The following is a 57,671-nucleotide window of genomic DNA, read 5'->3' on the forward strand; positions in this document are numbered from 1 at the left end:
GAAGGAATACCGGTGGCGAAGGCGGCCCCCTGGACAGATACTGACACTCAGATGCGAAAGCGTGGGGAGCAAACAGGATTAGATACCCTGGTAGTCCACGCCGTAAACGATGTCTACTTGGAGGTTGTGGCCTTGAGCCGTGGCTTTCGGAGCTAACGCGTTAAGTAGACCGCCTGGGGAGTACGGTCGCAAGATTAAAACTCAAATGAATTGACGGGGGCCCGCACAAGCGGTGGAGCATGTGGTTTAATTCGATGCAACGCGAAGAACCTTACCTACTCTTGACATCCAGAGAACTTTCCAGAGATGGATTGGTGCCTTCGGGAACTCTGAGACAGGTGCTGCATGGCTGTCGTCAGCTCGTGTTGTGAAATGTTGGGTTAAGTCCCGCAACGAGCGCAACCCTTATCCTTGTTTGCCAGCACATAATGGTGGGAACTCCAGGGAGACTGCCGGTGATAAACCGGAGGAAGGTGGGGACGACGTCAAGTCATCATGGCCCTTACGAGTAGGGCTACACACGTGCTACAATGGCGTATACAGAGGGCTGCCAACTAGCGATAGTGAGCGAATCCCAGAAAGTACGTCGTAGTCCGGATTGGAGTCTGCAACTCGACTCCATGAAGTCGGAATCGCTAGTAATCGTGAATCAGAATGTCACGGTGAATACGTTCCCGGGCCTTGTACACACCGCCCGTCACACCATGGGAGTGGGCTGCACCAGAAGTAGATAGCTTAACCTTCGGGAGGGCGTTTACCACGGTGTGGTTCATGACTGGGGTGAAGTCGTAACAAGGTAGCCCTAGGGGAACCTGGGGCTGGATCACCTCCTTACCTAAAGACTTACTGTTTAATGCAGTGTCCACACAGATTGCTTGGTTAAAATGTAGAACGTAAAAAGACTTGGGTCTGTAGCTCAGGTGGTTAGAGCGCACCCCTGATAAGGGTGAGGTCGGTGGTTCAAGTCCACTCAGACCCACCACTTTCTCTCCCAGAGAAGGTGGTGGTTTAGTCTTTTATATCGTTGGGGTTATAGCTCAGCTGGGAGAGCGCCTGCCTTGCACGCAGGAGGTCTGCGGTTCGATCCCGCATAGCTCCACCACTCTTTAAACGCATTTGAATAAAGTGTCTTTAAAAAGTGGTTATCTAACGATGATTACATGTTCTTTAACAATCTGGAAAGCTGACTAGTAAATTCAATCAATAGATTGATTTTAAAAAATGTTTTTATCTTCGGATAAAAACGAGTTCTCAAACAATACACATTCAAGTGTCTTGTATCGAGTCCGGCGAAAAACCAACGTTTAATACTTTTTTGATCGAAGTGTTGAACACAAACCTTGGTTGTTTGAACATACGAAACCTCTTGGGGTTGTATGGTTAAGTGACTAAGCGTACACGGTGGATGCCTTGGCAGTCAGAGGCGATGAAGGACGTATTAACTTGCGATAAGCCCAGAGAAGGTAGTAAAAACCGGTGACTCTGGGATTTCCGAATGGGGAAACCCACGTGCATAAGCACGTATCGTGTTGTGAATACATAGCAGCACGAGGCGAACCGGGGGAACTGAAACATCTAAGTACCCCGAGGAAGAGAAATCAACCGAGATTCCGGTAGTAGCGGCGAGCGAAACCGGATTAGCCCTTAAGCTAGTTCTGCGTTAGGTGAAAGTTCTGGAAAGTTCTGCGATACAGGGTGATAGCCCCGTAACCGACAACGCATTATCAGTGAAAACGAGTAGGACGGGACACGTGATATCCTGTTTGAATATGGGGGGACCATCCTCCAAGGCTAAATACTCCTGACTGACCGATAGTGAACCAGTACCGTGAGGGAAAGGCGAAAAGAACCCCTGTGAGGGGAGTGAAATAGAACCTGAAACCGTGTACGTACAAGCAGTAGGAGCATACTTGTTAGGTGACTGCGTACCTTTTGTATAATGGGTCAGCGACTTAATTTTAGTAGCAAGGTTAACCGTTTAGGGGAGCCGTAGGGAAACCGAGTCTTAACTGGGCGTCATAGTTGCTAGGATTAGACCCGAAACCGAGTGATCTAGCCATGGGCAGGTTGAAGGTGAGGTAACACTTACTGGAGGACCGAACCGACTAATGTTGAAAAATTAGCGGATGACTTGTGGCTAGGGGTGAAAGGCCAATCAAACTCGGAGATAGCTGGTTCTCCCCGAAAGCTATTTAGGTAGCGCCTCGGACGAATACTACTGGGGGTAGAGCACTGTTAAGGCTAGGGGGTCATCCCGACTTACCAACCCTTTGCAAACTCCGAATACCAGTAAGTACTATCCGGGAGACACACGGCGGGTGCTAACGTCCGTCGTGAAGAGGGAAACAACCCAGACCGCCAGCTAAGGTCCCAAAGTTATAGCTAAGTGGGAAACGATGTGGGAAGGCTCAGACAGCCAGGATGTTGGCTTAGAAGCAGCCATCATTTAAAGAAAGCGTAATAGCTCACTGGTCGAGTCGGCCTGCGCGGAAGATTTAACGGGGCTAAGCTATACACCGAAGCTGCGGCAATGAAGTTTTACTTCATTGGGTAGGGGAGCGTTCTGTAAGCCGTTGAAGGTGAATCGTAAGGTTTGCTGGAGGTATCAGAAGTGCGAATGCTGACATGAGTAACGATAAAGGGAGTGAAAAACTCCCTCGCCGGAAGATCAAGGGTTCCTGTCCAACGTTAATCGGGGCAGGGTAAGTCGACCCCTAAGGCGAGGCCGAAAGGCGTAGTCGATGGGAAACGGGTTAATATTCCCGTACTTCTTATAATTGCGATGGAGGGACGGAGAAGGCTAGGTGAGCCTGGCGACGGTTGTCCAGGTCCAAGTATGTAGGCTGATGGTTTAGGCAAATCCGGACCATCTTAAGGCTGAGATACGATGTCGAGACACTACGGTGTTGAAGTCATTGATGCCATGCTTCCGGGAAAAGCTTCTAAGCTTCAGATTATAAGAAATCGTACCCCAAACCGACACAGGTGATCAGGTAGAGAATACCAAGGCGCTTGAGAGAACTCGGGTGAAGGAACTAGGCAAAATGGTACCGTAACTTCGGGAGAAGGTACGCTCCTAGCGGTGATGAGACTTGCTCTCTAAGCTGCCGGGAGTCGCAGATACCAGGTGGCTGCAACTGTTTATTAAAAACACAGCACTGTGCAAAATCGAAAGATGACGTATACGGTGTGACGCCTGCCCGGTGCCGGAAGGTTAATTGATGGGGTTAGACTTCGGTCGAAGCTCTTGATCGAAGCCCCGGTAAACGGCGGCCGTAACTATAACGGTCCTAAGGTAGCGAAATTCCTTGTCGGGTAAGTTCCGACCTGCACGAATGGCGTAATGATGGCCACGCTGTCTCCACCCGAGACTCAGTGAAATTGAAATCGCAGTGAAGATGCTGCGTCCCCGCGGCTAGACGGAAAGACCCCGTGAACCTTTACTATAGCTTGGCACTGAACATTGACCCTACATGTGTAGGATAGGTGGGAGACGTTGAAGCAACCGCGCCAGTGGTTGTGGAGTCAATCTTGAAATACCACCCTTGTATGCTTGATGTTCTAACGTTGGCCCCTTATCGGGGTTACGGACAGTGCCTGGTGGGTAGTTTGACTGGGGCGGTCTCCTCCCAAAGAGTAACGGAGGAGCACGAAGGTGGGCTAATCACGGTCGGACATCGTGAGGTTAGTGCAATGGCATAAGCCCGCTTGACTGCGAGAATGACAATTCGAGCAGGTGCGAAAGCAGGTCATAGTGATCCGGTGGTTCTGAATGGAAGGGCCATCGCTCAACGGATAAAAGGTACTCCGGGGATAACAGGCTGATACCGCCCAAGAGTTCATATCGACGGCGGTGTTTGGCACCTCGATGTCGGCTCATCACATCCTGGGGCTGAAGTCGGTCCCAAGGGTATGGCTGTTCGCCATTTAAAGTGGTACGCGAGCTGGGTTTAGAACGTCGTGAGACAGTTCGGTCCCTATCTGCCGTGGGCGTTGGATGATTGAGAGGGGCTGCTCCTAGTACGAGAGGACCGGAGTGGACGAACCGCTGGTGTTCGGGTTGTGTCGCCAGACGCATTGCCCGGTAGCTAAGTTCGGAATCGATAACCGCTGAAAGCATCTAAGCGGGAAGCGAGCCTCAAGATGAGTCATCCCTAGACCTTTAAGGTCTCTAAAGGGTTGTTGAAGACTACAACGTTGATAGGTCAGGTGTGTAAGTGCTGCGAGGCATTGAGCTAACTGATACTAATTGCCCGTGAGGCTTAACCATACAACACCCAAGGGGTTTTTATACGGACTCCAAGTACACTTGAACGTGTAGAGAACAACTAGTTAGATTTTCCCAGATTGCTATTTATTGTCGATGACAATAAATAAAACAGAATTTGCTTGGCGACCATAGCGTTATGGACCCACCTGATCCCATGCCGAACTCAGTAGTGAAACGTAATAGCGCCGATGGTAGTGTGGGGTCTCCCCATGTGAGAGTAGGACATCGCCAGGCTTTAAATTTAAGATATTCGTTTTGAACTACGAATATCGGATAAAACGAAAGTTTTATTTCCGTGTGGAGCGGTAGTTCAGTTGGTTAGAATACCGGCCTGTCACGCCGGGGGTCGCGGGTTCGAGTCCCGTCCGCTCCGCCATTTTATTAAAGAAACCTGAATCGAAAGATTCAGGTTTTTTTTCGTCTGTACAAATAAGCATTACAGCGTAGTAAGTTTGGTGAGTAAGGCGCTTTATCGGGAAGCTTAGCATCTTGTTATGTCGGAGTTCGTAAATTAGAGTCCCGCCTGCTTTAACATTTATAAAAAAGTTGAGTCAAAAATTCAGGTTGTGTATTTGGAATAAATCAGTTTTGGTGGGCTACTGTAAAATATCTTAAAAGCACTTCATTAAGTTGCTCTTTATATTCATCATTAGTTTGTGACCCAATTAGTTGGGCTAATTCCTGTCCTATTGGAGATAAACGATAATAGGTAAAAGACGTCCTTTTTTTGATTGGAGATAAGCTGTAAGACTCTGTATGGTAGTTGAAATTGAGCTTATCAGTATAAGTTATTAGGTTTGTTTCTAGCTCAGTGCTTAGTAGTAGCCCAAGTTCAGTTAAAATTAAAATAGATGAATAAGGTAAATGGTATTGGTTATAATCAATATGTGTTTGGTGGCTTCTATGAAAACTAAAGCTGCTTGTTCGCTGTTTGATACTTGTGAGAAGTTTTTTATGTTTATCATTACCAATGCAACAGGTAAGAGTAAGCACTTTTTGAAATAGAGTTGCTTCTCGATGTGTCATTGATAAAAGTATTTTTAAAGTGCGAAGAGAGACTGAGCCTGGTTGAATGATCTCTTGTTTTAGAATTTTTGCCCACAGTTTTTGCATTGATGGAGTATGAATTTGTTGAGCCATTTCTATAAATCTCACTAACCAATCAGGATCAGGATCTCTAGCTGTTTCATCATTACATTGGTTATAGGCTCGTTTTATGATCTGCTCTAAATTCGATTGTTGTTGTTGTTGTTGTTTTTGAAGACGAATTTGTAATCTTTCATTTAAAGTTCTCTCTTGAGTATTATTAATTTCCCCATCGATAGTATATTTTTCGGCAATGCTTTTTATTTTGTGTTTACTGTCGGTTAATGTATTTAACACTCCAAGCGCTCGACTATTTACTATTGGCTTATCTATGCTCTCTGCTTTATGGTTCATACTTTTTCATTCCCTTAACCAATGCTTCACCCGTTTTTGCTATCTTGATCTCATGATTAGGAACGAACACAATGAAATGTTATCTTTGTGTTAAATTAAAGTAAGTAATGATTACGGAGCATCCCATGAAAAAATTGAATCGATATATTACTGATCTTATTTTAGTCATTGGTTATTCAACGATCGTGAGTTACTTGCTTTGGTTTTTTAGTAAATAGTATATCGACTAGAGCTATCGTTTCTTTATTACTTTGGAAAAGTTTTAGCCACCCTAAGATAGGTGACTAAAGTATCATTATAAATTTTTATTCACTAAACCGATCACTTCTTTAATCTCACTAGGTGTCAGTTTGCCTTCTTTTGTGAATATGACTTTACCCGCCTTATTAACTACAAATACGGCAGAGCTTTCCTCTTTTAGATCCCATGTTTTTTGAACAATTCCATTGCTGTCAAGCACTATTGATGACCATGGGTATTCACGTTTACTGTCTTCTGTTGCTGATTTTACAAAGCCACCCGTACCCCAAATTGCGTCATTTTGGTTAATGATAGTGGTTGTTTGATATTTATTTTCCGGAAATTTTGCGGCAGAAATGGCTGCAACAAGTGGTGCGTTTAGCTCTTTGGCTGAACTGCGTCCAGCAATAGCAAATACTATACGCATTTTTCCTGTTAGTTTTGTACTTCTCCATGATTGGTAACTAATAGTTTTATCTTTTAAAACAAGCTCACCTTTATTGGTAACAGTAACACCAGGTAATGAATCTCCTGATTTGATGTTGGTAGCAAAACTGATTGAAGGGGCTAAAGCTGCAAGTAGGATAAAGGTTGCCTTTAATTTCATGTGTTACCTCTTTTTTGTTTGATTTGTGATTATGATAGTTAATCTTCTTTGATCTGGTAGTACCAGAATTCAATATTTGAGCTCTAAGTCGATCATTATTGTTACAAAGTTCGTATTTATTGGAAAATGGCAAGTTGTTTGCATTAAGTTTTGACGTGATGAAACAAAGTCATCGATTTGCAGTCTATACCTGTAACTGTTAAGTGAGGACAACATGCTTAGAATCTTTAAAATTTACCGACCAAACCAAGTGGCTCGTTATGTAAAAAGCTATTTTCGAGGTCGTATTTTCATTATGGGTGTAGGTGGCTTCGAATTTGATAGTGGACGACTATTACCACCTAAATCTGGTGATCTAAAAGCATTAAATGTATTAACTGAGGTGAATAAAGAGATTCAAATGCTATCAGGCATGGTCGTGTAATCACTACAAACTAGGGGCTTTATCCCAAATAATCATCGTTTATGGGATACGAGTAAGATGTATGTATAACTTTGATCCTGTTTTCTGTTAACTTTATCCTACCATATGACAATACAGATCTACCCTTCCAATATCATGTATTTAATTACAGAGTTGTATTGAATTTTTTTCTCAAAAGAAGTTATTAATTGTTCTACAGTTGTTTAGTTACTTAAAGTGGTTTGAATCGTTTTAAGTACTAAGTTTACTTCGTGATTATTCTTAATAATTCCAACTGATTATGATTCTGACAATGTAGTTATAGATAGGACTTTGCGTGTAATTTAATGCTTTTATTAAAGTGGTTGCATTGTATAGTGTTGAGCTGTTGTTTACCTTAAGTTCAATGACTTTTGGTTACTTTTTTTTAGATTCATTTTGTTAATATTTATAAATAGGTAGCTGAAAATGGATCAAAATTCTATTCGGTTCAATATTCATAAGTTTTCAGGTGACAAAAGTTGGAAGTTACTTATAGCTTTGTCAAAATGGGTTCGTAATTAATTCTAAATTTCGCAAAGAAGCACAATAGAATGAATAAAGTTTTTAAATGGTTGGGTGTGACATCATTTGCTTTGGTGCTATCGAGTCCGGTTATGGCGTCTTCATTGAAGATTAAAGGCTTAGAGGGAAAAGTAGAAGATAATGTCGATGCTTATCTTTCTGCATTATCAAAGGATGATTACAGCGCGACATTGCGCTTTAAAGATCAGGTATTAAATGAAATTAGCGACGCGCTACAGGCATTGGGTTATTTCCAGCCAAAGTTTGATTATCAAGTCTCGGGTAGTGGCTCTAAAACTAATATAGTGGTTACTGTTGAACAAGGTCCACGAGCGCATATTAGTAAAAGTAATCTAATTGTTACTGGTGATGCTAAAAATGATCCTGCTTTTATGTCACTAGTAAAAAGTAGTGGTTTAGGGCTAGGTGAACCGCTAAATCAAGGAAAGTATGAGGCTTTTAAATCATCATTAATGAGTTTAGCACTTCGACGTGGTTATTTTGATGCTGAATTAACGAAAAGTACATTAGAAGTGGTACCCAGTCGTAACGAAGTATTTATCAATATTAATTTTGATTCAGGTCGTCGTTATACCTTTGGTGAAACGACTTTTCAGGGAAGCCAAATTGATGATAACCGCTTACGGTCAATGATCCCCTATACGGAAGATGAACCTTACCTTGCTTCAAAGCTTGGAGAGTACAATGAGCGTTTGTCTAACGTTGGTTGGTTTTCCTCCATTTTTGTTGGTGGAGATGTAAAAGAGCGTAAAGATGATGCGATCCCAATTCATGTCGTTGTTTCACCACAAGTTAAAAATCAATTTGAAACGGGTATTGGTTTTTCGACTGATACTGGCCCTCGTTTGAAGTTCAATTGGAAAAAACCTTGGATTACGAGTAAAGGTCATAGCTTTAACTTGAAATCAGAAATATCGAAAGACGAGCCAAAAGTTGAAGCGGTTTATAAGATCCCACTAGATGATGTGTTGAATGATTACTATCAAGTTGTCGGTGGCATTCGTTATGTCGATACGCACGATACGATAAGTACGCAATTTGGTCTCGGGGTTGAGCGTCACTGGCGTTTAGATTCGGGATGGAATCGTACTATTGCACTTCGTTGGTTGACGGAGAAATATGAACAAGGTGGGATGGAAAAAGGTGTTTTCAATGTTTTGATGCCAGGATTGTCATACAGTAAAAGCAGTATGGTTGGGGGAATATTCCCGACCAGTGGGAGTAAATATAATTTTTCTGTTGATCTTGCTAATGAAAATGTTGGATCAAATACTACTTTCGCTCGAGTACAAGCAAAAAATGCTTGGATTCGTAGTTTCGGTGAAAATCAGCGTGGTATTTTCCGTTTAGATGGCGGCGCCATTATTAGTGATGGCATTCAAAATGTCCCACCTTCGTTACGTTATTTTATTGGTGGTGATAATAGCCTTCGAGGTTATGGTTATCAGTCTATCTCTCCTCGTAATAGCCAAGGCAAAATGGAAGGCGGTCGTTATATGGCAACTTCTAGCATTGAATATCAACACCGCGTTTATGGTGATTGGTGGGGGGCTGTATTCTATGATTATGGTTCTGCTTGGAATACTACACCTGATTGGAAGCGTGGCGTTGGAGTCGGTGTTCGATGGGTTTCACCTGTAGGTCCTATTCGCCTTGATTTTGCTTGGGGCATAGATAAGAACAAGAGCAATAATGATCGTTTCCTTAAACTGAGCAAAGATGAATTTCAGCTCCACTTTACTTTAGGTCCTGAATTATGATTTGGGTTAAGCGTATAGCACTTGGCGTATTAGCCTTATTATTATTATTAGTTATTGCTGTAGCTGCACTACTTTATACTCCTGCTGGTATTAAAGTTGCTGCATGGGGAGCGCAAAAAGCGCTTCCAGCCTTGTCGATTGGTGAATCGCAAGGTGCTTTGCTTGATGGTTTTGAATTTAAGAATGTCCGTTATAACGACGGTAATATAGATCTTGCTGTTAATAAGCTGAATTTAACATTAAATGATAGTTGTCTATTAACACCTGAGGTTTGTGTCTCTGATTTAGGGGTACAAGGTGTGAAGTTTTCAATGCCAGAACTTCCTCCTACATCGAATAAGCCTGAACAGCCTTCCGAATCTGTAACTGAAATCTCAATGCCATTACCTATTCATATTGAGAAGATAACGCTTGATGATATCGATTTAGATATTTTGGCGAATAAAGTCCGCTGGAAGCATTTCTCTACAGCAGCAGATTTACAAGGCAGTCATGTCACCTTAAAGCCAACGGATTGGGAAGGGATTTATTTAGCATTAGCGCCATCTAAAGCGGGTGATAAAAAGCCAGTAACAGCGTCTAAATCAACGAAAAAAGCTGAAGCAATAAAACTGCCTGATGTTGTGCTACCGATGTCGTTTGATATTGAGCGCTTTACGGTAAAAGACTTTGAGTTAGCTGGCGAAACGCCACAAAAGGTCTCGTTATTAGAGCTGATTGCGAATGCTAAAGATAGTGATATCAAGATTGATAAGTTGCAGGTGAATGCGCCTCAAGCATCTTTAACCGCGAAAGCGGATGTGACGTTAACGGGAGATTACCCACTCACATTAGATGCGAATGCAAAGATATCGATGAAGCCTGTTGAAGGACATCAGTTACATTTAAAAGCATCAGGATCATTAGCGAAATTGGTACTTGATGCAACGTTAAAAGGTAAATTAGATGCGTTAATTAAAGGTAAATTATCGCCATTAGATCCGAATCTTCCTTTTGATTTAGTGGTATCAAGTAAGCACTTACAATGGCCTATTGATAAAAAAGCAGAATTTACTGTTGCCAATACTGACATAAATGCCAAAGGTAGCTTAAAGGACTTTACGTTTAATGCCAAAAGCAACGTAAATGGTACGCCAATGCCAAACGTGAAATTAAATTTGAAAGGTAAAGGTAATCTTGATTCGGTGAACTTATCGGTACTGAATGTAGATACCTTAGGCGGCTCTATTACAGGTAATGCAAAAGCAAGTTGGAAAGATCTTGTTAAATGGCAAGGCCAGCTTGCTTTTGCCAATATCCAGCCAGGTAAACAATGGCCAGAAGCGGAAGGCAACCTAAGCGGTAAGTTAAATACATCTGGTGGCTTAACTGCAAAAGGTGGCTGGTTTATTAAATTGCCAGAGCTTGCTGTTAATGGCTCCATCATGAAACAGCCTCTTGACCTTCATGGTCAGCTTGATGCTTCTGATCTTACGGGTAAAGGTAAAGATCTTAAGTTTAAAACACAGGGTTTGACGTTAAAGCATGGTCCTAATGGTTTAGTCGCTAAAGGTGAATTAGACAAGACGTGGAATATTGTTGCTGATATTAAAGCGCCAGATTTATCTAAATCATTAGCAGACTTACATGGTCGTGTTAATGGAGAGGTGAAGTTATCAGGCAAGATGGCTGAACCAGATGTAAAACTTGACCTTGAAGGTGATGCGCTTGGTTGGCAAAAAGTAGCAAGTCTTGCGTCTTTTAAATTGAAAGGTAGCGTAACGCCATTACCTGCATTAAAAGCTGATATTAGTTTAAATGCTAAAAAAGGGAAATTTGATACTGTTACGTTAGATGATATGGATGTGTTATTTAAAGGTACAGAACAAGATCATCGTTTAACAGTAAAAATAAAAGGAGAGCCGGTAGGCACTGAGTTACTTCTAACGGGTAAATTAGATCGTAAGACAGGCTGGCAAGGTATATTGCAAAAAGGTGACTTTACGACCCCTGTTGGTGAGTGGGTACTAAACCATCCAACACCTATCCGTTATGATCTGAAAACCGCAATGGCAACAGTCGGTGCACACTGTTGGCAGCAAGGTAAAGCTGGAATTTGTTTAACTCAAGATCTTACTGCTGGTACATCGGGTAATGCTCAGTTAGCAATAAAGCGTTTCAATTTTGATTTGTTGAAATCATTTATTCCTAAGCAGATGAACGTTAATGGTGAGCTTGGTGCGAATGTTGTCGCTAAATGGGCGCCGAAGAGTGCACCTTATGTGAAAGCCCAGGTTTTGATGCCAAGCGGTAGTTTTACTCAACAAGTGGATACCGACGATACGCCATTAACGTTAGGCTGGGATAAAGTTACTGTCAATGCTGAGATGGAAAATGATGTTCTAAATGCTAATTGGTTAGTGGCGGTTAAAAATAATGGTGATTTATCCGGTAATGCTAAAGTCACTGATCTACAAGGTGATAAGCGCATTAATGCTAATGTGAAATTAGATCGTTTTACGCTTGCATTCTTAGAGCCTGTTATTAAGGACTACCATCAGTTTGGTGGTCAAGTTGATACTAACTTGAAAATAACGGGTCCAATCATGCACCCCGCGGTGAATGGTTTATTACAAGTCACGAAGCTAGAAGCAAGAGGGCGTAAAGTACCATTAGATGTTCAGAACGCTGATATTAAATTAGCCTTTACGGGTTATAACGCAACGTTAATGGGGAATATTTATACACCTGATGGACAATTGCTATTACGTGGTACTGGTGACTGGCAAGATATGGCAGCGTGGAAAACGGAATTAAATATTAATGGTAAAGAGTTGCAAGTGAGCATGCCTCCGATGGTTTCTCTTAAGGTATCTCCAGATCTCACTATTAAAGCAACACCTCAATCTGCAGACATTATCGGTAAAGTAGGTATTCCATGGGGACGTATTAAGGTTAACCAATTACCTAAGTCAGCAATTGCGGTTTCTAAAGATCAGGTGATCCTAAAAGATAACTTAGAGCCTGTTATACCTAAGAAGTCTGTACCGTTTGATATCACAACTAATATCATGCTGCATGTCGGTGATGACGTTAAATTGTCTGCATTTGGTCTTAAAGCTAGCTTGTTAGGCGATCTTAATGTTCGACAGGAAGGTAAAGGACCAATGATTTATGGTGAAGTGAATATTGCCAAAGGATCCTCTTACCGATCATTGGGTCAAGAATTACTTATTCGTAAAGGACAGATCTTATTTAATGGTCCACCTGATCAGCCATACCTATCTATTGAGGCGATCCGTGATCCTGATAATATCGAAGATGATGTTATTGCGGGAGTTAAAGTCACTGGTTCCGCTGATAAACCTGAAGTGAGTATTTTCTCTGATCCTGCCATGCCACAACAAAATGCATTGTCATATATCTTAACGGGTCATAACCTTGATAGTGATAATGAGGGTGGTTCGAGTAATGCGATGACGACGGCTCTGATAGGCATGGGCTTAGCACAAAGTGGCCAATTAGTTGGTGATGTGGGTGAAGCCGTTGGTATCAAGGATCTCAGCTTATCAACAGCCGGGGCTGGCGATGACTCACAAGTAACTGTAAGCGGTTATATTGCACCGGGTCTTCAGGTGAAATATGGTGTGGGTTTATTTAATGACGTCGATGAATTTACTGTACGTTATCAATTAATGAAGAATTTATATGTCGAAGCAGTGAATGGTCTCGATCAGGCCGTGGACTTGCTTTACCAATTTGAATTCAATTAATCATTAGTGATGCTATCTAATAAAAAACCCAATGCTTGCATTGGGTTTTTTTATATTTGTAACATGAGATTAGTCCTTCGGTTTCGTCTGGAGGAGTAGTTGGTAACTCATACCGTTAAATGTGTTTTTATAGCCAAGGGAATATAACTCAGCTTCTGCTATTTCAGCACGTCTGCCTGAGCGGCAGTAGAGTAATATCGGTTTGGATTGGTCTATCAAATATTTTGAAATTGAAGCGATCTGTTCAAACGGAATATTAACAGCATATGGAATATGTCCTACGGCAAATTCATCGGCTGTTCTTACGTCAACGATGATAGAATTATGTGCTTGCGCTAATTGCCAAAATTCATTTGAGCTAATATTTTTAGCAAAAGATATAGCGGTAAATAAAGTTAAAAATACCGCGAGTAAACCACGTTTATTTTTCATTATATTTTACCGCTATTAATAAGTAATAAGTGTTATTAGCTAATTACTTTTTTTGAGCGCGTTCAAAGGAAGTTAGAATTTCAGCTTTTGCTGCTTCTGCATTATCCCATCCTTCAACTTTTACCCACTTGTTTGGTTCAAGCTCTTTGTAGCGCTCGAAGAAGTGAGTGATTTGTGCTTTAAGTAATTCAGGTAGATCATTTACATCTTGGATGTGATCATATTCTTTACTTAGTTTACTGTGAGGTACGGCAACGATTTTTGCATCTTCACCAGACTCATCAGTCATCTTCAATACGCCAACAGGACGACAGCGGATCACTGCGCCCGGAACGAGTGGATGTGGCGTAGGTACGAGTACATCAACCGGATCACCGTCAAGCGATAGCGTGTGGTTAACGTAACCATAGTTACACGGATAAAACATTGGGCTAGACATAAAACGGTCAACAAAAATCGCACCAGTGTCTTTGTCTACTTCGTATTTAATCGGATCTGCGTTTGCAGGGATTTCAATAACAACGTAAATATCTTCTGGGATATCCTTGCCAGCAGGGACCTGATTAAGGCTCATGACTAATTCCTTCTAAGGTTAATGAAATGTTGTTGTTTGTTGAAATTATAATGAATGTAAACAAAAACAAAAGCAAATCATCGTCGTTGATGTATTGCACCTTTAAATGCGCGACATGTATCGAGTTAACACTTAGTTTTCTGGATAGTCGCGTAATAGACTTTCGACTTTTTCGACCATATTGGTTGAACCAACAAAAAATGGTACGCGCTGGTGTAGCTCTGTTGGCTCAATATCAAGTATACGTTGAAAACCATCCGTTGCTTTACCGCCGGCCTGCTCGATAATAAATGCCATTGGGTTACATTCATAAAGAAGGCGTAGTTTTCCGTTAGGGTAACTGGCAGTACTTGGGTAGAGGTAAATGCCACCTTTTAATAAATTACGATGAAAGTCAGCGACTAAGGAGCCTATATAGCGTGATGTGTAAGGCCTTTTTTCTTCAGGTACGGCTTCTTGGCAATATTTAATGTATTGCTTTACACCGGTAGGAAAACGAATGTAATTACCTTCGTTAATTGAGTAAATGACGCCATCTTGCGGAATGGTCATATTTTCATGTGAGAGACAAAAGCTACCTAATGAGGGATCATAGGTAAAACCATGAACACCATTGCCTGTGGTATAAACAAGCATTGTGGATGAACCATAAATGACATATCCAGCAGCAACTTGCTGGTTACCGGTTTGTAGAAAATCTTCTTTTGTAGGAGGAGAGCCTACAGGAGAAACGCGACGATAAATGGAAAATATCGTTCCCACAGAGACGTTTACATCAATATTAGATGAACCATCGAGAGGGTCCATTAAAACAACGTATTTTGCATTCAAATTTAATGGTTTATCAAATCCAACCGCTTCATCTTCTTCTTCACTCGCAATACCACAGACTTGATCTCTTGCTTCAAGAGCGGCTTTAAATTTATCGTTGGCATAGACATCGAGCTTTTGTTGCTCTTCGCCTTGGATGTTGTTCTCGCCGACAGTACCTGTAATATCGACTAATCCTGCTTTGTTAATTTCTCGGTTGACGATTTTAGCTGCGAGTTTGATTGACCCTAATAGGGATGAAAGCTCGCCACTTGCATGAGGAAAGTCACTCTGTTTCTCGACAATGAATTCACCAAGCGTTCTAATATCAGTCATAAACAATCCTTTCATCATGTTGTCATATAATCGGGTGAAGAGAGTAGAATATAGCACTTGATAAACTCATCTGTGGATGAGATGAAGTGCTAACTCATGTTTTTTGTTATATAAGAAATTGTATATAAAGATCTTTTTTATGGTAACGAAGTAACGCTAAAGCGTGAAACTAACCGAATTAATCACGGAGCCAGCAGCAATGCATATTCATATTTTAGGTGTTTGCGGTACATTCATGGGCGGTGCTGCAATGCTTGCAAGGCAGTTAGGCCATAAAGTCACTGGCTCTGACGCCAATGTGTATCCACCGATGAGTACCATGTTAGAAGCACAAGGTATTAAAATTATCCAAGGGTATGATCCAAAACAACTAGATCCAGCCCCTGATCTCGTGGTGATTGGTAATGCAATGAGCCGTGGTAACCCTTGTGTTGAGTATGTCCTTAACAGCAATCTACGTTACACCTCAGGCCCACAATGGCTACAAGAGTATTTATTACATGATCGTTGGGTAATGGCGGTATCGGGTACACACGGTAAAACAACAACAGCAAGCATGTTGGCGTGGATTTTGGAAGATTGTGGTTATCAGCCGGGTTTTTTAGTCGGTGGTGTGCTGGGGAACTTCGGTATTTCAGCGCGTTTAGGGGAAAGCATGTTCTTCGTGGTTGAAGCTGATGAATATGACAGTGCTTTTTTTGATAAGCGTTCGAAGTTCGTACATTACCACCCTAGAACCTTGATCATGAATAATTTGGAATTTGATCATGCTGATATTTTCGATGATCTTAAAGCTATCCAACGTCAGTTCCATCATCTCGTACGTACAGTGCCTGGTAATGGTCGTATTTTAGCGCCAAAAGGTGTGAAAAATATTGATGAAACGCTAGAGATGGGCTGCTGGAGTGAATTGGAATATATTGGCGGTGATGGACACTGGCGAGCTGAAAAGCACCATGCCGATGGCAGCGTATTTGATGTGTATTTAGATAGCGATATTGTAGGTACGGTGCATTGGCCTTTAGTGGGCGATCACAATGTTAATAATGCCTTAATGGCAATCGGTGCGGCACGCCATGTTGGGGTTACACCAGATCTTGCATGTGAAGCCTTAGCTAAATTTATTAATACTAAGCGTCGTCTAGAGCTTAAAGGCGAAGTCAATGGTGTAACGGTTTATGATGATTTTGCTCATCATCCAACTGCTATTGAGCTAACGTTAGGCGGGTTGCGTGCAAAGGTGAACCAATCGCGTATTTTAGCCGTATTAGAACCGCGTTCTAACACCATGAAGTTAGGGGTACATAAAGATGATCTTGCGCCTTCTTTGCATGCTGCAGATCAAGTTTTTTTCTTCCAACCGCCAAATATTCCATGGTCAGTAGAAGAGATTGCCGAGCAATGTTCACAGCCTGCTTATTGCAGTGCGGATTTAGATGATTTGGTCAATAACATTACAAGCAAAGCACAACCTGGCGATACCATTTTAGTGATGAGTAACGGTGGTTTTGGTGGTATTCATGATAAGTTATTGGCAGCACTAGCTAAATAATAGGAAAACGTAATGACAGATAAACGTATAACGCTAGCATGGACAGGCGCATCGGGTGCACCTTACGGACTACGTTTATTAGAATGTTTATTGGCAGCTGACTACCAGGTGTTTTTGTTGATTTCATCCGCGGCACGTGTGGTTTTAGCGACAGAGCATGGTTTGAAACTATCAGCATCGCCTGATAAAGCACGAGAGCAATTAGCAGCTCACCTACAGGGTAATGCTGATAAATTAACTGTTTGTGGTAAAGATGATTGGTTTTCTCCTGTCGCGTCTGGCTCTGCAGCACCGAAGCAAATGGTTGTTTGCCCATGTTCGGCTGGCTCTTTAGCTTCTATTGCTTATGGCATGTCAGATAATTTGATTGAGCGTGCTGCTGATGTAGTGATTAAAGAACGTGGTCAATTGGTACTGGTGGTACGTGAAACACCATTTTCGACTATACATTTAGAAAATATGCTCAAACTTTCTCAGCTTGGGGTGACTATCATGCCTGCCGCACCTGGTTTTTATCATCAACCACAATCGATTGATGATTTAATTGATTTTATGGTCGCAAGAATCTTGGATCATTTAGGTGTTAAGCAAGGTTTAGTCCCTCGATGGGGATATGATCAGCGCACATAATGTTAAATATTTAAGCCCGTAATTAATCTTACGGGCTTTTTAATATTGCTCATTAGGGGGCAGAAATCCAGCTTCTTGATAATAACGAATAGCGCCTGGATGGAAAGGAATCGATAACCCGTTTTGGAGCATGCCTACCTTAGTTAAATTGGCAAAAGCAGGGTGAAGCCTTTTAAAAGTATCAAAATTACTAAAAATTGATTTTGTTAATGCATAAACGGTTTCTTCAGAGACATCTGTACTTGAAATTAATGTTGCTGACACGCCAAAGCTTTCAGTCGTATCTTTAATCCCTTTATAAAAACTGTGCGGAGTTATTGATTTGGTATAAAAAGGATGATCTGCAATGATCTTTTCGATATTTGTCCCCGTGGTCGGAATTAATTTAGCATTACAATAGACTGCGGCTTCTTTTATTGCCCCGTTAGGGTGACCAACAAGATAAATATAAGCATCAATTTCGTTATTACATAATGCTTCTGAGCGTTCCGCGGCAGGGATCGAGATTAGCTTAAAATCAGAATGCGTCCAACCAAGGCTATCCATAACAATTTCCATTGTCGCTCGATCGCCTGATCCTGATTCACCAATATTGATCCGTTTTCCTTTAAGATCATCAAGACGATTTATTCCTGAATCTTCACGAACAATAATATTAAAAGGTTCATCATGCATTGAAAAGATAGCTCTCATTTTGCTGTAAGGACCTTGATCTTTAAACTGGCTAGTGCCGTTATAGCCATGAAATTGCCAATCAGATTGAACAACACTAAATTCAAATTCTTTATCTTTGAGTTTATTGATGTTGTAGATAGAGCCTGTTGTTGATTCAACCAAACAACGTAAATTATGTTGCAGTCGTCCTTGATTTACTAATTTACAAATAGCACCGCCGGCAGGGTAATAAACACCATTGATAGGTCCTGTACCTATTGTGATAAAACGTTGAGCGTATGCTATCGATGCGATGAAATAACAACTTAAACTAAATAGCCCAAGCACCATTTTTTTATTTAATGTCATGAATGAATCCTTTCTAATCATGATGGCTAATGGATACGAATGTGTGCGTATTAAAGAATATTTTTGCTATTTATTATAACAAATGTCGATGGTCTGAGGTTTTTTTGACTGTGCTCCACCACTCAAATTAAGCAATAAGCATAATGAAAAGAGACAAACTTGAGTAAGTAATAATAGTTAGAGGTAGGGGATAAAGTAGGGGAAGAGCCGGGTCTATTTGATATGTCACTCAATGATGAAAATAAATAGACCCCATATATTACTTGCTGTAATCAAATAGCTCACAAACAGAATCGTAAAGCTCTTCTGTAGTAACGCTGCTAGTTGGTGTAATGAAGATCGTATCATCACCTGCAACTACGCCAAGGATACCCTCGGCTTTACCTAAAGAATCTAATAAGCGAGCAATCACTTGCGCAGCACCAGGACCTGTGTGAATAACAACAAGTGCGCTGTTATAGCCAACATCCATGACAAGATCTTTTAATGGACTGCTTGTTGTGGGTACACCGAGTTCAACAGGTAAACAATACACCATTTCCATTTTTGCATTGCGTGTACGTACTGCGCCGAATTTCGTCAGCATACGAGAAACTTTAGACTGGTTGATATTATCGAAACCTTGCGCTTTCAATGTATCAACAATCTCACCTTGAGAACTGAATTTTTCTTCTTTTAGAATTAGTTTAAACGCTTTTACTAAGCGTTCTTGTTTATCTGAATTTCGCATAAATAAATATTATCTACAGAGATGAGGTGAGGTATTTTTGCATAACCTATCACTAAGTAGCAAACAAACTGCATGAAATCTGATTTTTGTATTATCAGGTGTTAATGAACAGCATAAGGTAAGTAATAATCTTTGTCTTTGTTTTAATTAGAGAACATCATTTCTTAACTGCTTAAATTCTCACATTTTTGCATTAAAGTTGTTTTTGTTGTGACAAGATCGAATCACAAAAAGGGGGTTTCTGCGCAACTTCGCAAAGCGTGAGGCTGAAGATTGTATTTGTTATCAGCTTGCTATAACGTCCCTTTATTATTCTTATCTTATACAATGAAAATTGGCGTAAGTAAGATGTATTAATAAAAAAAATATACTTCTATCGTAAAGGAGAACGAACATGAAAGTTGCTGTAATTGGCGCTGCTGGTGGTATAGGTCAAGCTCTTGCTCTGCTATTAAAAAACCATCTTCCAGCAGGTTCAGATCTTGCTCTATATGATATTGCACCAGTAACACCTGGTGTTGCAGCCGATCTTAGTCATATCCCGACCCCTGTAACTATTAAAGGTTATGCAGGTGAAGATCCTACTCCAGCATTAGAAGGCGCTGACGTAGTCCTTATTTCTGCAGGTGTAGCGCGAAAACCGGGTATGGATCGCGCTGATCTTTTCAATGTAAATGCTGGTATTGTTAAATCACTAGCAGAGAAAATTGCTGTAGTATGCCCTGATGCTTGTGTTGGTATTATTACCAATCCTGTGAACACAACAGTGCCTATTGCTGCTGATGTACTTAAAAAAGCAGGTGTATACAATAAGCGTAAGCTGTTCGGTATTACAACACTTGATGTTATCCGCTCTGAGACGTTTGTTGCTGAATTAAAAGATAAATCGCCTTGTGATATTAGTGTTCCAGTAATTGGTGGTCACTCAGGAGTGACTATTTTACCATTGCTATCACAAGTTGAAGGCGTTGAGTTTACAGATGAAGAAGTAAAAGCGTTAACACCACGTATTCAAAATGCAGGTACAGAAGTTGTTGAAGCAAAAGCGGGTGGTGGTTCAGCAACCTTGTCTATGGGCCAAGCTGCATGTCGTTTCGGTTTAGCGCTAGTACGTGCATTACAAGGTGAGCAAGGTGTTGTTGAATGTGCTTACGTTGAAGGTGATGGTCAACATGCACGTTTCTTCGCTCAGCCTGTATTATTAGGTAAAGATGGTATTGAAGAAGTAATGGATTACGGTTCATTAAGTGACTTTGAGCAATCAGCGATGGAAAGTATGTTAGATACGCTTAAAGGCGATATTACTTTAGGCGAAGAGTTCGCTGCAAAGTAACCAGCTTAAAAGAGTAGGATAAGAAAAAGCGGCGATTAAGCCGCTTTTTTATTGTTTGCGAGAAATCTTTTTTAATAGTAACGATCACAGCCTGTGTGAAGTTGTGGTTGATCAATGATCTCGTTGCATTCAATGGAACGAAGTTGATGATCGTTTTTATGTTCAATGATCACTGCGTTGTTTTGTTGATCAATGCCGATCACTTTTCCCACGCCATGTAATGACTCTACCCACATACCAATCTTTAATTGGGTTATCTCCATTATTCACTCCTACTTATTACCAGCAAAAGAAATAAACTAATATCAATTATAGATCATCGAGACTATCTGATTTTTAGATATAAAAAAACCTGATAAAATAGCAGGTTCTATGATAGTTAACCGAAGGCTTATTTATTACGCTGTACAGCCATGTGAGCTAGTGCAACTAAGGCTTCTTTGTACTGAGAATCTGCAATAGGTGCTAAAGCTGCAATGGCTTTCTCTGCTTCTTCTTCTGCACGTTGTTGAGTGTACTCTAGTGAGCCATGCTCGTGCATAGCAGCTAAAATAGCATCAAGCTTTTCCATCCCATTTGCTTTTTCAATAGCTTCGCGAATCATGGTTGATTGCTCTGCATTACCATGATTCATAGCATGGAGCAATGGTAAGGTTGGTTTACCTTCTGCTAAATCGTCACCGACGTTTTTCCCCATTTCTTTACCATCTGCGATGTAATCTAATACATCGTCGATAAGTTGGAATGCAGTGCCTAAATAACGACCGTATTCTTGAAGTGCTAACTCAATTTCAGCTGGTGCTTGGGCAATAATGGCTGCGATTTGAGTTGAAGCTTCAAACAAGCGTGCTGTTTTTGAATAGATAACTTGCATGTAGCTATCTTCGGTGGTGTTAGGATCATTACAATTCATTAATTGTAGAACTTCACCTTCAGCGATCACATTGGTTGCTTCACTCATGATGTCGAGGATCTTTAACGATCGTAGGCTTGTCATCATTTGAAATGAACGTGTGTAAATGTAGTCACCGACTAAAACACTGGCTGCATTACCAAACGCTGCGTTAGCCGTTTCTTTACCGCGACGCATATTTGATTCATCGACAACATCATCGTGCAATAATGTTGCTGTATGAATAAATTCAATAAAAGCAGCAGCTGTAGTGTGTTTATCACCGTCATAACCCAAAGCTCGTGCTGCTAAAACAGCCAGCATTGGGCGTAGACGCTTGCCACCACTACTAACAATGTAGAAACCTAGTTGATTGATAAGCACAACCTCTGAGTTAAGTTGTGCTTGTATCTTCGCGTCGACCTCGGCCATATCGTTGGCGGTGAGCGCTTGGATAGCTTTGAAATCCATTAATACATCCAGCAAGATTGTTGGCCACGTAGGGCGGAAAAGTGATTCGAATGGTTTATCGAATCTTACACTAAAATAGTTCTATCGTCATAACCCCAACGTGCGCTATTTCAAAGACTTTTTTTGTTGAACAGCTTTTCATCAATTTTATTTCCATAATGGCTTGCCAGAATAACTCTTTTCGCGTAACATTCGCGCCCTATTGATGACAAGATTAAGCGCATACCCATTGCCTTTTTTATGCGGCAAATGGCCTATGCGGACAAGCGGAGTAAGACATGTACGCTGTTTTCCAAAGTGGTGGTAAACAACACCGTGTAAGCGAAGGCCAAACCTTACGCTTAGAAAAACTAGACGCTGAAACTGGCGCTAGCATTGAATTTGACTCAGTACTTTTAGTAGCTAACGGCGAAGAAGTATCTGTAGGCGCACCTTTTGTGGCTGGCGGTAAAGTAACTGCTGAAGTTGTTACTCACGGTCGTGGCGATAAAGTTAAAATCGTTAAGTTCCGTCGTCGTAAGCACTCTCGTAAGCAAATGGGCCACCGTCAGTGGTTCACTGAAGTCAAAATTACTGGCATCAGCGCTTAATAACAGGAGAATTTAAAGATGGCACACAAAAAAGCTGGCGGTTCTACTAATAACGGTCGCGATTCAGAAAGCAAACGCCTAGGTGTTAAGCGTTTTGGTGGCGAATCAGTTCTAGCAGGTAACATTATCGTTCGTCAACGTGGTACTAAGTTCCACGCAGGCAACAATGTTGGCCTAGGTAAAGACCACACTCTATTTGCTCTATCTGATGGTAAAGTGAAGTTCGAAGTTAAAGGTCCTAAGAACCGTAAATTCGTATCTATCGAAGCTGAATAATATTCAACTTTGACACGAAGATTAAAGCCCTGCCTATTGGCGGGGCTTTTTATATCTGGAGGGTTTATGCAAGATCGTGGCCCGATGATCGGTTTTTTCCTTGCACTAACAACGGCTGTCTTTTGGGGCGCGTTGCCCATTGCGATGAAACAAGCTGTCGAAGTGATGGACCCTTTTACCATTGTTTGGTATCGCTTTATTACTGCGTCTATTGGCTTAGGCCTATTACTCAGTTGGAAAAAGAAATTACCAACAATTTTAAATCTTGGCCGAGCTGGTGGGCTGGTGCTACTGATTGCAAGCATTGGCCTTGCCGGTAACTTCGTCTTATTTAATAGTTCGCTTAAATACCTTAATCCACCGGTTGTACAAGTTATTATTCAATTAGCCCCTGTTGGTTTATTGGTCGCTAGTGCATGGGTATTTAAAGAAAAGCTTGCTAAGCACCAGATTATTGGTGTGACTTGTTTATTGGCTGGCTTATTACTGTTTTTTAACGAACGCTTAATTGAGTTATTTACCAGTTTTTCTGGTTATACTTTAGGTGTGAGTTTAGCTGTGGCGGCTGCTATTGTGTGGGTGATATATGGCCTTGCACAGAAGTGGTTATTAAAGCAATTTTCCTCAGCACAAATTTTGCTGATGATCTATGTGATCTGTGCTTTGATCCTAACGCCAATGGCACAACCAGAACAAATCTACGTAATGGATAATCGTCAACTTGCGATGTTGGCATTCTGTTGTATTAATACGCTTGTTGGCTACGGTGCTTTCGCTGAAGCGATGTCACGCTGGCAGGCCTCACAAGTGAGTGCAGTGATCACACTGACTCCTTTGTTTACGATATTATTTGTCGATCTTGCGAGCCTTGCTTTGCCACAATACGTTGCGTCAGTAACGTTGAACATCTGGGGTTATCTTGGTGCAATGGTGGTGGTAAGTGGTGCGATATGCTGTGCTATAGGCCATAAATTTATTCGCCAGCACAAATAATCTAGGTCGATGACAATAATTACTACGCCATGATGTGTTCGTAATCATGGCTGTATGTTAAACGCCACAGTGCGGAGAAAAGAATGAAGTTTATAGATGAAGCAACTATCAAAGTTGATGCCGGTGACGGTGGTAACGGCGTAGTAAGTTTTCGTACTGAGAAGTACATTCCCAAAGGCGGTCCTGATGGCGGCGATGGTGGTGACGGCGGTGACGTGTACCTATTTGCTGATGAAAACTTTAATACCTTGATCGATTACCGTTTTGAACGTTTCCATGCGGCAGAACGCGGTGAAAATGGTCGTGGTGGTAACTGTACCGGTAAACGTGGCGCCGATAAAATACTGACGGTACCTGTGGGTACACGTGCTGTTGATGACGATACGGGTGAAGTAATTGCCGATCTGACTGAACACGGCATGAAAGTGATGGTGGCTAAAGGTGGTTTCCATGGCCTAGGTAACACTCGTTTTAAATCATCTGTAAACCGCGCACCTCGTCAAAAAACAATGGGCAGCTTAGGTGAAGTTCGTCATCTTCGTCTCGAATTACTGCTTTTGGCTGATGTAGGTATGTTAGGTCTACCTAACGCAGGTAAATCGACCTTTATTCGCTCTGTATCGGCAGCCAAGCCGAAAGTGGCGGACTACCCATTCACTACGTTAGTACCAAGCTTAGGCGTTGTACGTGTTGATGCAGAGCGTAATTTCGTTGTTGCTGATATTCCTGGCCTGATTGAAGGTGCGGCAGACGGTGCTGGTTTAGGTATTCGTTTCCTTAAGCACTTAGAGCGTTGTCGTGTATTACTACACATGATTGATCTACTGCCAGCTGATGGCTCTGATCCGGTAGAAAATGCATTCACCATCATCAATGAGCTTGAGCAATACAGTGATAGGCTAGGCAATAAGCCTCGTTGGATTGTATTTAACAAAGCTGACTTGCTTGATGAAGAAGAAGCGCAAGAGAAAATGACTGAAGTGCTAGAAGCCCTCGCTTGGGAAGATAAATACTACAGTATTTCTGCACTAAACCGTACTGGTACGAAAGAGCTAACGTATGATCTGATGGAAGCGATTGATGCTATGCCTAAGATCAAATACGAGCCTGAAGAAAAAGAAGATAAAGTTGACTTCAAGTGGGATGATTACCACGCTGAGCAAATTAAGAAAGCGCAAGATGAAGACGACGATGATGATTGGGATGATTGGAATGAAGATGATTACGATGTTGAAATCATTTACAAGCCATAATCAAGCCTGATTGTGTAGAAGAAGCCGTGCCGTGAGGTACGGTTTTTTTTGTGCTTAATCAAAATGAAAGCAGTGGTTATTCGCTACTCTAATGAGATAATAAGCACGCAAAATTAATGGATGATAAATGGCAATTCATCAGGACTGTATACTTACTCAAATCTCAGAGTCTGAACAAAGAGACATAACACGACTTGTGATATCTGCAGGTCAACGTCTTTTACAGCATGGCGCAGAAAGTACCTTAGTGGCTGATGTGACTAGTCGACTTGGTTTAGCTCTTGGGGTTGAAAGTGTTGAGGTATCATTATCTGCTAGTTCGATGGTGATCAGTACACGTCATCAGGGAAGCTGTATTACGACCACGCGACGTTGCCAAGATAGTGGGATCAATATGCAGATCGTGACAGATATTCAACGGATCTGTATTTTAACTGAGCGTGGACTGCTTGATCGTCATGATGTTCACCATAAATTAGAACAGATTCAACCTCAGCGTTATCACCGTTTATTGGTGATTATGATGATTGGTCTATCTTGTGCTTCTTTTAGCCGCTTAGCTGGGGGAGATTGGCCAGTTTTTTTCCTGACTTTCCTAGCCTCATCTATTGGTATGTTTGTTCGCCAAGAGATGGCACATTGTTATTTTAATCCCTTGATTAATTTTGCTTTCACCGCCTTTGTCACCACACTAATTTCAGGTTTTGGACAAGTTTATCATATTGGTGATAAACCTTTTTTGGCGATGGCTTCTTCTGTACTGATGTTGGTACCGGGGTTTCCATTAATCAATGCCGTTGCTGATATGGTAAAAGGTTATCCTTCAATGGGGCTGGCAAGGTGGACGATGGCGAGTTTATTAACACTTGCCGCTTGTATTGGTATTGTTGCTGCGATGAATGTGCTGGGGGTGTGGGGATGGTTACTATGAATGATCTGATCTCACTAATGCTGGCGCTAGGCAATGACATGCTTTTCGCTATGATCCCAGCTGTTGGATTTGCATTAGTTTTTAATGTCCCACCAAAGGCACTGAAATATTGTGCTATTGGAGGAGCATTAGGGCATGGCACTCGATTTCTTTTAATGCATTGGGGAATGCCTGTTGAGTGGGCTACATTTGCAGCAGCTACCCTTGTTGGTATGATCGGTGTACATTGGTCACATCGCTTTTTAGCTCACCCTAAAGTTTTTACTGTCGCGGCAATGATTCCGATGGTACCAGGCGTTTTTACTTATAAAGCAATGATTGCGATTGTTGAAATTAATCATCGTGGTTTCTCAATGGAATTATGGGGAGTGATGATTGAGAATTTACTTAAAGCGATCTTTATTGTTGCAGCATTAGCCATTGGGTTAGCTATGCCGGGATTATTGTTTTATCGTCGTCGACCAGTGGTGTAACCTATGGGGTCACAAATATTTAAAAGGAGTTTCCTGAAGATGAAGATCAGCATGATCGCCGCAATGGCACATGATCGAGTAATAGGCAAAGAAAATGCGATGCCATGGCATTTACCCGCTGATTTTGCTTGGTTTAAGCAATGTACTTTAGGAAAGCCTGTAGTAATGGGGCGTAAGACGTTTGAGTCTATTGGTCGTCCGCTTCCTGGTCGCCATAACATTGTGATCACCCGTAACCCTGAGTTTCATGCCGAAGGGATCACTGTTGTGAGAGATATAGAAGCTGCAAAACAAGCCGCTGGTGATGTGGAAGAGCTAATGATCATCGGTGGTGGTAGTATTTATCAAGCTTGTTTACCACAAGCGACTTGCCTCTATTTAACTTTTATTGATGCGAACTTAGACGGTGATACACGTTTCCCTGAATGGGGAGAGGGGTGGCATCAAGTGAGCTCAGAGCATTATACAGCAGATGAAAAAAATGCTTATGCGATGGACTTTATGGTACTTGAACGCAATTAATTATACAGTTCAATAATGCCCATGCTGGTGGGCATTATTGAATAGATAAAGAGGCGAGATTTAATAAATAGGACATTCGGTAACAAAGCGCTGTCTGTCTTCCCAGCGTAACATGGTTAAACTGTTTCCCCACACGCACCCTGTATCAATCCCAATACAATGCTCATCTTGATGCCCCATGAGCGCCGCCCAATGACCAAAGATAATGGTTTTCTCTATTGGCTCAGTACGCTTTACTTCAAACCAGGGGATCAAGTTGCCAATTTCAGGATTTCCAGGCTTTACTTTACAATGCATATCTAAGCGTCCGTTAGGCTCGCAAAAGCGCATACGGGTAAAACTGTTGATGGTATAGCGAAGCTGCTCTAATTCATTAAGTTCTTCTTGCCAAAAATCAGGGCCATCTCCATACATATTTTCTAATAGCCATACATAACGTTCAGACTGGAGGATTTCTTCAACACGACGAGCTTGTTGACGTGCCGTCGCTAATGACCATTGTGGACTAATACCTGCGTGCACCATTACTAATGGAAAATCAGGATGCTCAGCCAGCAATGGTTGATGGCGTAGCCAATGGAGTAATTCTTGGCTATCTGGAGCGTCTAAAATGGCCTGAGTTTTATCACTCGGTTTTAAACGTGCGAAGCCATTTGAGGCGGCTAATAGGTGGAGATCATGATTGCCGAGGATTAGCTGTGCACTATTACCTAGTGCTTTAACAAAACGTAATGTTTCTAATGATTCAGGACCACGCGCGACAAGGTCACCAGCAAGCCAAAGGTGATCGTGCTTGGGATCGAAACTTGCTTGAGCAAGGAGTTTTTTTAGATCAGGTAAGCAGCCCTGAATATCACCAACAAGGTAGGTTGCCATATTGCTCTCATTATTGAGGAAAGTGGAAGTAAAAAGCTAGTGGATAATGTTAGGCACAGCCAAACGAAAAGGGGCAATGTCAACTTTAAAGCTATTACCGTCCCCGTCTTCCATAATGTAATGCCCTTGCATCACACCAAGCGGGGTATCAATAATTGTACCACTGGTGTAGGTATAGTCATCACTTGCTTGAATAATGGGTTGTTTACCCACAACACCATCACCATCAATCACTAGCTTTTTACCATTGGCATCGGTGATCAACCAGTGGCGCTTAAGTAATTGTGCTTGACCTCGACCAAGGTTATGAATAGTGATGGTATAGGAAAACACATAGCGACTATCCTCAGGCTCGGATTGATCATCGAGGTAATGAGTAACGACATGACATTTGATGGTTGGGGTAGAAGTGATACTCACAGACAACATCCTTTGTTTAAATCTCTTTTCATTTTAGCGTCATTCAACCACAAATAAAGAAAAACCCCGATAACCGTGAAGCTATCGGGGTTTTTGTGTCATCCACTTAAATATAATTAAGCTTTCGCATCTTTTTGGTAATTTGCATCAAGCCAGTTAGCCATTGCAACAAACTGTTCAACAGTAATGTTTTCTGGGCGGTGGCCAGGGTTAACACCTAGTGCTTCAAGTTGCTCTGCTGTGAAGAGTGCTTTATAGCAGTTACGAATTGTTTTACGACGCTGGTTAAAACCTTCACGACATACACGATCCAACCATTTTAGGTTGGTACATGGGAACGGTAACACTTCGTAAGGTGTTAGACGTACTACTGCTGAATCGACTTTCGGAGCTGGTACAAAAGATTCTGGCGGCACTTCAAGTACTGGCATCACACGGCAGTAATATTGTGCCATAACCGTTAGTCGACCGTATGCTTTACTTCCTGGACCTGCCGCAAGACGGTTAACCACTTCTTTTTGCAGCATAAAGTGCATATCTTCAACATCTTTGTGGAATTCAAAAATGTGGAACATTAAAGGGGTTGAAATGTTGTATGGCAAGTTTCCGAAAATACGTAACTTATTATTTTCTTTAATAAGTTGCGTGAAGTCGAAACGCATTGCATCACCTTGGTGGATCGTTAGCTTAGACGCTAGATCGGGGTGATTTTCAAGGCGTTCAGCAAGATCGCGGTCTAGCTCGATAACGGTAAATTTATCAACAAGTTTACCCACTTGTTCGGTGATCGCACCTAGACCTGGGCCGATCTCTACCAAGTTTTGACCTGGTAATGGGTTGATTGATGACACTATGCCGTCAATGATGTAAGGGTCTTTCAAAAAGTTCTGGCCAAAGCGCTTACGGGCGCGGTGACCTAGATGGACTTGATCGCTGCTCATGCTTGTTTATCTACCAATTCTAGGGCGTGAGATAGCGCTGTCCAAAGGCTACCTGTATCTGCCTGTCCGGTACCTGCGAGTTCCAGTGCGGTACCATGATCTACTGAAGTTCGGATGAAGGGCAATCCTAACGTAATGTTAACTGATTTACCGAAGCCTTTATATTTCAGCACCGGTAGCCCTTGATCGTGATACATGGCTAATACCGTATCGGCATCAGCTAAATATTTTTCTTGGAAAATAGTATCAGCCGGTAAAGGGCCGATAAGATCCATGTTTTCTTGCTGGCGTAACTGCTCAAGAGTAGGAGTAATAATATTTATTTCTTCCATCCCTAAACAACCATCTTCACCAGCATGGGGGTTTAATCCACAGACATAAATTTTTGGAGATTCAATACCAAATTTACTGACTAAATCAACGTGTAAAATACGAATTACCTGCTTTAATCTGTCTTCTGTAATTTCTTGTGATACATGACTTAGAGGGATATGAGTTGTCACTAACGCGACGCGTAATCCCTCGGTAGCTAGCATCATAACAACTTGTGCAGTGTCAGATTGTTGAGCAAAAAATTCAGTGTGACCACTAAATGATACGCCAGCGCGGTTAATGACCCCTTTATGAACAGGACCAGTTACAACGGCGGCGAACTCACCATTCATACACCCTTCTGCAGCGCGTTTTAATGTTGATAGCACATACATGCCATTGCGTTCATCTAACGTACCTGCGACAACATTAATTGTTGTATCAATATGTGCAACCGTCATTGTTCCTGCTTTATGTGGCAGGATGGGCTGATCGGGTTGATAGGGCAAAATGGTTAGTGGTAAACCTAATTTAGCCGCACGTTCTACCATAACCTGCGCATCAGCACAAATAACAAGTTGGTGCGGCCAATTTTCTTGGCATAAGGCGATGACTAAATCAGGGCCAATTCCAGCAGGCTCACCGGGGGTGATTGCAATCCGTTGTTTGTTAGTCATGTCTTTACTTAGCCATTGTTGGTTGTATTCATTGGTTCAATGTAAGCACCTGCACGTAGTTCTTGTAACCATGTTTGTGCCTCTTCATTGAATTTACGGTTAAAGATAATTTGTGCCGCGCGGTTTTTCATTGCTGCATCTGTACGATCGACTTTACGACGACCTTCAACTTCAACAATGTGCCAACCAAATGAAGACTTAAACGGTTCACTGATTTTATCGACCGGTAGTGTTTCTACTTTGTCTTTGAATGCTGGTGCATACATATTAGGTACTTGCCAGCCTAGTTGACCACCATTTACCGCCGAACCTGGATCTTCACTGTAGGCTTTCGCTGCTGCAGAAAATGTTTGTTTACCGCTAATAATACTTTGACGAATTTTCTCAAGCTCAGCTTTTGCTGCTGCATCACTTAGAATCATTGAAGGTTTGATCAAAATATGACGCGCTTTTACCTCAACAACAGATACACTCGGCATACCTTTTACATCGTTGATTTTTAAAATGTGGAAGCCAACGCCACTTCGGAATGGACCAATGATCGCATTTTTTCCGTTATTTTGAATCTGATCAGCAAAGACGGTTGGCATTTCTGCTTTACCCATCCAGCCCCATTCGCCCCCTTTCAGAGCTTTAGGCCCTTTTGAGTAACGGTAAGCCAGTTGTGAAAAGTTTGCGCCTTTTTTAAGTTGAGCAACAATATCTTCAGCTTCTTGTTTTGCTTTATCTCGTGCTGCTTTATCCGCATCTTCATCAACACGAATTTGAATTTGACTAATGTTGTATTGCACATTTTGTTGCGTTTGTTTGGCCATTTGTTTAGCTAAAGACTCAACCTCTTGTGGCAGAACGTTGACGCGTTTACGAACAATAATGTTACGTGCCTCAGATGCCAGCATGTCGTTACGCATTTGCTCACGGAACATCGCGTAAGAAATCCCTGCGTTAGCAAGGCTTTGGCGTAATTGGTCTACGCTCATATTACGTTGTTTAGCAACATCAGCGATTGCTTTATCTAATTGGCTATCATCAATACGGATCCCTAGCTGTTGTGCTTGCTGGAGCTGTAAGTTTTCAAGGATCAGTTTATCCATTACTTGCTGACGTAAAATGTTATTAGGCGGTAACTGTTGGTGTTCTTCAGCTGCGTTAAGGTGAACCGTTTTTAGCATGGCGTTCACATCACTTTGTAAGATCACACCGTCGTTAACAGTCATTACTACTTGGTCAAGTTCCTGAGGTGCAGCCATGCTGGTTGCTGACATACCCATCATCATTAGACTAAGTACAGAATACTTCCACGTTTTCATTTATATTCCATCAGGTTATAAGGCGACACATGTGTCGCCCAAATATTAATTATTAAGAGTGAATGGATCGCCGTAAGACAAAATATTACCGCCATCATCCGATGATTGACCGAATGTTGGTCCGGCACCTTGTAAACCAAGTAAACTGAATGAGAAGCTGATATTGCTATCGTATTCAGTAAAATCTTGTGATAGTGAATCTTTCGCGTAACGATTGTAAGTCAGTCCTATCATCCAACATGCAGATGAGTAGGTGAAGCCCACTTTACTTTCAAGCATTTTGTTAACATTCATGTCTTGGTAGTAATCAGCTTTAATATCAACACTATCACTAACAGGGAAGCCAATGGATAAGCCTACCTGTGAAATACCATCTTTTTTACCATTGATTTCTGTATTCGGGTTGCTCACGTATTTTGTTAAGTAATCACTTGATACGTAACGGTAGCTCGGTTGAACAAATATCCCGCTGTTACGATATTCAACAGCCACATTGCCTTGCTGAATGTCATTCTCACTTGAGTCATATTGCATTGCTGTTTTTAAGAACAGACTATCATCAAGGTTAAATTCTGTTTCAACAGCTGTTGCTGAATAACTTTTCGCTTCTTTGTTATCGGTGCCTTGATTTACAGGTTTGTCGATATAGAAGATTTGACCCATAGATAGGGTAAATCGTTCCTTAAAATCTTCATCAAAGTAGCGGGTAGATGCGCCGACGGTGAACTGGTTCGCAGGCGCTATATAGTCGTTACCACTGTATGTACGATCGCTAAATAGGCCGTAGTAGTCTTGTTGTAAACGAGTTGAATCATAGCCGCCACCGACATAATCAAATGGGTTATAAATACCTTTTTGGTCAACATCTTTTACATAAAGGTATTGAATTTGTGGTTCTAAACTTTGGGTATAATGACTACCTAAAATGGATGTATCACGCTCAAAATAAAGGCTACTGTTGACGCGAAACTCAGGAACAACGCGATTAACACTATCTTTAAGAGCATCAAAATCAGATTTTTTGTCTAACTCTTTTTTATCTTGCTTGTAATGGGCATAGTTCACTTTTGCTTGTGTTGTTACAGACCACCAAGGCGTCGCGTAAGGAAGCGTTAGTGTCGGTTCAAAAATTATACGATCTGCATCTGGCTTGTTTATCGTACTATTCTCAAACTTACTGATACTCATTGGCATTTTAAAATCGAGACCATAGCCGAGATCAGTTTTATAGTAAGTTGATGAAAGTTGAGGCATTAAGCGATAAGCTGAAAGCTTGTCTGTTGATATCTCAGCATTTTCTGGATCTTTTAAAAGCTGAAAATCACGGACCATCAACATAGTATCCCAGTTCGAGTTACGGTAAGACACTTCTGCTGTTTGGAGCAGGTTATTATCTTCACGCTCACCAATACTGGAATCTAAGCCACGCTCAAAATACTTGAAATCACTGACTCTGCTGTAGTCGATATCAACTAACCAGTTCTCATCAATGATCCCACTGTGCGTCCATTGGAAGCCCCAATACTTTCCACTATTGGGTTTATTGTCTTCCAATTGGTAATCTGCGAAATCGGCCTTTTTATCATGACCCATATACTCACCAACAACTTGACCTTCACCTAATTCATTCAGGTAGCGGAATTTAGCCGTTGTTTGAAGACCACGGTGGTTCATGTATTTGGGTGTTAATGTTAAGTCGTAGTTTGGTGCAATGTTCCAATAAAATGGTGCTTCGTATTCCATACCATTTCGTGAACCATAGGTTAACGTTGGATATAGAAAACCAGTCATACGCTCTTTTGTGACAGGAATGCGCAACCAAGGTAGATAAAATACCGGTACATTAAGCACTTCAAAGCGAGCGTTATACAAATCGGCAAAGGGGGAATCACCATCGCGCTCCAAAGAGCCTGCAGCAAAACGCCAGCTTTTATCTCCTTCAGGACAGCTAGTAAAAGTACCATCCTTCATCTTATAAAATTGGGTACCATCAACATTTCGTTTGTCGATTTGCTCCGCTTCACCGCGCCCTGGCTGACAGGTCATACGATAAACAGCATCATCCATTTGTGAGTCTTTGGTGTTAAGATCACTCTGGAGTTGTTTGCCATCCATTTCTATACCACCATCGTGGTAGTAAACATTACCTTTTGCAGTAACTATTCTTTGTTGTTGTTTTTGTTGTAGTGTTACCTTATCAGCAGCAATCGTCCGGGTACCCTGCTTAACAATAACATCACCAGTGTATACGGCTTGGTGACCTTGTTGAGCTTGAACATTGTCCCCCTCAATGGTAATTGGCGTATTATTTGTGTCTTCTTTACGGTCTTTCGGTGCAATACAAACGCCACGTACCATAGCTAAAGGATCGTCAGTAACGGCTGTTTTTGTTGTTTGATCTTCTGCTACAGCATGTTTATCGTTGATATCTTTATGTAAATAAGTGGCATCTTCTGCCATTGCCGGCCCATTAAGGGCAAGACCAACCATGGTGGCAAGTAAGCTGTGAGAGGTGAGTGACATCAGATTCAACATTCCTGTATCAGTTTGAGAGCAAGGCGAATAATTGCGCTTTTTACAAGCATTCCCGATAAATGACAGCTATCATAATGCAAATTCGCCGCGACAGCATCTTTTCAGCGCATGCTGTTGGGTAAACATTGAAAAAATTTAACAAATTACCAGAGAGTATAGAATGCAGAAGACAGGTATATGGGGAAAAATTATTGGTGCGTTGCTTGGCCTCTCCATTGGAAAATTGCCTGGATTGTTGATTGGTTTATTTATTGGTCACCAGTTTGATAAGGCTTATGCTCGTCAGATGAATGGCGGTTTTGCAGGTTTTGGTCAGAACAGAGCAAGCAGCGCAGAGCAGCAAGCAGAGTTTTTCCATGCTTGTTTTGCAGTGATGGGACATGTCGCAAAAGCGAAAGGGCACGTAACAAAAGATGAAATTCGTGTTGCAAGTGCGATTATGGATCGAATGGGGTTACAAGGTGAATCTCGACTTCAAGCGCAAAATGCGTTTCGTGAAGGAAAAGAAGATAACTTCCCATTAGAAGAGATGCTAAATCGTGTCCGTAGTCGCGCAAGGCGTGCTGATTTACTCCAGTTTTTCTTAGAATTACAAATTCAAGCAGCATTTGCAGATGGATCATTACATCCTAAAGAGCGTCAGTTACTGCATATTATTGCGCGTTACCTTGGCTTTTCTGAAGCCCAACTTGAACAACGATTGCGTATGCAAGAAGCGGCGTTTCGTTTTCAACAAGGTGGTTTCCATCAGCAATATCAGCAACAGGGCGGTGGTTTCCAAGCGCCCCCTAGTCGAGATCAATTAGCTGATGCGTTTAATGTCTTAGGGGTTGATGAAAATGCCTCTGCGCAAGATGTGAAACGTGCTTATCGTAAACAGATGAATGAACACCATCCTGATAAACTCGCAGCGAAAGGTTTACCACCAGAAATGATGGAAATTGCGAAGCAAAAAACCCAAGAGCTTCAAGCTGCCTATGATTTGATCCGAAAAGAGAAAGGATTCAAATAATTGTTATCGCGCTGAATCATAAATTGCAAAAGCGAGCTTGGTGCTCGCTTTTTTGTTTTTAAAGGACTTATTATTATAATAAACCTCTTAAACGAGGTTTTGTGGTTTGTTGTTACAAAAGCGGTTAATATTTTCAATAAGTTGATTTACCAGTGTCTGAATGGCGGAATCAGATCCCCATGCAACATGTGGTGTGAGTAATAGATTAGGCAAATGCGCCTGTTTTAATAATGGATTATCATCATTTGGCGGCTCAGAAGTAAAAACATCACAGCCTGCACCCGCAATTTTTTTATCTAGCAATGCATCGACTAAATCTTGCTCATTCACCAACCCACCACGTCCGGTATTGATCAAAATAGCGTTAGATTTCATCTGTGCGAGGTCTTTTTTTGCGATAAGATCTTCAGTTTTTTTCGTTAGCGGGCAATGCAAGGTGACAATATCGGCTTGCTGTAATACGTCATTAAACAGTGTATAACCTTCACGACAGGTGGTGATGTGCTTGTGCTCTGCAAATAGAACCTTCATCCCCAGTGCAGTTGCAAGATTGGCTGTCGCTACCCCTAAGCTGCCTTTACCGATAATACCCATTGTTGAACCTGTGATATCGCTAATTGGATGAGTGAAAAAGCAGAATTGCTGTTGCTTCTGCCACTCGCCCGCGATGATATCTTGCTGATAGCCAATCAGGTTACGTTTTAGCGCAAAGATCATTGCTAATACGTGTTCAGGGACAGATCGAGTCGCATAACCACGAATATTGGAAACTGGAATGCTATGGCGATGACAATAATCGATATCGACGTTATTGCTCCCCGTCGCACCGATGGCAATAAATTTCAGGTTTGGTAGTTGAGACAAGATATCGGCAGTGAGTTGGACTTTATTAGAAATAGCGATAGTTGCGTGTTGCAGACGTTCAATTATTTGAGATGGCGATGTACGTTGATATTCAATCCATTGATGATCAGATTGTGGGAGAGGGATATTAATGTGTGCTGGAATAGTGGCGCGATCTAAAAATACAATATGTTCCACTGTTAGACTCCATGGAACGCTTGTTCCGTTTGGTGTGAAAATAATAATGCTAGTTTAGGTTGTTGCTTGTTAAAACAAAGCTAGCATTCTTTTTTCTCGTGATCTAACTTCCGAGCGATAGTTGCCGATTTATCTGTGGTTTTATTTACCTAAAATCGTTTGTGTTGGCGCTTCTGGATAAAACTCACAAGGAGCAAACAAATGCATCGGTTCATCACTTCCTGGATGGGTAAAAGTCAGTTCTGCTGCGTGTAACTGTAAACGAGGAGAAGCAGCCATTGCATCCTCATTAGCATAAAACTTATCGCCTAAAATCGAATGACCTAATGCTTGCATATGAACACGCAATTGGTGAGAGCGACCTGTTACGGGCAGTAAACGGACCAAGGTTGATTTCTCATCACGGCTTAATACTTCGTAATGCGTTACTGAAGGTTTGCCATCGTCAAAACACACTTTCTGACGTGGACGATTAGGCCAATCACAGATCAAGGGAAGATCCACGGTTCCTGTGTTTTGCTTGATATGTCCCCATACACGGGCGTAATACACTTTTTGTGTTTCTCGCTCACGAAACTGGGCTTTTAAATGACACTCAGCTTTTTTGTTTAGAGCCAGCACAATTAAGCCTGATGTCCCCATATCTAAACGGTGCACAATTTGTGACTTAGGGTATTTTTCAAGTACGCGAGCAAATATGCTGTCGTGATGCTCTGGCGCACGTCCTGGGTTTGAGAGTATGCCAGCAGGCTTATTAACTGCGATAATGTCGCTATCAAGAAAAAGAGTATCCAACCATGGATCGGTAGGTGGATTGTAGTTCAACACGGGCAATGGTTTCATGATGCGCTCGTAGGATAGATATGAATAAAAACGGGGCGAATACTAATATGAATAATAGTAAATTGGTATGTTTGGTGATGCGATTAAAGAAAAAGCCGTGAATATCAGTAATGACATTCACGGCCTTAATTTACTTATGAGGAGTTATTGATCAGTTATGACTTACAACGATCAAACGCAGAGAATCAAGCTGGATTTGTGCTTTTTCAATGTAGTTAGTTAACTCAATGATTTGGCTTTCAATTAGTTCTAATTCGTCATCACGAATATTCGGATTAACTGCTTTTAGGGCTTGAAGGCGATCAAGCTCAGCGCGCAACGTGTTTTCCATTTCAGCTTGTGCTTGGCTTCGTACGACATCAAGCTCTTTGCTGATCTCGCGCTCTGCGTGCTCAATCAGAGTGTGAATATCTTTTTGAACCGAGTTAACGAGCTTACTGCCAAGGTGACGATTGACTGGGCTAAGTTGGCGGTTAAAGCTTTCAAATTCAACGTTAGCTGATAGGTTATTGCCTTTACCATCAAGCAAAATACGGATCGGTGTTTTTGGTAAGAAACGACCAATACCTGATTGCTTAGGTGCTTGAGCGTCAACCACATAGATAAGCTCAAGTAGCAATGTACCAACAGGTAATGCTTTGTTTTTCAACAATGATACAGCCGTTGTACCCACGCCTTCACTTAGCAGTAATTCAATACCGCCTTGGATCATTGGGTGTTCCCAGCTGATGAAGTTGATATCTTCACGAGAAAGTGCAGTGTCACGTTCAAAAGTGATGGTACAACCGTCATAAGGAAGCCCAGGATAGCTTGCCACCATCATGTGCTCTGATGGGGTCACAACAATTGCGTTTTCGCCTTTGTCATCTTGGTTTAAACCAATGGTATCAAACAAGCCCAGTGCAAAAGTCACAAGGTTAGTATCACCATCTTTAGCGCTGATCTTCTCAACCAACTGCTGAGCTTCTTCACCCCCGTTAGAATGAATTTCTAATAGTCGGTCACGACCTTGCTCTAATTTGGTTTTTAGCTCATTGTGCATTTCAGCGCTGCGCTGAATAACGGATTCAAGCGCTTCAAGATCGTGTTTGTCACTGGCAAGCAAGGTAATAAGATCTTCACATACCGCTTCATAGACGGCACGACCTGTCGGACAGGTCTCCTCAAAGGCATTTAAGCCTTCGTTGAACCAACGTGCTAATAGTGCTTGAGAAGTACCTTCTAGGTAAGGCACATGAATTTCAATCTCACGCTTTTGACCAATACGATCCAAACGACCAATACGTTGCTCAAGTAGATCAGGGTTACTTGGTAAATCGAACATTACCAATTGGTTTGCAAACTGGAAGTTACGACCTTCTGAGCCGATTTCAGAACATAATAGTACTTGAGCACCATCATCTTCTTGGGCAAAGTAAGCTGCCGCTTTATCACGTTCGATAATCGACATACCTTCGTGGAACACGGTAGCGCGGATGCCTTCACGCTCACGTAATGCTTGCTCTAAGGTTAATGCGGTTTGCGCACGAGAACAAATCACCAATACCTTCTCGTTACGGTTGGCTTTTAGCATATCAAGTAGCCAGTTAACACGAGGATCAAAGTTCCACCATGTTGCTGATTCACCCTCAAATTCTTGGTAAATATCTTCAGGGTAAAGCAGCTTGATCGCTTTCTCGTTGACACCCATTTTACCGCCCATCATTGCCGCAACACGCATGGCTGTAGTGTATTGGGTTGGCATAGCTAATGGGTACATATTCAGATGACGCTGAGGGAAACCTGTGATTGCTGAACGGGTATTACGGAACAATACGCGTCCCGTACCGTGGCGATCCATCAGGTTGTTGATCAACTCAAGACGGGCCGCTAATGCTTCAGGATCGTCTTGAGCTGAATCTTCGATCACACGTAACATTGGCTCAATATCTTGCTCATATAACAGCTCAGTTAAGGTGTTTTTCGCATCATTATTTAGTTTTTCACCAGAAAGTAGTTGTGTTACGGCATCAGCAACGGGTTCGTATTGACGCTCTTCTTCAACAAAAGCTTCGTAATCGTAAAAACGGTCAGGATCAAGAATACGTAAGCGTGCGAAGTGGCTTTCACGACCTAATTGCTCAGGTGTCGCTGTTAGTAGCAGCACACTTGGTGTTTTTTCTGCTAGGGCTTCAATCACTTGGTACTGACGGCTAGGCTTATCTTCACTCCACTCAAGGTGGTGAGCTTCATCGACAACCAATAGATCCCAATCAGCTTCAAGCACTTGTTCAAAACGACGACGACTTTTACGTAAAAAGTCTAACGAACACAATACATATTGTGCGGTATCAAATGGGTTAGCGGCATCAGCAAATGCTTCAACACAACGCTCTTCATCAAAGATAGAGAAGTGCAGGTTAAAACGGCGCATCATTTCAACGAGCCATTGATGTTGTAGGGTTTCAGGCACCACGATTAGAATACGTTCAGTACGGCCAGATAGCACCTGCTGGTGGATGATCATACCCGCTTCAATGGTTTTACCTAACCCCACTTCATCGGCAAGTAGAACACGCGGCGCATAGCGACGACCGACTTCGTGAGCAATATATAACTGGTGTGGGATCAAACCTGCACGCATACCGCATAAACCACGTAATGGGCTTTTTAGTTGCTCATATTGGTTTTTCAGCGCACGGTAACGCAGTACAAAACGATCCATGCGATCAATTTGACCGGCAAACAATTTATCTTGCGGTTTATTGAAACGAATTTGGTGACTTAAGAAAAGTTCACGTAGCGCGACATTTTCTTCTTCTGTATCGGTACGCGTACCTACGTAGGTGATCACGCCTTTATCTTCGTTGATCGCTTCTACCTTTAGTGACCAACCCTCATGGCTTTCAATCACATCACCAACGTTAAACATGACACGGGTAACAGGGGCATCATTACGTGCATATAGGCGATTTTCTTCTGATGCGGGGAACATCAAGGTAACCGTCCTTGGTTCAAGAGCGACAACGGTACCTAGACCTAAATCACTTTCTGTATCACTGATCCAACGTTGACCCAAAGCAAATGGCATAGTGGTAGAAACCTTCTAATTATCTGATATCAAAAAGACTGCAATAAGCTATGCAATGTGTTTATAAGCTACACTGAAGATAAGTGTACGCTAGAATTTAAAATTTGTGCATAGCTCAAAAAGGGGACTCATGTTACTGCATGATGTGATTAAGGTCACGGTGAAAGTGATGAAAATCGGTCACAGTAAAACCATAATAAAACTTTCATCAACCGAGGGCTTAATAGGAAAGACGTCATAATTAAACCAGATGGGTAATTTTGACGTAAGCTAATAGAGTGATAGCTTTATTATCGCTGTCCAGACTACCAAGGAGGTGCCTATGGACGACGCCGAACGGAAACTGTTTGTACTTGATACAAATATTATGCTTCATGAACCTCTGGCGTTCTTTTCTTTTCAGGAACACGACGTGGTTATTCCCATGACGGTTCTGGAAGAATTGGACAGAATTAAAGACAGTAAGCGTGATGTTTCTCGTGATGCGCGAGTCGCGATACGTGCGCTTGAAGATATATTCCACGATGCACCACCAGAGCAAATTTCGGCTGGTATTCCTTTCAATGATAAAGTGGCTCATAGCGGCACTATTGCTATTTTTGCTGACTATGAAGTAAAACAAACCGTCCATGCCTTTAGTGATAAGGCGGGCGACAATCGTATTCTTAATAGCGTTCTCTTTCTGCAACAAAAACATGCACCACGCTCTGTGGTGTTGGTGACCAAAGACATCAACATGCGACTGCGTGCCAAAGGTGCAGGCGTCTTGTATGTTGATGATTATCGAACCGATCAGTTGATTGACGACGTGGCATTGTTAACTAAAGGCTTTCATCGCTATCATGGCGATTTTTGGGAAAATGTCGCTGAGTGTCAGTCGGAAAATAAAGGTCGTTCAACCTTACATACCTTACCTAAAAACTTATTTGAAACTCCCTTTGTTAATCAATATTTACTGGATGAAGGCAATGATTTTGCCGCTAGAATTCAAAGTATTGATGATGAAAGTGTCACCATTAAAGACATTAGCCAAGAGCGACTAATGCATCGACAGGCTTGGGGGGTTAGCCCTAAAAACATCTATCAGGGTATGGCACTAGATGCAATGCTTGATCCTCGGATTGATTTAGTGATCTTAACGGGTCCTGCTGGCTGTGGTAAAACCATTTTAGCGATGGCAGCAGCACTTGAGCAGGTGATTGAAAAAGGGATGTATGACAAAATTATTGTCACTCGTAATACACCCGAAATCGCTGAGTCGATTGGTTTCCTACCGGGCACCGAAGAGGAAAAGATGATGCCATGGTTGGCAGCGGTTACCGATACCATGGAAGCGCTTCATAAGCATGATGTTTGTACTGATGGCTCAATGAAGTACATTTTCGATAAAGCCAATATTCAATTTAAATCGATCAACTTTATGCGTGGGCGTTCTATTCAAAATGCCTTTGTTCTACTCGATGAATGTCAAAATCTAACAGCTTCACAAATTAAAACCATTATTACCCGATGTGGTGAAGGGACTAAAATTGTGTGTTCGGGTAACCTTGCTCAAATTGATTCTAACTATTTATCCCCAGTGACTTCGGGATTAACCTATATTGTTGAGCGCTTTAAAAACTTTGAAGGTAGCGCCAATATTTATTTAAACGGGGTGGTTCGAAGCCGTCTAGCGGAATTTGCCGAAGAAAATCTTTAATTACTAGCAAGAATAATGAGAAAAGCGAGCACATTGGGTGCTCGCTTTTTTGTTTACGGTGTTACTTATTGCATTCTGCGGTTATGTTTCTTGTTGGGTTAAACCAAGATAGCTTTTAAGTTCAGGTAGTACGGGGTTGGATAAAACATCATGAGTATCTCCTGCCGCTTTGATAGTACCTTGATTAATAAAAATACATTTATTGGCAATCTTCTCTGCATCTTCAGGGCTATGAGTGATCATCAATATCGTCATATTGCGCGTTGTGGCTAATTGCTTAACGAGGTTTAACATCTCTGCACGGAGTGCTGGATCAAGAGCTGAAAATGGCTCATCAAGCAGTAGCAAAGGGCGCTCTCGTAATAAACATCGCGCTAATGCTACTCGTTGACGTTGCCCGCCAGAAAGCTGTTCTGGTAAACGCTCAAGGTAGGCATTAATTCCCACTTGTTTCGCAGAATCAATCACACGCTGTTTTTGCTCTGCGGTGAGTTTAAGATTTGGGTTGATACCTAATGCAATATTTTCGAACACACTGAGGTGAGGAAATAAATTGTGTTCTTGAAATAACATCGAGAGTGGACGCTGCGCAGGCTCTAGCTGACAGATAGATTTGCTATTAATGGTGATCTCGCCGCTATCAGGGATGAGAAAGCCAGCTATGAGTGCGAGTAAGGTACTTTTACCCGCACCACTTGGGCCAATGAGTGCGGCGATATCTCCCTGTTCAAGTTGAACATCAAAGCTCAACGCCATAGCAACCTCATTTTTGTGTTGAGGTAAGTAGGTATAGTTGAGTTGATTAATGTTTAGCATGATGAACTCCTTGGCGATGGAGAGTAACAACGAGATATTCCACTGCGCTAAATAAACCTAAGCTGAGTAACAGTAAAACCAGTGCGGCAACAGCAGCGGCATCCATTCGATAACTGCCCATCAGCTCAAATAAATACAGTGGCAGCGTTTGAAAATCTTGACTGCCAAATAATGCAATCGCACCTAAATCACCCAGTGATAAGACAAAGCTAATAGCAAGAGCTTGGGCAATAGGAGCACGTAACGCACGCCATTCAACCAAGCGTAATCGCGATAGGTGCGTCATCCCTAAACTGCGACATAACGGATTATATTGCTGCGCGAGGTGGAGCATTGGTTGACTTAATGTTTTGATTACATATGGCAGCGCCATCAGGGCGTTGACACAGACCACAACCCAAAACGCAGCACTGTACGCATCGGTATATTGGCGCAGTAATAGGAAAATACCAGTACTTAACACTAACCCTGGTGTCACTAAAATCACTGTGCCGATCATTTCAATCCCGTCAGCAGCCAGTTTTTTACGTGCTAAGCGTAAGCTACGACTCGTGATGAGGATCATGACGCCAAGACAAAATGCTAATAAGCAGGAAAATAGTGCAATATGGAGTGAGTTAGTGATTGCTGACCATAACTGCTTTTGTTCTAAGATATTAAATAATTGATGGTTAATACCCGATACAAAGACGGCAATGATCGGTGGTATAACAAACACTAACGCACTGATGATCCAGAATACATCCCAACATTTAGCGCGCCATGTATCGTTATAATTCACTACCTTTTTGCTGATAGAGCCGTTTAGGGTAGAAAGTGGTTTAGCAAAACGTTGCGTAAAAAGCACTAATGAGCAGCAAAGTAGCATTTGCCACAAAGCTAAAATAGCCCCTGTCACTAAATCAAAGTCATAACGCAACGCTTGATAAATGGCGAGCTCGATAGTGGTTGATTTAGGGCCACCGCCAAGCGACATGATCACGGCAAAGCTGGTAAAGCACAACATAAAGACTAAACCCGCGATATGCGGCAGTTGTTGGCGTAGTCGAGGCCATGCAATTAAGCGAAATTTACTCCAGCCAGTAATACCTAAATGCGCCGCAAGCTGATGTTGCTCTGCGGGGATACCATCGAGACTTTGCAGTAGAAAACGAACGGTCAGTGGCAGGTTTAAAAATACGTGCGCCAGTAAGATCCCGCTTAAACCATAAATGTTCAATGGCGGTAAGCCTAGTATTTCTAGATTATGACTGATCAATCCACTTTTGCCATAAATCGATAATAAACCAAAGACAGCAACCAATACGGGCATCACGAGCGTCATCGCAAATAAACGTAATAGCAGGGCTTTTCCTACAAACTGTCGCCGTGAAAGAGCATAAGCAATGGGAATCGCAGGGATGATGCTGAATAGAGTCGATAAGATGGCTTGATAGAAGCTAAATCCTGTTACATGACGCAAGTAAGGATCATGCCATAATGTTGACAGTTGCCAGTTGTTAGCTTGGCTAATCAAGGCGGTGAGCGCGGCAACAACAACAAGAGTGATCAGCCCGGCACTGATAATGCCGGGCAATAGGGTAATGCGTTTGTTCAAAGTCTTAAACCATTACTGAGTGAGGGCTTGCTGCCACTCACGGATCCAAGCTTTGCGATGTGTTGCCACTTCGTCGGCACTAAATTCAAGTGCTTTGCTTGGTACGGTGAGTTCATCAAAACCTTTCGGTAGGCTTTGCTTTGTTACTGGATACATCCAGTTGTGGGTAGCGATTTGTGACTGAAAAGCATCACTAACAATAAATTGCATAAATTGATCAGCCAGCTTTGGATGTGGGCTATTTTTCATTTTTGCTGCCACTTCAACTTGCATGTAATGGCCTTCTTTGAAGTTAGCCGCTTTGTACTGGTGCTTGTCTTCAGCAATGATGTGATAGGCCGGTGATGTGGTGTAAGAAAGCACCATATCTGATTCGCCTTTTAAGAACATGCTATAGGCTTCAGACCAGCCCTTAGTGACGGTCACTGTGTGTTTTGCTAATTGCTGCCACATTTCAGGGGCTTTATCACCGTAGACGGATTTGATCCATAACATTAGACCTTGGCCTGGGGTGGAAGTACGAGGATCTTGATAGATAACGCTAATATCTTGATCTTTGATCAGTGCATCTAAACTTGCAGGTGGGTTTTTCAGTTTATCGCTGTCATACACAAAGGCAAAATAGCCGTAATCATAAGGGATGAAAGTATCATCACTCCAACCTTTAGGAAGCGTTAGCTTACTAGTATCAACATCACTTTTTGCTAATAGGCCAGTATTTTTCGCTTCTGTCATTAGGTTGTTATCTAGCCCTAATAACACATCTGCTTTACTGTTTTTCCCTTCAAGACGAACGCGATTTAAAATCGATACACCATCTTCTAAAGAAACAAAATTGACCGTACAACCATTACATTGCTTTTCAAACGCTTTCTTTACCACAGGGCCAGGACCCCAGTCTGAAGCAAATGAGCTGTAGGTATAAACGTTAAGGGTATTGTCTGAGGCGAAAGCTGAGCTTGCAACTAATGACAGAGAGATTAGAGGAAGAAGAGTGTTTATTTTTTTCACTATGCGCTCCGAGATGTCCTGCATCCTTGGGACAAAAATTGAAAGAGAGAGCGGCACAGGTTTGAGTGCTGTTGCGTCATGCAATGTTCAGCGAGCTCGAAAGAATGTTCGAGCATCTCAATTCCTACGCCAGCATTACCTGGTTCAGGTTCAATGGGTTCTGCTATACAACACGTATGCCTAACAATCTCAGCCAAATGACTCCCCAATGAGAACAAACTATTGTACCTGTAACTGTATCGAAGTTATAGCTTCTGATTAAGTTGCCAATTATAGGTATAACGGATCTGAGTTAATTGCACGTTAGGCGTAACACGATAATGATTAAGGTGTTGTTGTAACTCAGTTAATGATCCAAAATCAGTTTGATACCAATCATAGATAGATGACAGCGTGATGCCATTTTTTCTTACTTTTACTGCTTTTTCACTATTAATAAAGCGTGTGGCAACTTGATCTAACTGGAAATCTAATCGATCGCTATTAAATGCTTTAGGCAGTAAATCAGGACAACCGAGGCTGGCACAGTTGACTGCGTAGTGGATCCTAGGATCTTGCCAGATAGGGCGTAAGATCCGATGTTCAATATCGTTTAAAGTTAGCTTTTTATTATTAATGGTAATAATGGTTTGATCCCATGGTCCAAAGCTAAATAAACCTCCCAGTTTAGTAATTGATTTTACAGGGTAATTATCAATAATTAACTGAACAGTTAGGGCGTTATATAAATTAACCCAATAGGCAAATTGAACATCACGATTATAGCGGTGAGGATTTTGAGCACTGAGTCGCTTAATATAAGTTGCTAGTTTTTGTTTATCCGTACTTGATACTTGGTTGTAACGAAATAAGGTTTGATTCGGTTGAATAACAAGATATTTATCGAGTAGCTGCTGCCAATCTTGATGACTTATCTTGTTTGTATTCGTAGGATCATGAGGTTGCCAATATGACCAGAGTTCGGATTTTGGCGCAGCATAGAGCGGTAAAGTGATTAACAGCAGCCAAATCGCAATAACAATACGCATATTCTTCCTATTTATATAATAAGTAACAGTATTGATTAAGACCGTAATAAGTATTGGCTAATTTCATTATCTTTTTGATATTTTCTAATAAAAACGCCCTGTTTATATTAAGCAGGGCGTTCGACTTCAGATAATATACGATTACGCTAAAAAGCTAGGAATATGGTTTTCGAAGTCTGTAATTTTATCTTCGTGTTGCAGTGTCAAACCGATATTGTCTAAACCATTTAATAGACAGTGACGACGGAATTCATCAATTTCAAAGGCATATTCTTTCCCATCAGCACTGACGATCATTTTTTCAAGATCAACTGTGATCTGTGCGCCTTCATTTTCATCGACATACTTAAATAAAGTGTCAACGTCTTGCTCAGATAGACGTACAGGCACCATTTGGTTATTGATCGAGTTACCATAGAAAATATCGGCAAAGCTTGGCGCAATCATAACTTGGATACCGTAATCAGCAAGCGCCCACGGTGCATGTTCACGAGAAGAACCACAACCAAAGTTTTCACGCGCCAGTAAAATACTCGCGCCTTGGTAGCGAGGGGCGTTCATAATAAAGTCAGGATTTGCTTGCTCGCCTGCATCATCTAGAAAACGCCAATCATGGAAAAGGTGCTTACCAAATCCAGTGCGGGTTACTTTCTGCAAAAACTGTTTTGGAATAATCGCATCGGTATCAATGTTTGCCGTATCTAGCGGTACAACTAAACCTGTGTGTTGTTTAAAACCTGTCATGTTCAAATCCTTTTGTTACACCGATACGGCATCTAGTTGGCGAATATCAACAAAATGTCCGGCACATGCTGCTGCTGCTGCCATGGCAGGACTAACGAGATGAGTACGCCCATCACGACCTTGGCGACCTTCAAAGTTACGGTTACTGGTTGACGCACAACGCTCACCGGGACCTAAGCGATCGTTATTCATTGCTAGACACATTGAACAACCAGGTAGTCGCCATTCAAAGCCTGCTTCAATAAAGATCTTATCAAGCCCTTCTTTTTCCGCTTGTGCTTTCACTTGCTCTGAGCCTGGAACGACTAAAGCTTGTACGTTAGCGGCAACTTTCCGCCCTTTTGCAATAGCTGCTGCTGCGCGCATATCTTCAATACGTGAATTAGTGCATGAACCAATAAAGACCTTATCAACGGCAAAATCAGATAGGGCTTTACCTGCTTCTAGCCCCATGTAAGCTAATGCTTTTTCAGCAGAGGCTTTTTCAACGGGATCGTTAAAGCTTTCAGGGGCAGGAATTGGCTCATCAACGGCAATCACCTGACCTGGGTTTGTTCCCCATGTTACTTGTGGCTTTATGTCTTTAGCATTGAGCGTTACTACGGCATCAAACTCAGCGTTAGGATCGGACTTTAATGATGTCCAGTATTCTACTGCAGCATCAAACTCAGCGCCTTTTGGGGAAAATTCACGATCTTTAATATAATCAAATGTTGTTTGATCCGGTGCGATCAAGCCTGCTTTCGCACCTAGCTCAATCGCCATGTTACAGACGGTCATACGACCTTCCATCGTAAGATCTGTGATTGCTTCGCCACAGAACTCAACCACATAGCCAGTACCGCCAGCAGCGGTTGTTTTACCTATGATTGCAAGGACGATATCTTTTGCTGTAATGCCTTCAGCCACTTTTCCTTTAACTTCAATCTTCATGGTTTTCGCACGAGATTGTTTTAAGGTTTGAGTGGCTAATACGTGTTCCACTTCTGAGGTACCAATACCGAAAGCTAGTGCGCCAAAGGCACCGTGAGTCGCAGTATGTGAGTCACCACAAACAATGGTCATACCCGGCAGAGTAATACCCAGTTCAGGTCCCATTACGTGTACAATACCTTGATATTTATGATTTAAGTCATACAGGGTGACGCCAAACTCTTCACAGTTTTTCGCCAGTGTTTCCATCTGGATACGTGCCATTTCACCCGATGCATTAATATCTTTAGTTTGGGTAGAAACGTTGTGATCCATCGTGGCGAAAGTTTTTGATACCTGACGCACTTTACGACCCTTTTCACGCAAGCCATCAAAAGCCTGCGGGGATGTCACTTCATGTACAAGGTGACGGTCGATATATAGGATTGGATTTTCCCCTTCTGCTGCAACGGCAACATGGGCATCGTATACTTTTTCATAAAGCGTTTTAGGTGAAGCTGAAGCGTTATTATTAGTGTTCGACATTGCTCAATGCTCCCTTATGCTTGTTGAATGTAGGCTGCGATCTTATCGCCCATTTCACTGGTGGTGAGTGCTGGCTTATCACTTGCAAGATCGGCGGTTAACTCGCCGGCTTCCAGCGCTTGTGATACAGCTTGCTCGATAGCACGCGCTGCTGTTTCTTCACCTAGGCTGTAACGAAGCATCAGTGCAGCAGATAGGATCTGCGCCACTGGGTTTGCAATGTTTTTACCTGCAATATCGGGTGCTGAGCCGCCAGCAGGCTCGTACATACCAAACTTATCTTGGTTGAGGCTAGCAGAAGGTAACATACCCATAGAGCCTGTGATCATTGCACACTCATCCGAAATGATATCGCCAAAGATATTTGAACATAGCATGACATCAAATTGAGAAGGATCTTTGATCAGCTGCATGGTCGCGTTATCAATATACATATGAGTTAACGTCACATCAGGGTAATCTTTTGCGATTTCTTCTACGACTTCACGCCATAAAATAGAGCTCTGTAGTACGTTAGCTTTATCAATAGAGCAGACTTTTTTGCTGCGTAAGCGAGCTGATTCAAACGCAATTTTTGCAATACGTTCAATTTCATAGCGGTAGTAGACTTCGGTATCGAACGCTTTTTCTTGCGCGCCTTCACCTTCACGGCCTTTTGGCTGACCAAAGTAAATACCGCCAGTGAGTTCACGCACAACAGCAATATCAAAACCACGCTCTGAAATATCAGTGCGTAGCGGAGAGAACTTCTCTAAGCCACGGTGAATTTGAGCTGGACGTAGATTACAAAATAATTGGAAGTGTTTACGTAGTGGCAGAAGAGCACCACGCTCAGGTTGATCGTTAGGTGCTAGATGTTCCCACTTAGGGCCACCAACAGAGCCAAACAACACGGCATCGGATTGTTCACAGCCTTTTAGAGTGGCATCTGGTAGCGGGCAACCATGATTATCGATAGCAATACCACCCACATCATATTCTGTACGATTAAAGGTTAGGTTAAATTTAGTCTCGATTGCATTTAGCACTTTATGTGCTTGTTGCATCACTTCTGGACCAATCCCGTCACCGGGTAAAACTGCAATATTGTAAGAACCAGCCATGGTATCTGCTCTCCATAATTGTTTAAAAGTATAAATTCGTGAGTAACTGCAAGCGTTATCAACTAGTGAGTTGCTGAGCGTTGCTTAATTTCTTCAATTTGATCTGCACGGTGAATGCTGTTGATAACGTGCAGTAACGCTTGACCAGACGCTTCTACAATATCGGTTGCTAAGCCCGTTCCGTGGTATTTTCTGCCTTTATAATTAGCGATGATATCTGCTTGTCCTAAGCCGTCTTCACCTTCGCCTTTTGCGGTTAAATCAAATTTATCCAGTACAATGTCATAACCTGTTAGGCGGTAAATACACTGGTATAACGCATCGACAGGACCATTACCGACTGCCGCTTCACATTTTTCTTCGTCACCACACAATAGCTTGATGCTGGTCGTTGCCATAACACTACCTGATTGAACACTTAGGTAGTTCAGTTTGAAGTAGTCATCTTCATCACGAAGGTTAGAAAAATGCATCAGCGCTTCTAAGTCATAATCAAACACTTGGCCTTTTCGATCTGCCAGTTTTAAGAAATCAGCATACAGTTTATCTAGGCTATATTCGTTCTCGGTGTAGCCTAATGCATCCATGTGACTTTTAACAGCCGCACGACCAGAGCGACTGGTTAGGTTTAGTGCTTGGTTTTTAAGGCCAATCGATTCAGGCGTCATGATCTCATAGGTGTTTTTATTTTTTAGCATCCCATCTTGGTGAATACCCGATGAGTGACTAAAGGCATTGGCACCGACAATCGCTTTATTGGCTTGAATTGGCATATTACACAACTGACTAACCATTTTACTGGTTCGGTGAATTTCATTGTGTTTGATATTGGTTGTTACACCCAGTAACTCCTGACGAGTTTTGATGATCATCGCAATTTCTTCTAGTGAGCAGTTACCAGCACGCTCACCTAGACCATTAATGGTTCCTTCTACCTGACGAGCACCTGCTTGAACGGCCGCCATTGAATTGGCAACAGACATGCCTAAATCATCGTGACAGTGGACAGAAATCACTGCCTTATCTATGTTTGGAACGCGATTAAATAGCTGGGTGATAATGCCGCCAAATTCACTCGGCAGGGTGTAACCCACGGTGTCAGGGATGTTAATGGTGTTAGCCCCCGCGTCGATAGCTGCTTCTACCATGCGGCATAGATTATCGATCGGTGTACGGCCAGCATCTTCACATGAGAACTCAACGTCATCAGTATAATTACGCGCACGCTTTACAGCTGCGACACCCATATCAATGACATCATCATAGCTACGACGTAGCTTGTCTTGCACGTGAACGGTTGAGGTTGAAATAAAGGTATGAATGCGGAAAGCTTCTGCGACTTTTAATGACTTAGCCGCAACATCAATATCTTTTGCTACCGCTCGGGATAGTGCACAAATACGACTGTTTTTGATGTGTTTCGCGATGGTTTGTACTGACTCAAAATCGCCTGGGGATGACACAGGAAAGCCTGCTTCAATCACATCAACACCTAAACGCTCTAATGCGTATGCGATCTGTAGTTTTTCTTTTACGGTAAGGCTTGCCGACAACGCTTGTTCACCGTCACGTAGCGTAGTATCGAAAATAATGACCTGATCTTTCATTGCTACTTCCTTTTAATCTATTACCGTTACAGGTTAGTTCGCATTCACTTGCGCTAGTCGATATATGAAAAAACCCGCGCAAGTTGCGCGGGTTTTAAAATCTTTAGTGGCGTTTCCCACTCAAAAGCAACCCGCGCGATTTAAGTCACGATAAGGAGGAGGCTAAGGAGTAAAGAGAAACGTTTTTTCATTTTATACACACTTATATAAAGTTGATTAACAAATGAATACCAAATAGACAGGTCAAAGGTCAACCAATAATTACGTTTATTTTACAATTATGGCATTAACTAATTGATTTTTAATTATTGCGATATGTTTTTCCATAAATAAGAGAAAAATACAGAGAAGATTGGGCAATAACATTTCGTGATAAAAAATTGCCAAATTATTAACAATTTATGTAATTCTCCTTTTCTTCTAGATTGTCATTGACTCTCCTTTTAAGTTTCACCTTGTTGTCACAAGCCCTTTTTATTCTAGTGACAGTTATAAAAAGGAGAACAATGATGACATTACTTACCCCCATTCAGCGTTTTGATTATGCGTTTTCAACGCTATGTCTCTGTCATCGATTTAATATTCCACTGGCTAAAATTAGCCGTATTGTTTCACGAACCGGTGATGGCCACTTATATGCAATGATTGGTTTGCTCATATGGTGGGGTGATCAACAACACGGTGATTCTTTCATTTTCTATGGTTTGTTGATGTTTTTGATTGAACTCCCATTGTATTGGTTGCTCAAAAACAGCTTTAAACGCAGTCGTCCGGTTAGTTTACCCTCCTTTATTAAACCCTCAGATCGCTATAGCTTGCCATCAGGTCATACTGCGGCGGCTTTTATGATGGCCGCCTTAATTTCAAGTTTTTATCCTTCGTATAGTGAAGTTGTATGGCTATGGGCAAGCTGCATTGGCTTCTCCCGAGTATTACTGGGGGTGCACTATCTTAGCGATATCGTTGCTGGAGCATTATTAGGTTTTACTTGTTTTGAATTAGCCAGTTTTATCTTGTAAGGAATATACAATGAAAATACTTTATGGGATCCAAGGTACGGGTAATGGTCATATTTCTCGAGCTCGTGAAATGGCGCGCGCTTTTGATGGATTAGATTGTGAGGTTGATTATTATTTTTCAGGGCGGGAAAGAGATAAGTTTTTTGATATGGAGTGTTTTGGTGATTATCAATTGGGAAAAGGGCTGACTTTCGTTACCGAACAAGGCTGTATCCAACGGTTAAAAACATGGCGTCAGCTTGATTTGCGGCAATTTCGGCAAGAGGTGAAAACGTTAGATTTATCTCGTTATGATTTAGTGTTGAATGATTTTGAGCCTATTACTGCATGGGCTGCAAAACAGCAGAAAGTACCCAGCCTTTCTTTAAGTCATCAAGCTGCTTTTTTGCATGATGTACCCAAAGCGAATGAAAGCGTATTTGATCGATTACTTACACGTTATTTTGCTCCGACTCAATATCAAATTGGTCTGCATTGGTATCATTTTAACTGCCCAATATTACCGCCAATTATTCCTTGTTTTGATACACCAAGTCGTCATCAACAACCTTTTATTCTGGTGTATTTACCTTTTGAATCACTTTCTCAAATTACTGATTTACTCTCTCATTTTCAGCAAGTGAATTTTGTTTGTTATCACCCAGATATTGAGAGTAAATCACAATGGCAAAACATACAGTTGAAACCATTAAGTCGAGAGGGGTTTCACCACGATTTACATCACTGTAAAGGTGTCGTAGCAAACGGTGGTTTTGAGCTGCCTTCAGAGGCTATTTCTCTAGGAAAAAAATTACTATTAAAACCACTACAAGGGCAATTTGAACAATGTAGCAATGTAGCAACGTTAGCGATGATGGGATTGGCTCATGTTACTCAATCGTTAGATGTGACGACGATGCGAGTTTGGCTTGATAGCGAGAGTGTTGGGCGGGTTAAAATTCCAGATGTGGCAGATGAAGTTAGTATGTGGTTACTTAGTAAAGAGTGGGATGATATTGATGCACTAAAAGAAGTGTTATGGCAGCAAGTAGAGTTCCCAGAATCCGTAGCAGAAGCAATGTCTGAGCATTACCCTGAAAGCCAATATATTACGGCAACACCTTCACTTATTAAATCATTGGTGAAATGAATCAATAGAAAAAGTTACTGATTATTCTTGAATTTGTTATGGTTTTTTATCTTAAAGTAATGTTTAAATTTTTATTTATATCTTTTTTTATTTATTTTGTGATTGATTTAAGATTATGATTTGTAATGTTTATATTTCTGAATATGTATTAATTCATATAATAATCATAATCACTTATATTCTATTATTAGTCTCATCAATCTGTTTGGATAATACTGGCCTCACCCCAAATCAAGCGGGTTTAGACTAGAAGCCAGAATTAAGCTTCTAAGTTACTGAAGGCATAGGACGTGCCGATAAACTCATAAATTTAGAGGCATAATATGACACGTAAAACATCTTCAGTTTTCCCTGCAGAAAGTTACACAATGGAATCAACATTACGTAGTGTTGATCTTAATTTATTAACCGTTTTTGACGCAGTAATGCAAGAGCAGAACATTACTCGTGCTGCACATAATTTAGGTATGTCACAACCTGCAGTAAGTAATGCGGTTGCACGTCTTAAAGTGATGTTTAATGATGAGCTATTTATTCGTCATGGTCGCGGTATTCAACCCACGCAACGAGCTAAACAATTATTTGGTCCACTGCGTCAAGCACTGCAATTAGTTAAGAATGAATTGCCATGTTCTATTTTTAATCCAATGACAACAACTCGTACTTTTAAGTTGGCAATTTGCAGCCCGTCAGACATGCGTTTTGCCCCTCAGATTTTAAAAGAAATGCACACGCGAGCTCCTCATTTACGTCTTCAACTTGAAGCAGAATTTGAAGCAGAATTAGCACAGAAATTACGTTATCAAGAAATTGATTTTGTGATTGATTATGTGCGCTTTGACGAACAAGGTTTTTGTAGCACAGAATTATTCAGTGATGAACTTGTTGTTATCGCATCAGGAAATCATCCTCGTTTACATGAAAGCATTTCCGAAGCTGAATTTAATCATGAAATGCACGCAGTATTAAAAACGATCCCTGAAGTTAAAGGTTTCGCCGATCATATTTACAATCAAGCGCACATTTACAATGAAGCTTATCACGGTGCGAGTTTAAGCAATATCATGTATGTGGTCGGTCAATCTGAATTAATTGCGGTCGCTCCTCGCTGGTTAGCAGAATCTGTGGCAGATAACCTACACTTAAAAGTGCTAGATCTTCCTTTTGCGAATAATAAAATTAGCGGTTACCTAAGTTGGCATGAATCAACACAAAAGGATAAAGGCAATATCTGGATGCGTGATCAGCTAATGACAATTTGTGGCGATTTAACGTAATAAACCCATGATATAAACGTGAAGGTCAGCACAATTGCTGACCTTTTTTGGTTAAAAGCTATCGATATTACAGTGGTAAGAGTTGTCTGCTGTTTCGCAATATGAATAATGCCGCGACGTGAAATAAGGTTGATTTTTTCGTTCTTCAACCATGTTATTTATAGATTCTTACACTTTTGCTTTTTGATTGAAAAGTAGTTTGATAGCCTTTATTCATAAGGCGTAGAGTAGCGGGTAAGCGTTGGAAAATATAATTTTATGTGCATTATGGTTGGCTTTTTATAGGCTGAATTGTAGACTGCATATCTCGAATCAGCTTACAAGTGTAAGCTAAATAAATAGAGTACTTATGGCACAACACGATTTTCATATTGTTCACCGCATTCGCAGTCAAGTTTCTCGCTTAGGTGATAAGCCAGCATTACGTCATCAAGTCGATGGTGAGTGGCAAGATATTAGTTGGAATTGTTTTGGTGAGCAAATTCAGCAATTGGCTTTAGCATTATTGTGCCAAGGCCTACAAGTACAAGATAAAGTTGGCATATTCTCAAATAATATGCCTGGCTGGACTATTGCTGATTTTGCCACGTTATACAATCGTTGTATTACTGTTCCTATTTATCCAACAAGTACAGAGCAGCAAGCGGCTTATATTCTTCAAGACGCAAGTGTAAAAGTACTTTTTGTTGGCGAGCAAGCTCAAATGGATGCGGCTGTGGAAATTGCAGCACAATGTCCTCAGCTTGAACGCATCGTTGCATTGTCTGACGATGTCACGATCCCTGAACATCCATTGGCGTGCCATTATAATGCGTTTGTGAAGCAAGCAAGTGGCGAGTATCAACAAGAATTTGATACTCGTTTAGCTGAAAAACAAATGGATGATTTGGTCACACTGATTTATACCTCGGGTACAACCGGTACACCGAAAGGGGTCATGTTAGATTATGCAAATATTGCATCTCAGATTGAAGCGCATGATCAACGTTTAGCGCTAGATGAAGGTGATACTTCATTATGCTTCTTACCGTTATCACATGTCTTTGAGCGAGCATGGACGTTCTACGCACTACATCGTGGTGTCGTAAATTGCTACCTATCCGATACTAATAAATTAAAAGAAGCATTAATCACGGTGAAACCGCACTATATGTCAGCGGTTCCTCGTGTGTTTGAAAAAATCTATTCAGGTATTCACGATAAAGTCTCTCGCGCACCCTTACACCGTAAAATGATATTTACATGGGCGGTGAACATGGGTGCTAAGATGGCTGCTGCCCGTCAAGAATGTCGTGAGCCATCTTGGTTATTGAAGAAATCTTATGTGCTAGCTGAGAAAGTAGTGTTATCCAAACTGCAGGCAGTACTTGGTGGAAATATTAAATTTATGCCATGTGGTGGTGCGAAATTAGACGCGGGAATTGGTCGTTTTTTCCACGCGATTGGAATTAACGTTAAATTAGGTTATGGCATGACAGAAACCACAGCAACGGTTTCTTGTTGGGATGATAGCTGTTATAACCCTGATTCTATTGGTATGCCAATGCCCGGTGCTGAAGTTAAAATTGGTGAGCAGAATGAAATTTTAGTTCGTGGTCCAATGGTTATGCGTGGCTATTACAATATGCCAGAAGAAACCGCGAAAAATTTCACTGAAGATGGCTTCTTGAAAACAGGTGATGCGGGTTATCTTGATGAGCAAGGTAACTTGTTTATTACTGATCGTATTAAAGAGTTAATGAAGACTTCTGGTGGTAAATATATTGCACCGCAAGTAATTGAAGGTGCGATAGGTAAAGATCACTTTATTGAGCAGATAGCTGTGATTGCCGATACTCGTAAGTTTGTATCAGCCTTGATTGTTCCGTGCTTTGAAACGCTAGAAGAACATGCGCGCGAATTAAATATCAAATACAAAGACCGTTTAGAGCTAGTTAAACATAGCCAAATTGTTGAGTTAATTGAAAAGCGTGTCGTGGAGCTACAAAAAGATTTAGCACGTTTTGAACAAGTGAAAAAATTCACCTTGTTGCCGAAATCATTTTCGATGGACAAAGGCGAGTTAACGCCGACTCAAAAACTTCGTCGAAAAGTGATTCAAGATCGTTACCACAAAGAAATTGAGCATATGTATGAGGAAAGCCATAAAAAGGCGTCTCATAAAGACAAGTAATGTTTTATTTTTAATAAATGAAGGAGCCGTTATGGCTCTTTTTTTATTTTAACCAGTAACATATTTGGTAATAAAACTATGCTGTGGTTATTAATGTGGCTTGATGGTTTTATTTACCTGTAAAAAGTCATAAAACATCAATTTTTAAGATTTTAAAATCAAAGTCGACTTTTCCTCTAGATTCAAATGCTGCAAAAGCGTTAAAGTTGTTACAGGTAGCTGCGTGTTGTTATTGCATTGCGCAGTATACATAGCATGAATTATTCATGGCGTTTATTAGGCTAAAAATAAGCCCTAACTATGTTTCATCGACCTGGAGACAAAATATGGAGATGTTGTCCGGCGCTGATATGATCGTACGTTCTATGATCGATCAAGGCGTTAAGCATATATTCGGCTACCCTGGTGGCTCTGTTCTTGATATCTACGATGCCCTTCATGAGAAAAGCGATATTGAACATGTTCTTGTTCGTCATGAACAAGCTGCTGTTCATATGGCTGATGGTTATGCGCGTGCTACGGGTGATGTTGGCGTTGTACTGGTGACCTCTGGTCCTGGCGCAACCAATGCCATTACTGGTATTGCAACGGCTTATATGGATTCAATTCCTATGGTCGTGCTATCAGGGCAAGTAATGAGTAGCTTAATTGGTAACGATGCATTCCAAGAATGTGACATGGTTGGGATCTCACGCCCAGTAGTTAAACATAGCTTTCTTGTAACCAAACCTGAAGACATCCCTGAAATCATCAAAAAAGCCTTCTATATAGCATCTACAGGCCGTCCTGGTCCCGTTGTGGTTGATATCCCTAAAGATATGTTAAACCCTGCTGAAGCGTATCCATATCAATATCCAGAATCGATTTCATTACGTTCATATAATCCGACGACCCAAGGTCATAAAGGACAAATTAAACGTGGTGTTAAAGCGCTATTATCAGCGAAAAAGCCAGTATTGTACGTCGGTGGCGGTGCCATCATGTCATCGTGTAGCGAGCAATTGATTGAGCTTGCTGAGTCATTAAACATTCCTGTTGTAAATACCCTTATGGGACTAGGGGCGTTCCCTGGCTCACATAAACAGTGTTTAGGTA

At 41.6% G+C, this 57,671-nt stretch carries 46 protein-coding genes, 3 tRNA genes, 3 rRNA genes and 1 riboswitch (1 of these 53 running past the window's edge); of the genes, 26 read left to right on the plus strand and 26 right to left on the minus strand.

The annotated features are described in order from the left end of the window. The 6 genes from SKA34_RS13130 to SKA34_RS13155 all read left to right on the plus strand — a co-directional run. Positions 1 to 834, plus strand: a 16S ribosomal RNA gene (locus tag SKA34_RS13130); the annotation flags it as partial. Between the two features lie 71 nt (positions 835 to 905). Further along, positions 906 to 982 (plus strand) — tRNA-Ile (locus SKA34_RS13135). Between the two features lie 44 nt (positions 983 to 1,026). After that, positions 1,027 to 1,102: transfer RNA gene (locus tag SKA34_RS13140), tRNA-Ala, on the plus strand. 276 nt (positions 1,103 to 1,378) lie between these two features. Then, positions 1,379 to 4,270, plus strand: a 23S ribosomal RNA gene (locus SKA34_RS13145). A 118-nt stretch (positions 4,271 to 4,388) separates the two neighbouring features. Beyond that, positions 4,389 to 4,504 (plus strand): 5S ribosomal RNA (gene rrf / locus SKA34_RS13150). 65 nt (positions 4,505 to 4,569) lie between these two features. Then, positions 4,570 to 4,646 (plus strand) — tRNA-Asp (locus SKA34_RS13155). A gap of 206 nt (positions 4,647 to 4,852) precedes the next feature. Here SKA34_RS13155 and SKA34_RS13160 read toward each other — a convergent pair. Further along, positions 4,853 to 5,710 (minus strand): TIGR03899 family protein, encoded by an 858-nt coding sequence (locus tag SKA34_RS13160; protein ID WP_006646028.1) that lies wholly within the window; start codon positions 5,708 to 5,710, stop codon positions 4,853 to 4,855. A gap of 295 nt (positions 5,711 to 6,005) precedes the next feature. Beyond that, positions 6,006 to 6,557: a YtfJ family protein gene (locus tag SKA34_RS13165; RefSeq protein ID WP_006646029.1), complete on the minus strand. Its 552-nt coding sequence runs from the start codon at positions 6,555 to 6,557 to the stop codon at positions 6,006 to 6,008. 214 nt (positions 6,558 to 6,771) lie between these two features. Between SKA34_RS13165 and SKA34_RS13170 the strand changes: the two genes are divergently transcribed. From SKA34_RS13170 to SKA34_RS13180, 3 genes are all read left to right on the plus strand, one after another. Further along, positions 6,772 to 6,981, plus strand: coding sequence for a DUF1107 domain-containing protein (locus SKA34_RS13170; protein WP_006646030.1), 210 nt, complete (start codon positions 6,772 to 6,774; stop codon positions 6,979 to 6,981). Positions 6,982 to 7,553: 572 nt separating this feature from the next. Further along, entirely contained in the window at positions 7,554 to 9,305 is a 1,752-nt protein-coding gene (locus tag SKA34_RS13175; protein ID WP_006646031.1) for an autotransporter assembly complex family protein, read from the plus strand. Next, positions 9,302 to 13,057, plus strand: coding sequence for a translocation/assembly module TamB domain-containing protein (locus tag SKA34_RS13180; protein ID WP_006646032.1), 3,756 nt, complete (start codon positions 9,302 to 9,304; stop codon positions 13,055 to 13,057). The genes SKA34_RS13175 and SKA34_RS13180 overlap by 4 nt, the downstream gene beginning before the upstream one ends. Before the next feature lie 69 nt (positions 13,058 to 13,126). On the opposite strand, the gene SKA34_RS13185 is transcribed toward SKA34_RS13180, so the two are convergent. From SKA34_RS13185 to fbp, 3 genes are all read right to left on the minus strand, one after another. Continuing rightward, on the minus strand, positions 13,127 to 13,489 hold the full coding sequence (locus tag SKA34_RS13185) for a rhodanese-like domain-containing protein (RefSeq protein ID WP_006646033.1): 363 nt from the start codon (positions 13,487 to 13,489) through the stop codon (positions 13,127 to 13,129). 43 nt (positions 13,490 to 13,532) lie between these two features. After that, on the minus strand, positions 13,533 to 14,063 hold the full coding sequence (gene ppa, locus SKA34_RS13190) for an inorganic diphosphatase (protein WP_005369923.1): 531 nt from the start codon (positions 14,061 to 14,063) through the stop codon (positions 13,533 to 13,535). 132 nt (positions 14,064 to 14,195) lie between these two features. Continuing rightward, complete coding sequence (gene fbp, locus SKA34_RS13195; protein ID WP_006646034.1) at positions 14,196 to 15,209, minus strand: class 1 fructose-bisphosphatase; 1,014 nt, start codon at positions 15,207 to 15,209, stop codon at positions 14,196 to 14,198. A gap of 199 nt (positions 15,210 to 15,408) precedes the next feature. Here fbp and mpl point away from each other — a divergent pair, with 199 nt between their 5' ends. After that, positions 15,409 to 16,761, plus strand: a complete 1,353-nt coding sequence (mpl, locus tag SKA34_RS13200) for a UDP-N-acetylmuramate:L-alanyl-gamma-D-glutamyl-meso-diaminopimelate ligase (protein WP_039860666.1) — start codon at positions 15,409 to 15,411, stop codon at positions 16,759 to 16,761. Between the two features lie 12 nt (positions 16,762 to 16,773). Continuing rightward, the gene (locus tag SKA34_RS13205) at positions 16,774 to 17,391 is read left to right on the plus strand and encodes a flavin prenyltransferase UbiX (protein WP_006646036.1); all 618 of its coding nucleotides are present in this window, start codon (positions 16,774 to 16,776) and stop codon (positions 17,389 to 17,391) included. 39 nt (positions 17,392 to 17,430) lie between these two features. Here SKA34_RS13205 and SKA34_RS13210 read toward each other — a convergent pair whose 3' ends face one another. Together SKA34_RS13210 and argR are read right to left on the minus strand one after the other, a co-directional pair. Beyond that, complete coding sequence (locus SKA34_RS13210; RefSeq protein ID WP_006646037.1) at positions 17,431 to 18,414, minus strand: TAXI family TRAP transporter solute-binding subunit; 984 nt, start codon at positions 18,412 to 18,414, stop codon at positions 17,431 to 17,433. Positions 18,415 to 18,673: 259 nt separating this feature from the next. Then, positions 18,674 to 19,144 carry a transcriptional regulator ArgR gene (gene argR, locus SKA34_RS13215; RefSeq protein WP_006646038.1) on the minus strand — a complete coding sequence of 157 codons (471 nt, stop codon included), beginning with the start codon at positions 19,142 to 19,144 and terminating at the stop codon, positions 18,674 to 18,676. Positions 19,145 to 19,538: 394 nt separating this feature from the next. Here argR and mdh point away from each other — a divergent pair, with 394 nt between their 5' ends. Then, complete coding sequence (gene mdh / locus SKA34_RS13220) at positions 19,539 to 20,477, plus strand: malate dehydrogenase (protein WP_006646039.1); 939 nt, start codon at positions 19,539 to 19,541, stop codon at positions 20,475 to 20,477. Between the two features lie 71 nt (positions 20,478 to 20,548). On the opposite strand, the gene SKA34_RS13225 is transcribed toward mdh, so the two are convergent. Beyond that, a complete protein-coding gene (locus SKA34_RS13225; protein ID WP_006646040.1) occupies positions 20,549 to 20,740 on the minus strand; it encodes a hypothetical protein in 192 nt (63 codons plus the stop codon). A gap of 128 nt (positions 20,741 to 20,868) precedes the next feature. After that, positions 20,869 to 21,840 carry an octaprenyl diphosphate synthase gene (gene ispB, locus SKA34_RS13230; protein WP_006646041.1) on the minus strand — a complete coding sequence of 324 codons (972 nt, stop codon included), beginning with the start codon at positions 21,838 to 21,840 and terminating at the stop codon, positions 20,869 to 20,871. Between the two features lie 278 nt (positions 21,841 to 22,118). On the opposite strand from ispB, the gene rplU reads away from it, so the two are divergent. The 7 genes from rplU to folA all read left to right on the plus strand — a co-directional run bounded on the left by rplU (position 22,119) and on the right by folA (position 26,878). Continuing rightward, a complete protein-coding gene (gene rplU, locus SKA34_RS13235; RefSeq protein WP_005369904.1) occupies positions 22,119 to 22,430 on the plus strand; it encodes a 50S ribosomal protein L21 in 312 nt (103 codons plus the stop codon). 18 nt (positions 22,431 to 22,448) lie between these two features. Continuing rightward, entirely contained in the window at positions 22,449 to 22,706 is a 258-nt protein-coding gene (rpmA, locus tag SKA34_RS13240; protein ID WP_005369901.1) for a 50S ribosomal protein L27, read from the plus strand. A gap of 66 nt (positions 22,707 to 22,772) precedes the next feature. After that, positions 22,773 to 23,699: a DMT family transporter gene (locus tag SKA34_RS13245; RefSeq protein WP_006646042.1), complete on the plus strand. Its 927-nt coding sequence runs from the start codon at positions 22,773 to 22,775 to the stop codon at positions 23,697 to 23,699. 83 nt (positions 23,700 to 23,782) lie between these two features. After that, on the plus strand, positions 23,783 to 24,952 hold the full coding sequence (gene cgtA / locus SKA34_RS13250) for an Obg family GTPase CgtA (protein ID WP_006646043.1): 1,170 nt from the start codon (positions 23,783 to 23,785) through the stop codon (positions 24,950 to 24,952). A gap of 127 nt (positions 24,953 to 25,079) precedes the next feature. Next, complete coding sequence (locus SKA34_RS13255; RefSeq protein WP_006646044.1) at positions 25,080 to 25,883, plus strand: threonine/serine exporter ThrE family protein; 804 nt, start codon at positions 25,080 to 25,082, stop codon at positions 25,881 to 25,883. Next, positions 25,880 to 26,356: a threonine/serine exporter family protein gene (locus SKA34_RS13260; RefSeq protein WP_006646045.1), complete on the plus strand. Its 477-nt coding sequence runs from the start codon at positions 25,880 to 25,882 to the stop codon at positions 26,354 to 26,356. The genes SKA34_RS13255 and SKA34_RS13260 overlap by 4 nt, the downstream gene beginning before the upstream one ends. A 39-nt stretch (positions 26,357 to 26,395) precedes the next feature. Beyond that, positions 26,396 to 26,878 (plus strand): type 3 dihydrofolate reductase, encoded by a 483-nt coding sequence (gene folA / locus SKA34_RS13265; RefSeq protein WP_006646046.1) that lies wholly within the window; start codon positions 26,396 to 26,398, stop codon positions 26,876 to 26,878. Positions 26,879 to 26,938: 60 nt separating this feature from the next. On the opposite strand, the gene SKA34_RS13270 is transcribed toward folA, so the two are convergent. The 6 genes from SKA34_RS13270 to lptD form a co-directional block, all read right to left on the minus strand. Continuing rightward, positions 26,939 to 27,754, minus strand: a complete 816-nt coding sequence (locus SKA34_RS13270; RefSeq protein ID WP_006646047.1) for a symmetrical bis(5'-nucleosyl)-tetraphosphatase — start codon at positions 27,752 to 27,754, stop codon at positions 26,939 to 26,941. A gap of 36 nt (positions 27,755 to 27,790) precedes the next feature. Continuing rightward, a complete protein-coding gene (gene apaG, locus SKA34_RS13275) occupies positions 27,791 to 28,174 on the minus strand; it encodes a Co2+/Mg2+ efflux protein ApaG (protein WP_006646048.1) in 384 nt (127 codons plus the stop codon). A 116-nt stretch (positions 28,175 to 28,290) separates the two neighbouring features. Next, positions 28,291 to 29,115 (minus strand): 16S rRNA (adenine(1518)-N(6)/adenine(1519)-N(6))-dimethyltransferase RsmA, encoded by an 825-nt coding sequence (gene rsmA, locus SKA34_RS13280; protein ID WP_006646049.1) that lies wholly within the window; start codon positions 29,113 to 29,115, stop codon positions 28,291 to 28,293. Further along, on the minus strand, positions 29,112 to 30,104 hold the full coding sequence (gene pdxA / locus SKA34_RS13285; protein WP_006646050.1) for a 4-hydroxythreonine-4-phosphate dehydrogenase PdxA: 993 nt from the start codon (positions 30,102 to 30,104) through the stop codon (positions 29,112 to 29,114). Before pdxA ends, rsmA begins: the two co-directional genes overlap by 4 nt. 8 nt (positions 30,105 to 30,112) lie before the next feature. After that, on the minus strand, positions 30,113 to 31,414 hold the full coding sequence (gene surA / locus SKA34_RS13290) for a peptidylprolyl isomerase SurA (RefSeq protein ID WP_006646051.1): 1,302 nt from the start codon (positions 31,412 to 31,414) through the stop codon (positions 30,113 to 30,115). Between the two features lie 45 nt (positions 31,415 to 31,459). Continuing rightward, positions 31,460 to 33,937 (minus strand): LPS assembly protein LptD, encoded by a 2,478-nt coding sequence (gene lptD / locus SKA34_RS13295; RefSeq protein ID WP_006646052.1) that lies wholly within the window; start codon positions 33,935 to 33,937, stop codon positions 31,460 to 31,462. A 172-nt stretch (positions 33,938 to 34,109) separates the two neighbouring features. On the opposite strand from lptD, the gene djlA reads away from it, so the two are divergent. Next, positions 34,110 to 34,961, plus strand: coding sequence for a co-chaperone DjlA (djlA, locus tag SKA34_RS13300; RefSeq protein WP_006646053.1), 852 nt, complete (start codon positions 34,110 to 34,112; stop codon positions 34,959 to 34,961). An 87-nt stretch (positions 34,962 to 35,048) separates the two neighbouring features. Here djlA and SKA34_RS13305 read toward each other — a convergent pair whose 3' ends face one another. From SKA34_RS13305 to rapA, 3 genes are all read right to left on the minus strand, one after another. Next, positions 35,049 to 36,002 carry a D-2-hydroxyacid dehydrogenase gene (locus SKA34_RS13305; protein WP_006646054.1) on the minus strand — a complete coding sequence of 318 codons (954 nt, stop codon included), beginning with the start codon at positions 36,000 to 36,002 and terminating at the stop codon, positions 35,049 to 35,051. Positions 36,003 to 36,143: 141 nt separating this feature from the next. After that, positions 36,144 to 36,836: a bifunctional tRNA pseudouridine(32) synthase/23S rRNA pseudouridine(746) synthase RluA gene (gene rluA / locus SKA34_RS13310; RefSeq protein WP_232284285.1), complete on the minus strand. Its 693-nt coding sequence runs from the start codon at positions 36,834 to 36,836 to the stop codon at positions 36,144 to 36,146. Positions 36,837 to 36,996: 160 nt separating this feature from the next. Beyond that, positions 36,997 to 39,915, minus strand: coding sequence for an RNA polymerase-associated protein RapA (rapA, locus tag SKA34_RS13315; RefSeq protein WP_006646056.1), 2,919 nt, complete (start codon positions 39,913 to 39,915; stop codon positions 36,997 to 36,999). Positions 39,916 to 40,237: 322 nt separating this feature from the next. On the opposite strand from rapA, the gene SKA34_RS13320 reads away from it, so the two are divergent. Next, positions 40,238 to 41,614: a PhoH family protein gene (locus SKA34_RS13320; RefSeq protein WP_006646057.1), complete on the plus strand. Its 1,377-nt coding sequence runs from the start codon at positions 40,238 to 40,240 to the stop codon at positions 41,612 to 41,614. Between the two features lie 81 nt (positions 41,615 to 41,695). Here the strand turns inward: SKA34_RS13320 and thiQ are convergent, their stop codons facing one another. The 8 genes from thiQ to leuA all read right to left on the minus strand — a co-directional run bounded on the left by thiQ (position 41,696) and on the right by leuA (position 50,978). Further along, positions 41,696 to 42,430 carry a thiamine ABC transporter ATP-binding protein gene (gene thiQ, locus SKA34_RS13325; RefSeq protein WP_006646058.1) on the minus strand — a complete coding sequence of 245 codons (735 nt, stop codon included), beginning with the start codon at positions 42,428 to 42,430 and terminating at the stop codon, positions 41,696 to 41,698. After that, positions 42,417 to 44,027, minus strand: a complete 1,611-nt coding sequence (gene thiP / locus SKA34_RS13330; RefSeq protein WP_006646059.1) for a thiamine/thiamine pyrophosphate ABC transporter permease ThiP — start codon at positions 44,025 to 44,027, stop codon at positions 42,417 to 42,419. The genes thiQ and thiP overlap by 14 nt, the downstream gene beginning before the upstream one ends. 12 nt (positions 44,028 to 44,039) lie before the next feature. After that, the gene (gene thiB, locus SKA34_RS13335) at positions 44,040 to 45,029 is read right to left on the minus strand and encodes a thiamine ABC transporter substrate binding subunit (RefSeq protein ID WP_198138498.1); all 990 of its coding nucleotides are present in this window, start codon (positions 45,027 to 45,029) and stop codon (positions 44,040 to 44,042) included. Between the two features lie 113 nt (positions 45,030 to 45,142). Further along, positions 45,143 to 45,256: riboswitch (TPP riboswitch) on the minus strand. A 27-nt stretch (positions 45,257 to 45,283) separates the two neighbouring features. Next, positions 45,284 to 46,066 carry a DUF547 domain-containing protein gene (locus SKA34_RS13340; RefSeq protein WP_006646061.1) on the minus strand — a complete coding sequence of 261 codons (783 nt, stop codon included), beginning with the start codon at positions 46,064 to 46,066 and terminating at the stop codon, positions 45,284 to 45,286. 141 nt (positions 46,067 to 46,207) lie between these two features. After that, the gene (gene leuD, locus SKA34_RS13345) at positions 46,208 to 46,810 is read right to left on the minus strand and encodes a 3-isopropylmalate dehydratase small subunit (protein ID WP_006646062.1); all 603 of its coding nucleotides are present in this window, start codon (positions 46,808 to 46,810) and stop codon (positions 46,208 to 46,210) included. A 15-nt stretch (positions 46,811 to 46,825) separates the two neighbouring features. Beyond that, complete coding sequence (gene leuC, locus SKA34_RS13350) at positions 46,826 to 48,268, minus strand: 3-isopropylmalate dehydratase large subunit (RefSeq protein WP_006646063.1); 1,443 nt, start codon at positions 48,266 to 48,268, stop codon at positions 46,826 to 46,828. A 14-nt stretch (positions 48,269 to 48,282) separates the two neighbouring features. Beyond that, positions 48,283 to 49,371 (minus strand): 3-isopropylmalate dehydrogenase, encoded by a 1,089-nt coding sequence (gene leuB, locus SKA34_RS13355; protein ID WP_006646064.1) that lies wholly within the window; start codon positions 49,369 to 49,371, stop codon positions 48,283 to 48,285. A 62-nt stretch (positions 49,372 to 49,433) separates the two neighbouring features. After that, entirely contained in the window at positions 49,434 to 50,978 is a 1,545-nt protein-coding gene (leuA, locus tag SKA34_RS13360; RefSeq protein WP_006646065.1) for a 2-isopropylmalate synthase, read from the minus strand. A 509-nt stretch (positions 50,979 to 51,487) separates the two neighbouring features. Here leuA and SKA34_RS13365 point away from each other — a divergent pair. The 5 genes from SKA34_RS13365 to SKA34_RS13385 all read left to right on the plus strand — a co-directional run. Then, complete coding sequence (locus SKA34_RS13365; RefSeq protein ID WP_006646066.1) at positions 51,488 to 51,997, plus strand: phosphatase PAP2 family protein; 510 nt, start codon at positions 51,488 to 51,490, stop codon at positions 51,995 to 51,997. Between the two features lie 10 nt (positions 51,998 to 52,007). Next, the gene (locus tag SKA34_RS13370; protein WP_006646067.1) at positions 52,008 to 53,126 is read left to right on the plus strand and encodes an MJ1255/VC2487 family glycosyltransferase; all 1,119 of its coding nucleotides are present in this window, start codon (positions 52,008 to 52,010) and stop codon (positions 53,124 to 53,126) included. Positions 53,127 to 53,449: 323 nt separating this feature from the next. Continuing rightward, on the plus strand, positions 53,450 to 54,403 hold the full coding sequence (leuO, locus tag SKA34_RS13375; protein WP_006646068.1) for a transcriptional regulator LeuO: 954 nt from the start codon (positions 53,450 to 53,452) through the stop codon (positions 54,401 to 54,403). Positions 54,404 to 54,752: 349 nt separating this feature from the next. Then, a complete protein-coding gene (locus tag SKA34_RS13380) occupies positions 54,753 to 56,576 on the plus strand; it encodes a long-chain fatty acid--CoA ligase (RefSeq protein ID WP_006646069.1) in 1,824 nt (607 codons plus the stop codon). A gap of 326 nt (positions 56,577 to 56,902) precedes the next feature. Further along, positions 56,903 to 57,671, plus strand: partial view of an acetolactate synthase 3 large subunit gene (locus SKA34_RS13385; RefSeq protein WP_006646070.1) — the 5' end (the start) only. It continues 950 nt past the right edge of the window; the window shows 769 of its 1,719 coding nt (coding positions 1-769); it begins with the start codon at positions 56,903 to 56,905; its stop codon lies off the right edge, out of view.

Origin of the sequence: Photobacterium sp. SKA34, assembly GCF_000153325.1 — a bacterium.
Classification (GTDB): Bacteria; Pseudomonadota; Gammaproteobacteria; order Enterobacterales; family Vibrionaceae; genus Photobacterium.

Excerpts from the sequence above, each read along its gene's own strand:
- djlA (WP_006646053.1), top strand. The coding sequence starts at position 34,110 with ATGCAGAAGACAGGTATATGGGGAAAAATTATTGGTGCGTTGCTTGGC.
- surA (WP_006646051.1), bottom strand. The coding sequence starts at position 31,414 with ATGAAAACGTGGAAGTATTCTGTACTTAGTCTAATGATGATGGGTATG.
- SKA34_RS13260 (WP_006646045.1), top strand. The coding sequence starts at position 25,880 with ATGAATGATCTGATCTCACTAATGCTGGCGCTAGGCAATGACATGCTT.
- SKA34_RS13270 (WP_006646047.1), bottom strand. The coding sequence starts at position 27,754 with ATGGCAACCTACCTTGTTGGTGATATTCAGGGCTGCTTACCTGATCTA.
- fbp (WP_006646034.1), bottom strand. The coding sequence starts at position 15,209 with ATGACTGATATTAGAACGCTTGGTGAATTCATTGTCGAGAAACAGAGT.
- SKA34_RS13340 (WP_006646061.1), bottom strand. The coding sequence starts at position 46,066 with ATGCGTATTGTTATTGCGATTTGGCTGCTGTTAATCACTTTACCGCTC.
- mdh (WP_006646039.1), top strand. The coding sequence starts at position 19,539 with ATGAAAGTTGCTGTAATTGGCGCTGCTGGTGGTATAGGTCAAGCTCTT.
- leuC (WP_006646063.1), bottom strand. The coding sequence starts at position 48,268 with ATGTCGAACACTAATAATAACGCTTCAGCTTCACCTAAAACGCTTTAT.
- rapA (WP_006646056.1), bottom strand. The coding sequence starts at position 39,915 with ATGCCATTTGCTTTGGGTCAACGTTGGATCAGTGATACAGAAAGTGAT.
- SKA34_RS13255 (WP_006646044.1), top strand. The coding sequence starts at position 25,080 with ATGGCAATTCATCAGGACTGTATACTTACTCAAATCTCAGAGTCTGAA.
- argR (WP_006646038.1), bottom strand. The coding sequence starts at position 19,144 with ATGCGAAATTCAGATAAACAAGAACGCTTAGTAAAAGCGTTTAAACTA.
- ispB (WP_006646041.1), bottom strand. The coding sequence starts at position 21,840 with ATGGATTTCAAAGCTATCCAAGCGCTCACCGCCAACGATATGGCCGAG.
- ppa (WP_005369923.1), bottom strand. The coding sequence starts at position 14,063 with ATGAGCCTTAATCAGGTCCCTGCTGGCAAGGATATCCCAGAAGATATT.
- leuO (WP_006646068.1), top strand. The coding sequence starts at position 53,450 with ATGACACGTAAAACATCTTCAGTTTTCCCTGCAGAAAGTTACACAATG.
- mpl (WP_039860666.1), top strand. The coding sequence starts at position 15,409 with ATGCATATTCATATTTTAGGTGTTTGCGGTACATTCATGGGCGGTGCT.
- SKA34_RS13165 (WP_006646029.1), bottom strand. The coding sequence starts at position 6,557 with ATGAAATTAAAGGCAACCTTTATCCTACTTGCAGCTTTAGCCCCTTCA.
- thiQ (WP_006646058.1), bottom strand. The coding sequence starts at position 42,430 with ATGCTAAACATTAATCAACTCAACTATACCTACTTACCTCAACACAAA.
- rplU (WP_005369904.1), top strand. The coding sequence starts at position 22,119 with ATGTACGCTGTTTTCCAAAGTGGTGGTAAACAACACCGTGTAAGCGAA.
- folA (WP_006646046.1), top strand. The coding sequence starts at position 26,396 with ATGAAGATCAGCATGATCGCCGCAATGGCACATGATCGAGTAATAGGC.
- SKA34_RS13205 (WP_006646036.1), top strand. The coding sequence starts at position 16,774 with ATGACAGATAAACGTATAACGCTAGCATGGACAGGCGCATCGGGTGCA.
- SKA34_RS13245 (WP_006646042.1), top strand. The coding sequence starts at position 22,773 with ATGCAAGATCGTGGCCCGATGATCGGTTTTTTCCTTGCACTAACAACG.
- SKA34_RS13175 (WP_006646031.1), top strand. The coding sequence starts at position 7,554 with ATGAATAAAGTTTTTAAATGGTTGGGTGTGACATCATTTGCTTTGGTG.
- SKA34_RS13225 (WP_006646040.1), bottom strand. The coding sequence starts at position 20,740 with ATGGAGATAACCCAATTAAAGATTGGTATGTGGGTAGAGTCATTACAT.
- leuD (WP_006646062.1), bottom strand. The coding sequence starts at position 46,810 with ATGACAGGTTTTAAACAACACACAGGTTTAGTTGTACCGCTAGATACG.
- SKA34_RS13365 (WP_006646066.1), top strand. The coding sequence starts at position 51,488 with ATGACATTACTTACCCCCATTCAGCGTTTTGATTATGCGTTTTCAACG.
- SKA34_RS13210 (WP_006646037.1), bottom strand. The coding sequence starts at position 18,414 with ATGACATTAAATAAAAAAATGGTGCTTGGGCTATTTAGTTTAAGTTGT.
- cgtA (WP_006646043.1), top strand. The coding sequence starts at position 23,783 with ATGAAGTTTATAGATGAAGCAACTATCAAAGTTGATGCCGGTGACGGT.
- SKA34_RS13170 (WP_006646030.1), top strand. The coding sequence starts at position 6,772 with ATGCTTAGAATCTTTAAAATTTACCGACCAAACCAAGTGGCTCGTTAT.
- SKA34_RS13180 (WP_006646032.1), top strand. The coding sequence starts at position 9,302 with ATGATTTGGGTTAAGCGTATAGCACTTGGCGTATTAGCCTTATTATTA.
- rsmA (WP_006646049.1), bottom strand. The coding sequence starts at position 29,115 with ATGAGCAGCGATCAAGTCCATCTAGGTCACCGCGCCCGTAAGCGCTTT.
- lptD (WP_006646052.1), bottom strand. The coding sequence starts at position 33,937 with ATGTCACTCACCTCTCACAGCTTACTTGCCACCATGGTTGGTCTTGCC.
- leuA (WP_006646065.1), bottom strand. The coding sequence starts at position 50,978 with ATGAAAGATCAGGTCATTATTTTCGATACTACGCTACGTGACGGTGAA.
- SKA34_RS13320 (WP_006646057.1), top strand. The coding sequence starts at position 40,238 with ATGGACGACGCCGAACGGAAACTGTTTGTACTTGATACAAATATTATG.
- leuB (WP_006646064.1), bottom strand. The coding sequence starts at position 49,371 with ATGGCTGGTTCTTACAATATTGCAGTTTTACCCGGTGACGGGATTGGT.
- rpmA (WP_005369901.1), top strand. The coding sequence starts at position 22,449 with ATGGCACACAAAAAAGCTGGCGGTTCTACTAATAACGGTCGCGATTCA.
- pdxA (WP_006646050.1), bottom strand. The coding sequence starts at position 30,104 with ATGACTAACAAACAACGGATTGCAATCACCCCCGGTGAGCCTGCTGGA.
- SKA34_RS13380 (WP_006646069.1), top strand. The coding sequence starts at position 54,753 with ATGGCACAACACGATTTTCATATTGTTCACCGCATTCGCAGTCAAGTT.
- SKA34_RS13370 (WP_006646067.1), top strand. The coding sequence starts at position 52,008 with ATGAAAATACTTTATGGGATCCAAGGTACGGGTAATGGTCATATTTCT.
- SKA34_RS13160 (WP_006646028.1), bottom strand. The coding sequence starts at position 5,710 with ATGAACCATAAAGCAGAGAGCATAGATAAGCCAATAGTAAATAGTCGA.
- SKA34_RS13185 (WP_006646033.1), bottom strand. The coding sequence starts at position 13,489 with ATGAAAAATAAACGTGGTTTACTCGCGGTATTTTTAACTTTATTTACC.